This is a genomic window from Methylibium sp. (genome assembly GCF_035762065.1).
In the GTDB taxonomy this organism is placed as follows: Bacteria; Pseudomonadota; Gammaproteobacteria; order Burkholderiales; family Burkholderiaceae_C; genus Methylibium.
Map to the genome: position 1 here is coordinate 1 of NZ_DASTPW010000028.1, position 57,671 is coordinate 57,671.

The following is a 57,671-nucleotide window of genomic DNA, read 5'->3' on the forward strand; positions in this document are numbered from 1 at the left end:
GGTCGCGCGCCATAGCGCCGCCTCGACCTCGCGCGCCTCGTTGTGCGTGCGCAGCGCCTGGTACAGCGACTCGGCCTCGGCGTGCCGGCGGCGCAGCAGGTTCAGCCACTGCTTGAGCCGCCCGGCACGGTGGCGCGGCACGACCCGAGCGGACACGCTGCGCCAGAACAGGCGCAGCAGCGGCTCGATCTCGCGCCAGGCGACGCCGCCCGCGCGGCCTGCGTCGTGCGCGCGGATCGCGAGCGCGAGCCCGGGGTCGGCGACCATGCCGCGGCCGAGCATCAGGCTTGCGCAGCCCGAAGTCTCGCGGCAGCGCAGCGCGTCGGCGAGCGTCCAGATCTCGCCGTTGGCGACCAAGGGCAGCGCGACGACACGCTTCAGGTCGGCGATCCGGTGCCAGTGCGCCGGCGGCCGGTAGCCGTCGGCCCGGGTGCGCGCGTGGACCACGATCTCGCTCGCGCCGCCGGACTCGATCGCGCGTGCGCAGTCCTCGGCGCGGGAGTCGTCGTCGTAGCCGAGGCGCATCTTCGCGGTCACCGGCAGCGCCGCCGGCACGGCACGGCGCACCGCGGCGACGATGGTCCGCAGCGTCTCCGGCTCGCGCAGCAGCGCCGCGCCGCCGCCGTGGCGGTTGACCACTTTCGCGGGGCAGCCGAAGTTCAGGTCGATTCCCGGCGCGCCCAGTTCGGCCAGCCGCGCCGCGTTGTCGGCAAGGCAGGCCGCATCGCTGCCCAGCAGCTGCGGGCGGACGGGCACGCCGGTCGCGGTGCGACCGCCTTTGCGCAGCTCGGGAACGATCCGCCAGAAGGCACGCTCGGGCAGCAGCGTGCCGGTGACGCGGATGAACTCGCTGACGCAGCGATCGACGCCGCCGGAGCGCGTCAGCACGTCGCGCAGCGTGCAGTCGAGCAGGCCTTCCATCGGCGCGAGCAACAGCGTCATCGGCGCATTGTCGGCGGCGCTGTAGGACGCGCCCGACGCCGCTGCGCGCGGGCTGCCGATGCCGGCGGGCCTGCGGGCTCGCAAGACTGCGGCTGACGAGGCTGTGAGCAGCCCCGCGGGAGTCTGCGATGGAATCGAACTGGGTTTTTGCGGTGGTGGCGGGTGTCGCGCTCGTCTCGGCGGCCTGCCAACCCTACGACTTCGACGACTCGCCGACGGTGAAGCCGCCCCGGCCGGAAGCCGTCGAACGCGAAAGCCAGCGCCTCGACGAGCGCATCGCGCGGCACAAGGAGCGCTGGAAGGCCCGCAAGCAGCAGTACGCGGGCAGCGAGCCGTAGGCGCCGCCGCGGCTGCGGCTCAGGCCGCCAGCCCGAGCCGCGTGCGCGCCGCGGCGTACTCGGCCGCCAGCCGCTCGACCAGTGCCGACGCGGGCAGCACCTCGCGCACCGCGCCGATGCCCTGGCCGCAGCCCCAGATGTCCTTCCAGGCCTTCTTGGCCCCCTCGCCGCCGAAGTTCATCTTGCTCGGGTCGCTCTCGGGCAGGTTGTCCGGGTCGAGCCCGGCGTTGCGGATCGACGGCTTCAGGTAGTTGCCGTGCACACCGGTGAAAAGGTTCGAGTAGACGATGTCGTCGCTCGTGCCTTCGACGATCGCCTGCTTGTAGCCGTCGGAGGCGCGTGCTTCTTCGGTCGCGATGAAGGCAGAGCCGATGTAGGCGAGGTCGGCGCCCATCGCCTGCGCGGCGAGCACGGCGTCGCCGGTGGCGATCGCGCCGCTCAAGGCGATCGGGCCGTCGAACCACTGGCGAATCTCCTGGATCAGCGCGAACGGGCTCTTCACGCCCGCATGGCCGCCTGCGCCGGCCGCCACCGCGATCAGCCCGTCGGCGCCCTTCTCGATCGCCTTCTTCGCGAAGGCGTTGTTGATGATGTCGTGCAGCACGATGCCGCCCCAGGCATGCACCGCGTCGTTGATGTCGGTGCGCGCGCCCAGCGAAGTGATGACGATCGGCACCTTGTACTTGGCGCAGATCTGCATGTCGTGCTCGAGCCGGTCGTTGGTCTTGTGGACGATCTGGTTGATCGCGAACGGCGCCGCCGGGCGGTCGGGATGCGCGCGGTCGTGTGCGGCGAGCGTCTCGGTGATCTCGGCCAGCCACTCGTCGAGCTGCTCCGCGGGCCGCGCGTTCAGCGACGGCATCGAGCCGACGATGCCGGCCTTGCACTGCGCGATGACGAGCTTCGGGTTGCTGATGATGAACAGCGGCGAGCCGATGATCGGCAAGGGCAGTTTCGCGAGAACGGCGGGCAGCGGCATGGCGGTACTTCTTCGAGTGGGCGGTGGATAAGGATCAGAAGGCTTCGAGCGCCAGTGCGGTGACCGACTCGGCACCTTCGACGATGCCGTCGCGCACGCCGGGAAGCTTGGCGAGCATGTGCTCGGCGTAGAAGCGGGCGGTGGCGATCTTCGCAGCCATGAAGTCGACGTCGGTCCCTGCCGCCTGCGCGTCTTCGGCGACGAGCAGCGCGCGCGCCATCTGCCAGCCGGCGACCAGCTGGCCGGCCAGCATCAGGTAGGGCACCGAGCCGGCGAACACCGCGTTCGGGTCCGACTTGCCCGAGGCGACGACGAAGTCGACCACCTGCTCGAAGGCGACGCGGGCGGCCCTCAGGCGCCGCAGCACCGCGCGCGCCGCGGCGCTCGAACGATCGGCGAGCTCGCCTTCCGTCTGGGCGATCTGGCGCGCGACCGCCTTGGCGACCGTGCCGCCGTCGCGCAGGGTCTTGCGGCCGACGAGGTCGTTGGCCTGGATCGCGGTCGTGCCTTCGTAGATCGTGAGGATCTTCGCGTCCCGGTAGTGCTGCGCAGCGCCGGTTTCCTCGATGTAGCCCATGCCGCCGTGGACCTGCACGCCGAGCGAGGTGACCTCGAGGCTCATCTCGGTGCTGTAGCCCTTGACCAGCGGCACCATGAATTCGTAGAAGGCCTGGTGCTGCCGGCGCTGCTCGGCGTCGGGGTGCGCATGCGCAGCGTCGTAGGCCGCGGCCGCGGCGATCGCCATCGCGCGGCAGCCTTCGGTGTGCGCGCGCATCGTCATCAGCATGCGGCGCACGTCGGGGTGATGAATGATCGCGGCGCTGCCGGGCAGCGAGCCGTCGACCGGGCGGCTCTGCACGCGGTCCTTCGCGTAGGCCACCGCCTGCTGGTAGGAGCGCTCGGCCACCGCGATGCCTTGCACGCCGACCGCGTAGCGCGCGGCGTTCATCATGATGAACATGTACTCGAGGCCGCGGTTCTCCTGGCCGATGAGCCAGCCGGTCGCCCCGCCGCGATCGCCGTACTGCAGCACCGCGGTGGGGCTGGCCTTGATGCCGAGCTTGTGCTCGATCGACACGCACTGCACGTCGTTGCGCTCGCCCAGCGAGCCGTCCGCGTTCACCAGGAACTTCGGCACGATGAACAGCGAGATCCCCTTCACGCCCTCCGGCGCGCCGGCCACGCGCGCGAGCACCAGATGGACGATGTTCTCGGCCATGTCGTGCTCGCCATAGGTGATGTAGATCTTGGTGCCGAAGATGCGGTAGCTGCCGTCGGGCTGGCCGGACGGGCCCAGCTGCGGTTCGGCGCGGGTGCGCACCAGCGCCAGGTCGCTGCCGGCCTGCGGCTCCGTCAGGTTCATCGTGCCGGTCCACTGGCCCGAGATCAGCTTCGGCAGGTAGCGCTGCTGCTGTTCTTCGGTGCCTGCGGTGAGCAGCGCCTCGATCGCGCCGTCGGTCAGCAGAGGGCACAGCGCGAAGCTGAGGTTCGCGCTGTTGAGCATCTCGATGCACGCGGCCCCGATCGTCTTCGGCAGGCCCTGGCCGCCGAACGCCGCCGGGTGCTGCAGGCCCTGCCAGCCGCCTTCGGCGAACTGGCGAAAGGCTTCCTTGAAGCCGGGCGTCGTCGTGACCTTGCCGGACTGGAACGACGACGGCTGCAGGTCACCCGCGCGATTCAGCGGCGCCACGACATCCTCGTTGAGCTTCGCGCACTCCTCGAGCACCGCCTGCGCGGTTTCCAGCCCGGCCTCCTCGAAGCCGGGCAGCTTCGCGACGTTCTCGATCTGCGCGAGATGCTCGACGCAGAACAGCATGTCCTTCAGCGGTGCGCGGTAACTCATGGCTCGTCTCCTGCTTCGGTACGTGGGTGCGCCAAGAAAAAGCGCCTGGACGCGGTGGCACGTGCAGGCGCGTGGGCGGGCGAAACGAAGTTCAGAGCTGCTTGACCAGCTCGGGCACCGCCTCGAACACGTCGGCTTCGAGCGCGTAGTCGGCCACGCTGAAGATCGGCGCCTCCGCGTCCTTGTTGATCGCGACGATCACCTTGCTGTCCTTCATGCCAGCCAGATGCTGGATCGCGCCGCTGATGCCGCAGGCGATGTAGAGCTGGGGCGCGACGATCTTGCCCGTCTGTCCGACCTGCCAGTCGTTCGGCGCGTAGCCGGCGTCGACGGCGGCGCGGCTCGCGCCGAGCGCGGCGCCGAGCTTGTCGGCCAGCGGCGTCAGCAGCTCGGTGAACTTCTCGCTGGAGCCGAGCGCGCGGCCGCCGCTGACGATGATCTTGGCGGCGGTGAGCTCGGGACGGTCGAGCTTCGCGATCTCGGCGCCGACGAAGCTGGATTTGCCGCTGTCGGCCACCGCGTCGAGCTTCTCGACCGCGGCGTTGCCGCCGGCCTGCGCCGCGGGATCGAAGCCGGTGGTGCGCACGGTCACCACCTTGACCGCATCGCCGCTCTGCACCGTGGCGATCGCGTTGCCGGCGTAGATCGGGCGCTCGAAGGTGTCGGGCGAGACGACCTTCGTGATGTCGCTGAGCTGCGCCACGTCGAGCAGCGCAGCGACGCGCGGCGCGACGTTCTTGCCGTGCGCCGTCGCGGGAAACAGCACGTGGCTGTAGTCCTTGGCAATCGCGACGACCTGCGCCGCGACGTTCTCGGCAAGCTGCTCGGCGAGACTGGGTGCATCGGCAAGCAGCACCTTCGCGACGCCGGCGATCTGCGCCGCGGCCTGCGCCGCGCCTTCGGCGTCATGGCCCGCGACGAGCACGTGGACATCGCCCCCGCACTGCAGCGCGGCGCTCACGGTGTTCAGGGTCGCGGGCTTGAGGGCGCCGTGGTCGTGTTCGGCAATGACGAGTGCGGCCATCTCAGATCACCTTCGCTTCGTTCTTCAACTTGTTCACCAGCGTCGCGACGTCGGGTACCTTGATGCCGGCACTGCGCTTGGGCGGCTCGGCGACCTTCAGCGTCTTGATGCGCGGCGCGACATCGACGCCCAGGTCGGCCGGCTTCAGCACCTCGAGCGGCTTCTTCTTCGCCTTCATGATGTTCGGCAGCGTCACGTAGCGCGGCTCGTTCAGGCGCAGGTCGGTGGTCACGACCGCGGGCAACGCGAGCTTGACGGTCTCCGAGCCGCCGTCGACCTCGCGGGCCACCGAAACCGCGCCGTCGGCGACCTCGACCTTGCTCGCGAACGTCGCTTGGCCAATGCCGGCCAGCGCGGCGAGCATCTGGCCCGTCTGGTTGCAGTCGTCGTCGATCGCCTGTTTGCCGAGGATCACCAGCTGCGGCTGCTCCTTGTCCATCACCGCCTTCAGCAGCTTGGCCACGGCCAGCGGCTGCAGTTCGGCGTCGGTCTCGACGAGGATCGCGCGGTCGGCGCCGATGGCCATCGCGGTGCGCAGCGTCTCCTGGCATTGCGGCACGCCGCAGGAGACCGCGATCACCTCGGTCACCACGCCCTTTTCCTTGAGCCGCATCGCTTCTTCGACGGCGATCTCGTCGAAGGGATTCATGCTCATCTTGACGTTGGCGATGTCGACGCCGCTGCCGTCGGACTTGACGCGCACCTTGACGTTGTAGTCCACCACGCGCTTGACCGCGACCAATGCCTTCATCGGATCTCCTGGAGGGGCGGCGCGGCCGCCGGAAGCCTCGGCGAACAGGCCGCCGAGGTCGATCGATTCTAAGGAGGCGCCTTTCGCAAGCCCCCTGAAGGGCCCCTCGAAAAGCACGATCGTTCGATTCTAGCCAGGGCCTCCCGGCAGGCCGGGCGCCGCGATTGGAGAGCTCACTCCTTGCGCGCCGCGGCGACGCGCAGGCCAGTCTGAGCCGGCACCAGATCGCCCTCTTTCGGCGACCAGCCGAGCGCACGCGACAAGGCGACGTCCCAGCGGTGGCGGGCGAGCTTGGTGAAGCCGGCGGGACTGGGGTGGATCTCGTCGAGCCAGTCGCCGTCGGCGTCCGTCGATCCGGGCGCGGCGGCGTCGAGCAGCCCGCGCTGATCGACCAGGACCACGTTGCTGCGCTCGGCGAACGCGGCGTGCAGCCGCGCGTGCAGCGCGTCGACGACGGCCTCGACGCAGCGGCGCATCTGCGCGCCGTCGAAGCCGGCCGCCACGAGCGCCGGATGCAGCCACGGCCCGCCGGCCGGCATCTCGCGGCTGAACGGATGCAGCGCGCAGGCGCGCGGCTGCAGCCACTCGTAGCCGTTGACGAAGATCGGCGCTCGGCGAGTGACGGGGTCGCCGGCGCCGTCGCGCAGGTCGACGAAGCGCAGGATCGAGCGCACGACCCAGTCGATCGGGCCGTCGCGTTCGCCGGGGCCGGCGAGCGGATCGGCGCCCGGCGCGAAGCCGCCGGTGGCGAAGGCCGAGGGCGGCGCCCCCGCGGCGCGCGCCTCGGCCTCGAGCTCGGCGCGCTCGACGATCGCGTCGATCAGGTCCTTGCCGCCGATCGACAGCAGCACCGCGTCGAAGCCGAAGGCCGCGAACATCGCCCGTGTGCGCCGCAGCCGGTGGCCATGGATCGCCTCGCGCAGCGCCAGGCCCGGCTGCGAGGCATCGACCACTGCGGTGAGAAAAGGCGTGCGGATCGCCGGGATCAGTGCGTCGGCGGCGCTGCCCGCAGCGCCGGCGCCGGCCAGCCAGGAATCGCCTTCGGCATAGAGCAGCTTGGCCGGCATGAAGTCGCTGACCGACGCGGCGATCGGGGCGAGTTCGCCGCCGTCGGCACCGATGCGCAGCATGCGGCGCCAGCCGCGATGGCGGTGGCCCAGCACCGCCGGGTTCACCGCCTGAGCCTCGGCACTTGCGGCCTGCTCCTTCACCGTCGCCATGCGTCGCGCTCCGCGTTGCTCGATCGTCCGGCCGCGTATTTCCCGCTGTGCTGCGCGGCGCCAGGCGGCATCCTTCGCGGCGGGGAGACAAACGGCATCCACCCCCGAAGGGAGGAGCCGGCGGTGCTGCGGATCGATGATGTCCGCGGCAGTCGGAGGGAGACGGCGATGGCCCAGCTCAAGCCTGCAACCGAGCTGGCCGGCATCACCAACCTCAGCGTCCTCGCGACGGTGAAGGCGGGGCTGGTCGAGCACAGCTTTCAACGGGTGAGCCACGCGAAGCGGCTCGAGCTCGTGCTTGGCGTGCTAAGCGCGCTGCGGCGCGGCCAGCGTGAGTCGCTGCGCGATGCGGCGGTGCTGCCCGACCCGATCGGCCGGCTCGAGACGATCCACGAGTTCCGCTTCTCGATCGTTGCGCCGACGCTGCCGGGCGAGCCCACGCGCTTCCTGCTGAGCGTCAGCTTCGACGGCGGCTGGGAGCCGTACATGCGCTTCATCTGGCGCGACCTCGGCACGCTGCTCGACCTGATGTTCTGCCACTGCGAGGGCTATCCACTGGCCGCGGCGAGCAGCTATGCCGACTACATCGCCTGGGTGCGTCGCTTCGAGATCGGCGCGAAGGACGCACCGGCGTTCTATTACGTCGATGCGCCGGTGACCGTCGGCGACCAGCGCACCTTGCCCGCCGGCCGGCCGGTGACGAAGCCGGCGCCGAGCCTGCGCGAGCAGGCGGTCGCGGCGCTGAAGCCGATCGCGGCGCTGCATGCCTTGAATGCGCTGTTCACCGGCGCCGACGCACCGATCCTGCTGCGCGCGGCGCACGACATCGTGCCCGGCGTGCGCGCCGGCCGCGTGACCCAGCTCGGCCTCGCGGCCGGCGATCCCGCTCGGCTGGTGGCCGGGGCCGCGCTCGAGTGGTTCGAGCAGCCGCCGCTTGCGCGCCCATCGCTGCCGCCTCCGCGCGGCGGCTTGCAATCCGCCGATCTGCAAGGCGGCATCCTGCGCGGCTATGCACCGCTGACCGACGGGGTGCTGCTGCTGCTGCGCGTGACCGATCGTGCCAGGGCGGTCGCGACGCTGCGGTCCTTTCCCGTCACGCCCGAACAGGATGCGCCGGCCGCCGGGCCCTGGCGCAACCTCGCGTTCACCCACGCCGGCCTGCGCGCGCTGGGCGAGCCGGAGTCGCAGCTCGCGCTCTTTCCGCAGGAGTTTGTGCAAGGCATGGAAGCGCGCTGCGGCGTGCTGGGCGACCTGCGCGGCAACCATCCGACGCAATGGCTGCGGCCGAAGCTGCAAGGATCGACCACGCGGCTCGAACTTTCTCTGGTGCACGCCGTGCTCCAGCTGCGCGCGAACTTCCCGCAGCGCCGGCTCGACGACGACGGCGTGCACGTCGACTTCGCGCCGGTCGTCGAGACGCTGCTGCCGCCGGGCTGCGGACTGCAGGTGCTTGCGCGCGAGCCGATGCTGCGCCTGCCGCGACCCGAGCATCACCCTGCCGCGGCGCACCTGATGGTCGACCAGCTCGGCTTCGCCGACGGGCTGAGCCAGCCGCAGCTCGGCGCGCACGAGGCGCCGCCGCAGCACTGGAACGACCAGGTGCAGCCGGGCGAGATCTTCCTCGGCCACCCGAACGACCGTGGCGACGGCCCCTACCCCGGCTGCGCGAACGCGCTGCTCGACCATGGCAGCTTCCTCGTCGTGCGCAAGCTGCGCCAGCACGTGCGCACGATGCTCGAGCGCCTCGGCGAGCAGGCCGCGACGATCGGCGTGGCGCCCGACGCGCTGCTCGAAGCCGCGATCGGCCGGCGCAGGAGTGGCGCGGCGCTCGCGGCGCCGGTCGGCGCGGCCGGCACGAACGACTTCAACTTCGCCGGCGACGCCAACGGCGCGCGCTGCCCGCTGCAGTCGCACGTGCGCCGCGCGAACCCGCGCGACGGCACGCAGGCCACGCCGTCGGCCGCCTTGCATCCGGCGCCACGCATCCTGCGCCGCGGCATGAGCTACGGCGCGCGCATGAACGAACAGCAACCCGACGATGCCGATCGCGGCATCGTGTTCATGGCCTATTGCGCCAGCATCGCCGAGCAGTTCGAGGTGCTGCAGCGCTGGCTGGCCGGCGGCAACAGCACCCACCTGCCCTCGACCGACGCCGACCCGCTGCTCGGCGTGCCGCAACAGGGACGCCCGCGCGAGTTCGCATGCGTCGACGCGCAGGGTCGGCCGGTGCGCATCGACCTCGGGCCCGACCCCTTCGTCTCGCTGCAATGGGGCCTGTACCTGTTCGTGCCCTCGCTGCCGGCGCTGCGGGGCATCGGCCGTATCGAACCGACGGCGCCTTCGCTGGCCGCCAAGCCGCGCCGGCTGCCGAAGGACTTCGGCCACTGGCAGCAGCGGCTCGAATCGCTCGATCCGCTGGAGCGCGCCGCCGCCTGGAAGGACGTGGCCGAGCAGCCCAAGGGCGTGCTCGCGACCGACTACGGCGTGCTGGTCGCACAGCCCAAGGCGGTCTGCGAGTTGCTGCGCGACCGCGACGGGCACCTGAGTGTCGAGGGCTACGCCGAGCGCATGGGCCGCTCGATCGGGCTCAACCATCTGGGCATGGACGAGCCGGAGCACGCGGCCGTCGCGCCGGGGATCAACGCGGCGCTCGCGAGCATCGACGAGCCCGCAGCCTTCGACGCCGCCCATCCGCTCGCGCAAGCGCTGATCGACCGCGGCGCCTGGCCGCAGGAGCCGGATGCGAGCGGCACGCGGCGCCTGATCACGATCGACACCGCCGTGCTCGCCGACCGGCTGCTCGCGCAGCTTTCGACGCTGTGGTTCGACTTGCCCGACGGCCGGCATGTCGCCGCCGGCTCGTGGCGCGCCGACCTCGACGCGCCGCCACGCTGCCCGGGGGATGCGCTGTCGGCCTCGCGCTACGTGTTTGGCCCGCATCCGTCGGCGTCGATCGCCGGCTACGGCGAGCGGCACGGCGACGGCCTGCGCCGTGCCGCGCTTGCCTACCTGAAGGAGCATGGCCGATTCGATGCGCCGGTGTCGTCGAAGGTCGAGGCCGCGGTGCGGCTGCGTGCGGGCGCGCGCGACAAGGACGAGGTGGACGAGGAAGTCGCGCGCACCGTGGTCGGCAGCCTGTTCGGGTTCACGCCGACGGTCTACGGCAACGCGCGCGCCGTGCTCGGCGTGTGGCTGCGCGACACGAAGTTCTGGGAGCTGCAGCTCGAGCTCGCAGCGCTGCCCGACGCCGCGGCCAGGCGCAGCCGCCTGCGCGCCGCGCTGCAGGACACCATGCTCGGCCTGCCGGTGCCCGACATGCTGTGGCGCCGCGCGAAGCGCCAGCACTCGATCGCCGGCGTGCGCGTGGCCGAGGGCGCGACGGTGGTGATCGGCCTGCTGGCAGCCAGCCGGCAGCTGGCGCAGGCGGGCCGGGCCGATCCCGCGCTGATGTTCGGCGGCGAGTACCGCGTGCCGCCGCCGGACGGCGGGCCGGTCCACCCCTGCCCCGGTCGCGCGATGGCGATGGGGGTGTTGACCGGGCTGATGCTCGCGTTGCTCGAAGCCGGCACGCTGCGGCGCGGGCTCGCGAGCGGCCACGTCGTGCTCGAGCGGCCCTAGCGTCGGCCGGCCCGCCGGTCGACGCGCCGGCGCGTCGCGCGGCGGCCTAGGCTTCCGTCGTCTTGCGCAGCGCACGCGCCTGCGCCAGGTGCCAGGGCATGCGCATGCGCTCGAACGCCGCTTCGGCCGCGTCGAGATGCCGCGGCGCCGCGCTGCGGTCGCGGCCCCACGCGGCCTGCGCCCAGCGGGTCACGGCGATCTCGTGCGCCGATTGCCGGGCGTGCGCCGCATCGAGCGCGCGCGCGAGCCAGCGGTCGGCCGTGGCGCCGTCGCCGGCCACCGAGGCGGCACGCGCCATCGCGCGCAGCGCCATCGGCACGCCGAGCCGGTCGTGCTGGCGCGCGCGCCGCAGCGCCTCGGCGACGGCCTGGCGCAGGCCGGCGGCGTCGCCGGCATCGGCCAGGCCGTCGGCACGCCAGCCGTGCAGCAGCGAGGCGAACAGCCGACCCTCGCGCGACTCGAGCCAGCTGCCGGCGCGGCGGATGGTCTGCAGCGACTCGGGCCGCCGCTCGGTCATCCACGCACCGTAGGCGCCGGCGGCGTCGCTCATCGCCAATGAATAGAGGCTGCGCACGCGCTGCGCGATGCGGCAGGCGTGCGCCGCCGCGGCGCGCGCTTCGTCCCAGCGGCCCTGCCACAGCAGCACCGCGGCCTGCAGGCCGCGCGTCGAGGCCTCGACCTCGTGCGAGCCGTGGCCCGCGGCATGCAGCGCTTCGGCGAAGCAGGCCTCGGCTTCGTCGAAGCGGCCCAGGTCGCCGAGCACCGTCGCCTTCGTCGCGAGCGAATAGGCCGAGCCGACCGCCGGCTTGCCGCCGCTGCGGTGGCGACGCTTCACGGCGATCGCCTCGTCGAGCAGCGCGAGCGCCGCGTCGTACTCGCCGGTGGCCATGCGCACCTGGCCGAGCGTCGCGCGCACCTGCACCGCGAGAGGGTGCGCGTCGGCGCGCAACGCGGCGTCGAGCGCGCGCTCGCCGTGCAACGCGGCGGCCGGCGCTTCGCCGAGCGCGTAGTGGATGTAGCCGAGCCAGTACTCGGCCGCGGCGATCGACGGCGCGTCGTCGTGCGCCTGCGCGATCTGCACCGCGCGGCGGAACAGCGCGAGATCCTGCCGCGCCGCATCGAACACGCAGGCCAGGCCGAAGCGCTGCGCGATGCCGAGCCAGCGGCGCTCGTCGCGTTCGGCGGCCGGCATCGTGTCGAGCGCGGCGAGCGCGGCGCGGTAATGCGTCTTCGCGCGATCGAGCGCCGACGCCAGCCGAGCGCGGTCGCCGGCCAGTTCGGCATGCCGCGCCGCCTCGACGGGGCGGCCGGCCGCGCCGTAGTGGTAGGCCAGCGCCTCGTGCGGCGCGTCGGCTTCCTCGCGCGCGGCCAGCACTTCGGCGACCGCCAGATGCAGCGCCTGCCGCTGGCGCAGCCCGACCGCCGCATAGATCACGTCGCGCGCGATGCCGTGCTTGAAGCGCAGCGTGCCCGGCGTGTCGCCGGGAAAGAGGAAGTCCTCGTCGGCGAGGGCGCGCAGCCGCGGGTGGTCTTCCGCGACGCCGGTGAGGCGCCGCAAGAGCCAGCTCGGCACGACGTTGCCGATGACGGCCGCGGTGCGCACCAGCTCGGCCTGTTCGGGCGCGAGGCGTTCGACACGCGACTGGATCAGCGCCTCGAGCCAGGCCGGCCCGCCGTGCGAGCGCCGCGCGCGCCGATCGGTCGGCTCGTGCGACGCCGAATGGCACAGCTCCTCGATGAACAGCGGGTTGCCACCGGCGTAGTTGCGGATCTCGTCCTGCACGAACGGGTCGACGCGCGGCAGCAGGCGCGCGATGGTCTCCGCGGCCGCGTCGTCGTCGAAGGCCGCGAGCGCAAGCGTCGGGCTGCCGGCGCTGTCGGCCGCAATCGATTCGCTCGGCCGGCTCGCCACCAGCAGCAGCAGCCGGTGGCCGGCGCCGGCATCGATCGCGGCACGCAGCGCGGTCACCGCGTGGCGGGTCGCGTCGTCGGACCACTGCCAGTCGTCGATGAAGAGCAGCAGCGGTCGGTGCAGCGACAGGCCGAGCAGCAGCTCGACCAACGCGGCCTGCGCCTGCAAGCCGGCCGCGCCTTCACCGGCCGTTGCCAGCAGCGGGCGTAACACCGCGGCGTGTGCCGCGAGCGTCGCGTCCAGGGCCTGCGTCCACGCCTTGCAGGCGAGCAGTGCCTCGGCCGGCGCGACGCCAGGCCGCAGGCCGACCAGCTCGCGCAGCACCTGCAGCAGCGGCTGCAGCGGCTCGGCGCTCAGGTAGCTCTCGCAGTCGCCGCGGTGCACGAGACAGCCGCGCGCGACCGCGCGCTGGAGGAATTCCTCGGCAAGCCGCGTCTTGCCGGTGCCCGGCGGCGCGACGATCACCAGGTGCCGGGCCCGGCCCTGCACTGCGTCGTCGAGAGCGGCTTCGAGCACCGCGAGCTCGGCCTGCCGCGCGATGAAGGGCGTGAGGCCGCGGCGCCGAGACGCCTGCGAACGCGACGCCACTTCTGCACGCGCAGACACCGGGACCACCTCGATCGGCTGGTTCTTGCCCTTGACCGCGAGGCGCCGATGCGGCCCCGTGCGAAAGAAGTGGCTGGCACGGCCGAGCGTCTCCTCGCTGACGAGCACCTCGTCGGGCTCTGCCGCGCTCGACAAGCGCGCGGCGACGTTGGCCGCGTCCCCGACGATCTCGAAGCGCCCGCGCACCAAGTCGCCGGGCTCGATCAGCAGCAGGCCGGCATGCACGCCGCTGTGCAGCGCGAGCGGCAGGTCGGGTGGCAGAGGCGCGTCGAGCGGCGTCGAGCGCACGAGCGCGTGGAGTTCGAGTGCCGCCTCGACGGCGCGCCGGCCGTCGTCTTCCAGCGAGACCGGGTGGCCGAAGATCGCGAGCAGGCCGTCGCCCTGCATTCGTACCAGCGTCCCGCCATGCTTGGCGACCACGTCGTGGCTGACCTCGCGCAACGCGGTCAGCAGCTCGGCGTAGTGCTCGGCCTCCATGGAGTCGGCCAGGCGGGTGGAGCCGGTGAGGTCGGAGAACAGCACCGTCAGGTACCGGCGCTTGGAGCCGCCGGCCGGTGCGAGATCGTCGTTCACGGAGGGCGGGCTCCTGCGGTGTCGATCGCTCTGGTGCCTCGAGCCGGGTTCGAACCGGCACGGACGGTGAAGTCCTGCGGATTTTCCTGCCTCTACGGCTTTCGCCGCCATGCGCCACTGCGCGTACCGCAGGGCGCATGTTCGGGGTCTGGAGCGCGCCTTCACCGTGGAAGCGCCGCATCGACGCTCCGGTAGGTGCCCGCCGTCCGCTCTCTACACCTTCCGCCGGGACGGGGCGGCTTGGCTCGGCGTTGCCTCGCGCGCAGTGCTCGCAGGGGGTTCGCCGACTTTGACGGGTGTCATCCCGCGCGTTTCCGCGCGAGCGCTCAAATCAGTTCAAGTCCGCTGCGTCTGCCTATTTCGCCATCGAGGCCCAGGGCCCGAAGTGTCGCGCACCGCAAGGACCACCTCGTGAAGCAGGCGCGAAAAAGAAAACGCCCCGTGCGAACGGGGCGTACGAGAAGTCTGGAGGCGCGGGCCAGAGTCGAACTGGCCTGGACGGATTTGCAATCCGCTGCATAACCGCTTTGCTACCGCGCCGAAGACGAGAAAGGGAAGCCGCTGCTTCCCTTTCGATGTCAAAACTGGAGCGGGAAACGAGGCTCGAACTCGCGACCTCAACCTTGGCAAGGTTGCGCTCTACCAACTGAGCTATTCCCGCATCGCTCGCTTCAAGGACATGCCTTGATGCGAGGCGCGCAGTGTAGCGGATTCTTCGAGCCCGCCGCACTGCACGAGGCTTGCATTCAATGCGTCATCACGTCGCTCGCGGGCGCGGCCGCGGGTTCGCCTGCCTTCGGCGCGTCGGCCTTCGCCTCCTCTTCCGCGAGCGGCTGCGGCGCCGCAGTCAACGCGACTTCCAGCACCTTGTCGATCCACTTGACCGGCACGATCTCGAGCTGGTTCTTGACGTTCTCGGGGATGTCCTGCAAGTCCTTGACGTTCTCCTCCGGGATCATCACCGTTTTGATGCCGCCGCGATGCGCGGCGAGCAGCTTCTCCTTCAGGCCACCGATACCGGTGACCTCGCCCCGCAGCGTGATCTCGCCGGTCATCGCGACGTCGTGGCGCACCGGGATGCCGGTGAGCGCCGAGACGAAGGCCGTCGTCATCGCGATGCCCGCGCTCGGACCGTCCTTCGGCGTCGCGCCGTCGGGCACGTGGATGTGGATGTCGCGCTTCTCGAACAGCTCGTCCTTGATGCCCAAGCGCCGCGAGCGCGAGCGCACGACCGAGCGGGCGGCTTCGACCGATTCCTTCATCACGTCGCCGAGCGATCCGGTGCGGATGATGTTGCCCTTGCCCGGCATCACCGCGGCCTCGATCGTCAGCAGATCGCCGCCGACTTCCGTCCATGCAAGGCCCACGACCTGACCGACCTGGTCTTCCTTCTCGGCGCGGCCGTAGTCGAACTTGCGCACGCCGAGAAAATCGTTGAGGTTGCCCTCTTCGACCACCACGCGGCCCTCGTACTTCTTGAGCTGCAGGCCTTTGACGACCTTGCGGCAAATCTTCGAGATCTCGCGTTCGAGCGATCGCACGCCGGCTTCGCGCGTGTAGTAGCGGACGATGCCGCGCAACGCGCTTTCGGTGACTTCGAGCTCGTCGTCTTTCACGCCGTTGTTGGTGCGCTGCTTCGGCAGCAAGTACTTCTGCGCGATGTTGAGCTTCTCGTCTTCGGTGTAGCCCGCCAGGCGGATCACTTCCATCCGGTCGAGCAAGGCCGGAGGGATGTTCATCGAGTTCGAGGTCGCGATGAACATCACGTCGCTCAGGTCGAAATCGAGTTCGATGTAGTGATCGCTGAAGGTGTGGTTCTGCTCGGGATCAAGCACTTCCAGCAGGGCCGATGAAGGATCGCCGCGAAAGTCCATGCCGAGCTTGTCGATCTCGTCGAGCAGGAACAGCGGGTTGCGCGTGCCGACCTTCGAAAGGCTCGACAGCACCTTGCCCGGCATCGATCCGATGTAGGTGCGGCGATGGCCGCGGATCTCCGCTTCGTCGCGCACGCCGCCGAGCGCCATGCGCACGAACTTGCGACCGGTGGCGCGGGCGACGCTCTGGCCGAGCGAGGTCTTGCCGACACCCGGCGGGCCGACAAGGCAGAGGATCGGCGCCTTGACCTTGTCGACGCGCCCTTGCACCGCGAGGTACTCGAGGATGCGGTCCTTGACCTTGTCGAGGCCGTAGTGGTCTTCGTTAAGCACGTCCTCGGCATGCACGAGGTCGTGCTTGATCTTGGTCTTCTTCGCCCACGGCAGGTTGACCAGCGAGTCGATGTAGTTGCGCACCACGGTCGCCTCTGCGCTCATCGGCGACATCAGCTTGAGCTTCTTCAGTTCGGCGTCCGCCTTCTTGCGCGCCTCCTTGGGCATCTTCGCGGCGACGATCTTCTTCTCGAGTTCTTCGAGGTCCGCGCCCTCCTCGCCCTCGCCGAGCTCCTTCTGGATCGCCTTGACCTGCTCGTTCAGGTAGTACTCCCGCTGGCTCTTCTCCATCTGCCGCTTGACGCGGCCGCGGATGCGCTTTTCGACCTGAAGGATGTCGACTTCGTGCTCGAGCTGTTCGAGCAGCTTTTCGAGCCGGCTGTTGACTGAATCGAGATCGAGGATCGCCTGCTTGTTCTCGAGCTTCAGCGGCAGGTGGGCGGCGATGGTGTCGGCGAGCCGTCCGGCGTCGTCGATGCCGGCAATCGAGGTCAGGATCTCAGGGGGGATCTTCTTGTTGAGCTTGACGTACTGGTCGAACTGCTGCGTAACCGCCCGGCGCAGCGCCTCAACCTCCGGCGACGGCTCGGCCTCCGGCGCAAGTGGCACGACCTCGGCGGTGAAGAACTCGCCGCTGTCGTCGATGTGCTTGGTGCTCGCACGCTGCATGCCTTCGACCAGCACCTTCACCGTGCCGTCGGGCAACTTGAGCATTTGCAGGATGCTCGAGACGCAGCCGATCTCGAACATGTCGTCCGCCTTGGGCTCGTCTTTCCCGGCAGCCTTCTGGGCGACCAGCATGATCTGACGGCCCGCCTCCATGGCGGCTTCGAGCGCCTTGATGGACTTCGGGCGCCCGACGAACAGCGGGATGACCATGTGCGGGAAGACGACCACGTCACGCAGCGGCAGCAGCGGCAGGGTCAGCGGTTCGGAGGGCAGGATCGGATGTCCGGACATGGTGGTCTCACTTTCTCGAAAGCGTCAGGTGACGCCCGAGTCTTGGATTGCAAGGACGGTGGCGGTCGCTGAACGCGAACGCCCGGTCATGAAAGTCTGGATCGAGCCACCCGACGGATCAGGCGCTCGCCTTCTGTTCCCGGTACACGAGCAGGGGCTTGCCCTGGTCGTCGATCGTGTGTTCGTCGAGTACCACCTTCTGCACGCCTTCGAGGGTGGGCAGCTCGAACATGGTGTCCATCAGCGACTGCTCCATGATGGAGCGCAGGCCGCGCGCGCCGGTCTTGCGCGCCAGCGCCTTCTTCGCGATCGCGGTCAACGCCGAGTTGCGGATCTCGAGATCGACGCCGTCCATCGAAAACAGCTTCTGGTACTGCTTGACCAGCGCGTTCTTCGGCTCGGTGAGGATCTGCACCAGGGCATCCTCGGTCAGTTCGCCGAGCGTCGCGACCACCGGCAGGCGGCCGACCAGTTCCGGGATCAGGCCGAACTTGATCAGGTCTTCGGGCTCCGCGTCGCGGAACACCTCGCTCACCTTGCGCTCGCTTTTCGACTTGACCGAGGCCGAAAAGCCGATGCCCGACTTTTCCGAGCGGTTCTGGATTACCTTCTCCAGCCCGTCGAAGGCGCCACCGCATATGAACAGGATGTTCGTCGTGTCGATCTGCAGGAAGTCCTGGTTCGGATGCTTGCGTCCGCCCTGCGGTGGAACGCTCGCCATCGTGCCTTCGACGAGCTTGAGCAACGCCTGCTGCACGCCCTCGCCCGACACGTCGCGGGTGATCGATGGGTTGTCGGCCTTGCGCGAGATCTTGTCGATCTCGTCGATGTAGACGATGCCGCGCTGCGCACGATCGACGTCGTAATTGCAGTTCTGCAGCAGCTTCTGGATGATGTTTTCGACGTCCTCGCCGACGTAACCGGCTTCAGTGAGCGTCGTCGCGTCAGCGATCACGAAGGGGACGTTCAGCAGTCGCGCAAGCGTCTGCGCGAGCAGCGTCTTGCCGGAACCGGTGGGTCCGATCAGCAGGATGTTGCTCTTGGCGAGCTCGATCTCGTCCTTCTTGCCCGCGCCCTGCATGTGCTTCAGGCGCTTGTAGTGGTTGTAGACGGCGACCGCGAGCGTGCGCTTTGCGGCTTCCTGGCCGATCACGTACTGGTCGAGGCTTGCCTTGATCTCGCCGGGCGCGGGCAGGTCACTCTTCGGGGCCTTGGTCTCGTGGCCTTCGGCGGGCACTTCGTCGCGGATGATGTCGTTGCAGAGCTCGATGCACTCGTCGCAAATGAACACCGAAGGCCCCGCGATCAGCTTCTTTACTTCGTGCTGACTCTTCCCGCAGAAAGAGCAATACAGCACCTTTTCGCTGGAGGAGCCTTTTTTCTCTGCCATGGGTGATGCCGGTGGGGGAGGTCGCGGCCCATCATAAGTGAAAAGAAAACGGGGCCTTTCATAGGAAAAAAGCCCCGTTTACCGCCGCTTTACCGGCCCTGCTCCGGGCCACAACGCCTTGCGCTAAGCGCGCTTGTCGATCACCTTGTCGATCAGCCCGTAGTCCTTGGCTTCCGTGGCCGACATGAAGAAGTCGCGCTCCATGTCGGCGGTGATCTTCTCGTAGCTCTGGCCGGTGCGCTCGGCGTAGATGCGGTTGAGCTGCTCGCGCGTCTTGATGATCTCGCGTGCCTGGATCTCGATGTCGGTGGCCTGGCCCTGCGCGCCCCCCGAAGGCTGGTGGATCATCACGCGCGCGTTCGGCAGCGCGAAACGCTTGCCCTTGGCGCCGGCGGTCAACAGGAACGAACCCATGCTTGCAGCCATGCCCATGCACAGCGTGGAGACGTCCGGCTTGATGAACTGCATCGTGTCGTAGATGGACAGCCCCGCACTGACCGAGCCGCCCGGCGAATTGATGTACAGCGAGATGTCCTTGTCGGGGTTCTCGCTTTCCAGGAACAACAGCTGCGCGACGATCAGGTTCGCCGTCTGGTCGTTGACCGGGCCGACGAGGAACACGACGCGCTCGCGCAGCATGCGGCTGTAGATGTCGTACGAGCGCTCGCCGCGCCCGGACTGTTCGATGACGATGGGCACCATGCCCAAGGCTTGAGTGTCGAGCGCGCTCATGAAGGACCTCGCTTGAAGTGGATTGCTGCTGTTGCGTCGAAGGCAGATGCGGGGCGAAGCCTGTTCCTCAAGCCCACGCCTTCCCGCATCAGACCATCAATTCATCGAAGGGCACGGTTTTGTCGACGACCTTCGCCTTGCCCAGCACGAAGTCGGCGACGTTGTTCTCGATCACGACGGCCTCCACTTCGGCCAGCCGCTGCCGGTCGCCGAAGTACCAGCGCTTGACCTCCTCCGGCTTCTCGTAGCTCTGCGCCATCTCATCGATGTGCGAAGTGATCTGCTCCGGCTTCGCCTGCAACTGGTTGGCACGCACGAGTTCCGCGACGACGAGCCCGAGCCGCACGCGCCGCTCGGCCTGCTCGGCGAACAGTTCGGCCGGGATCGGTGCCTTGTCGGCATCTTTGACGCCGCGCTTCTTCAAGTCGGCGCGTGCGTTCTCGATCATGCGCTCGACCTCCCCGGCGACCAGCGCCCGCGGCACATCGAGTTCCGCCGTTTTCACCAACGCATCCATCACCGCCGCCTTGTTGCGCGCAGCGACGCGGAATTTCACTTCGCGCTCCAGGTTCTTCTTGATGTCGGCGCGCAGGCCTTCGACCGTCGCGTCCTGGATGCCGAGCGACTTCGCGAACGCTTCGTTGACCTCCGGCAGGTGCTGCACCTCAACCTTCTTCAGCGTCACGAGGAAGTCCGCTTCCTTGCCGGCGACGTCCTTGCCCTGGTAGTCCTCGGGAAACTGCAAGGGGAAGGTCTTCGATTCGCCCGCCTTCATGCCGCGCACCGCCTTTTCAAAAGCTTCGAGCATCCGGCCTTCGCCCAGGATGAACTGGAAGCCTTCGGCCTTCCCGCCGTCGAAGGGCACGCCGTCGATCTTGCCTTCGAAGTCGATCGTGACCCGGTCCTCGTCGGCTGCCGCTTCGACGGCCGGACGCTGGGCGAAGGTCCGGCGCTGCTTGCGCAGGATGTCGAGCGTCTTGTCGATCGCGGCCTCCGTGACTTCGCTCGCGGTGCGCTCGACCTCGGCGCTCGCGAGGTCGCCGAGCTTCACCTCGGGGTAGACCTCGAAGGTGGCGTCGAAGGCCATCTCGCCTTCGGGCGCGCCGTCCTTCTCGCTGATGCGCGGCGCGCCGGCGACGCGCAGCTTCGCTTCGTTGGCCGCCTGGCTGAAGGCCTCGCCGACCTTGTCGTTCATCACTTCGTACTGCACCGAATAGCCGTAGCGCTGCGAGACCACGCTCATCGGCACCTTGCCGGGCCGGAACCCGTCGGCCTTCACCGTCTTCGCAAGCCGCTTGAGCCGCGACTCGACCTCGTTCTTGATCGTGTCGGCCGAAAGCCGGAGGGTGATGCGGCGCTCGAGCTTCTCGAGCGTTTCGACGGTGACGGCCATGGCTTGCTCTCTTGCTGGGTTGCTTCGATGTGCGGCTGGTGCGCGGGGCGGGACTCGAACCCGCACACCCTTGCGGGCGTCAGGACCTAAACCTGGTGCGTCTACCAATTTCGCCACCCGCGCCAGAAACGACGAAGGGGCCGCAGCCCCTTCGGTCCGGTTCCCGACAGGCGCGCGATTCTAGCGACCCGGCTCCTCGGTCCGGGCTTCGCGCTCGACCCGGAACCAGGCCGCGTACATCGCCGGCAAGGCAAGCAGGGTCAAGGCCGTCGCGACGATCAAGCCACCCATGATCGCCACCGCCATGGGCCCCCAGAACACGCTGCGCGACAGCGGGATCATCGCCAGCACCGCTGCCGCGGCGGTCAGCACGATCGGCCGGAAGCGGCGCACCGCCGCCTCGACGATCGCATCCCAGGCCGCGACGCCCTTCGCGCGGTCCTGCTCGATCTGGTCGATCAGGATCACCGAGTTGCGCATGATCATCCCGATCAGCGCGATCACCCCGAGCAGCGCGACGAAGCCGAAGGGCCGCCCGAGCAGGATCAGCGCGCCGGCGACGCCGGCGATGCCGAGCGGGCCGGTCAGGAACACCAGCATCGCGCGGCTGAAGCTGTGCAGCTGCAGCATCAACAGCGTGAACATGATGAAAAGCATCAGCGGCGCGCCGGCGGCGATCGAGCCCTGTCCCTTGCTGCTCTCCTCGACCGCGCCGGCGACTTCGATCCGATAGCCGGCCGGCATGCGCTTCTCCAGCTCGCGCAGCGCGGGCAGCAGTTCGGCGGTGACGGTCGCGCCCTGCACGCCCTCGACCACGTCGCCCTGTACCGTGACCGCGTAGTCGCGGTTCTCGCGCCACAGCACGCCCGGCTCCCAGCCGAAGCCGATCTGCGCGACCTGCGTCAGCGGCACCGAGCGGCCGTTGCTCGTCGGCACGTAGCCGTTGGCGATGTCGGTGATCGCGTTGCGTTCGTCGAGCGGCTGGCGCAGCACGATGTCGATCAGCCGGTCGCCTTCGCGGTACTGGCCGATCGTGGTGCCCGAGAGGATGGTGCGCGAGGCCTGCGCGATCGACTGGCTGCTCACGCCGAGCGCGCGCGCCTTGTCCTGGTCGACGTCAAGCCGCAGCGCCTTGATCGATTCGTTCCAGTTGTCGTTGACACCGCGCATCTTCGGATTCGCGCGCAGGATGGCCTTGGCCTCGTCGGCCCACTGCCGCACCGCCTTCACCTCGGCGCCGACGACGCGGAACTGCACCGGGTACGGCACCGGCGGCCCGTTGGGCAGCAGCTTCACGCGGCCGCGCGCCTCGGGGAAAGCCTCGGCAAGCATCGCCGGCAGCTGCTGGCGCAGCGCTTCGCGCGTCTTCAGATCTTTCGGCAGCACGATCGACTGCATCACGTTCGTCTGAGGAAAGATCTGGTCGAGCGGCAGATAGAAGCGCGGCGTGCCGCTGCCGACCCAGGTGGTGACGCTGGCGACGCCCGGCTCCTTCATCAGCCGCGCTTCGAAGCGCTTGGCGAGCGCCTCGGTCGACTCGAACGCGCTGCCTTCGGGCAGCCACAGATCGACCAGGATCTCCGGCCGGCTCGAATCGGGGAAGAACTGCTGCTGCACGCGGCCCATGCCGGCGATGCCGAGCGCGAAGATCGCGAGCGTCGCGCCGATCGTGATCCAGCGATGCGCGACGCACCAGCCGACCAGCCCGCGAAAGCGCACGTAGAACGGCGTGTCGAACAGCTCGTGCGGCCCGCCGCCCCCTTGCCCCACCTGCGCATGCGGCTTCACCTTCAGCAGCAAGGTGCCGAGGTAGGGCACGAAGTAGACCGACACCAGCCACGAGATCAGCAGCGCCGCAGTCGTCACCGCGAAGATCGCGAAGGTGTACTCGCCGACGGTCGACTGCGCCAGGCCGATCGGCAGGAAGCCCGCCGCGGTGATCAGCGTGCCGGTGAGCATCGGCATCGCGGTCAGCTCGTAGGCGAAGGTGGCGGCGCGCGCCTTGTCGTAGCCCTCTTCGAGCTTCCTCACCATCATCTCGACCGCGATGATCGCGTCGTCGACCAGCAGGCCCAGCGCGATGATCAGCGCGCCGAGCGAGATCTTGTGCAGGCCGACGCCCCAGTAGTACATCGTCACGAAGGTGATCGCGAGCACCAGCGGGATCGTGATCGCGACCACCAGGCCAGGCCGCACATCGAGCACGAAGCCCAGCCGACTGCCGGGCTGGCGGTGCAGGCCCAGCGCGACGAAGCTCACGCCGAGCACGATCACCACCGCCTCGATCAGCACCCGCACGAACTCGCCGACCGAGCGCGAGACCGAACTCGGCTGGTCCTGCAGCTGCGCGAGCTCGATCCCTGCGGGCAGCTCGTCGGCCACGCGCGCCACCGCGACGCGCAGGTCGTCGCCGAGCTTGAGGATGTCGCCGCCCTTGGCCATTGAAATGCCGAGCGCGATCACCGGCTTGCCCTGGTGACGCACCTTCACCGACGGCGGATCGACGTAGGCGCGGCGGATCTCCGCGAGGTCGCCCAGCCGCAGGCTCGAGGCCGCGCCGGTCTGCGCGTTCACCGCACGGATCGGGAAGTTCTTCAGCGCCTCGACCGAATTGAACTGCCCGGCGATGCGCACCTGCACCGTCTGGCCCGCGGCGGTCAAGTTGCCCGCGCCCTCGACCGCGTTCTGCGCCGCGAGCTGCGCGAGCACCGCGTTGAAGTCCAGCCCCAGCTGCGCCAGCCGCTTCTGCGAAATCTCGACGAACACCTTCTCGGCCTGCACCCCGAACAGCTCCACCTTCGCGACGCTCGGCACGCGCAGCAGGCGCGCACGCAGCTCGTCCGCCTGCTGGCGCAGTTCCTCGTCGCTGAAGCCGTCGGCACTGAGCGCGTAGATCGAGCCGTAGACGTCGCCGAACTCGTCGTTGAAGAAGGGGCCCTGCACGCCGCCGGGCAGCGTCCCCCGGATGTCGCCGATCTTCTTGCGCGCGAGGTACCAGACGTTGGCCACCTCCTTCGGCGGCGAGCTGTCCTTCAGCTGGAAGATCGTCAGCGATTCGCCCGGCTTGGTGTAGCTGCGGATCTTGTCGGCATAGGGCACCTCCTGCAGCGTGCGCTCGATCTTGTCGGTCACCTGCTCGGCCATCTGCTCGGCCGTCGCGCCGGGCCAGAAGGCCTGCACGACCATCGCGCGGAAGGTGAACGGCGGGTCTTCGTCCTGACCGAGCTGGAAGTAGGCGGCGACGCCCAGCACCAGCAGCACGAGCATGAGGTAGCGCGTCAGCGGCGCATGCTCGAGCGCCCAGCGTGAGACGTTGAAGCGGCCGCCGGGCGGCGGCGTGCCGGTGGTGTCGTTCATGCCGGACTCAGCGCGCCGCGGTGGTCTGCGCCGGCAGGTAGCGCCGCACCGTCTGCCCGGGGCTCAAGACGTGCACGCCCGCGGTCACGACCTCCGCGCCGGGCTTCAGGCCGGCGGCGATGACCACCTCGTTGCCGTCGGCGCCGGCCAACTGCACGGGCTGCGCCGCGACCTTCATCGTCTGCGCGTCGAGCACCCAGACCGCCGAGCGCCCGCCCGACTCGAACACCGCGGCGAGCGGCAACTTGATCACGCCGTCCGCGGCCGGACGCTCGATCTGCGCCGTGGCGGTCAGGCCCAGCTTCACGGGCGCACGGCCGATGTCGGCCTTGACGAGGAAGGTGCGCGTGCTGGCGTCGGTGGCCGCGGCGACCTCACGCACGGTGGCCGGCAGCACGTCGTCCGCGCCCCACAGCCGCACCTTCAGCGCGCCTGGCTTGCCCTCGAAGCTGCGCACCCAGGCCTGCTGGTCCTCGGGCACCGAGAAAACGACGTCGCGCGGGCCGTCGTGCGCGAGGCGCACGACCGGCGCGCCGGCCGCCACGACCTGGCCCGGCTCGGCCTCGACCGCGGTGATCACGCCACTTGCATCGGCCACCAGCGAGGCATAGGCCGCCTGGTTGCCCTGCACCGCGACTTGCGCACGCGCCTGCTCGAGCGTCGCGCGCGCGGCCTTCAGCGTCGCTTCGCGACGTTCCAGTTCGGCCGCGCTGATGAAGCCCTGCGCGAGCAGTTCCTGGTAGCGCTTGAAGTCGGCCGCGGCAAGGTCGTGCTGGGCCTGCGCGGAGCCCAGCGCGGCGCGGGCGCTGTCCTGGCTCAATCGCAGGTCCTGCGGGTCGAGCTGCGCGAGCAGCGCCCCGGCCTTGACGCTGTCGCCGAGATCGACCGCGCGCCTGACGATCTTGCCGCCGACCCGGAAGCCCAGCCGCGACTCGACCCGCGCCCGTACCTCGCCCGCGTACTCGTGCGTGCCCCCGGCGCGGCCTTCGGCGACCACCATCGTGCGCACCGATCGCAGAGGCTCGGGCGCCGGCGCCGGCTTCGAGCAGGCGGCGAGCAGGCCGGCGCACAGCACCGGCCACAGCAGCGCCCGCGCGGCTCGTGATGGAGGAGCAACGACCATGGAATCACCTCGGATGTCGATCGGGCAGAGGGGCTGCCACCCTGCGCGAGCCGGATCGAAAAGCCACCGGTTCGCCGTTACTGACTGACTGGTCAGTACTGTAGGGGCCGAGCTGACGGCGTGTCAACGCAGGCCGCGGCGCCGGCCCTGCAGCCGCCTTGCCCCGCACAATCCGCGCGCCTTTTTCGCCGTGCTCATGGGCATCGACCACTACGAGAACTTTCCCGTCGCATCCTGGCTGTGCCCGCCGGCGCTGCGTTCGCCCATCACCGCGATCTACCGCTACGCGCGCACCGCGGACGACCTGGCCGACGAAGGCGACGCAACGCCGGCCGAGCGCCTCGACGCGCTAGCCGCCTACCGCGCCGACCTCGACGCCACCTACGCCGGCCGGCCGGCCTCGACGCGCTGGCTGCCGGTGTTCGCCGCGCTCGCCACGGCCATCGAGCGGCACCGGCTGCCGCATGCGCCGCTGGCCGACCTCCTGAGCGCCTTCGCGCAAGACGTGACGGTCGCCCGCTACGCCGACCGCGCCGCGCTGCTCGACTACTGCCGCCGTTCGGCCAACCCGGTCGGGCGGCTGCTGCTGCATCTGTACGGCATCGACGAGCCGGCCGCACTCGCCCGCTCGGACGCCATCTGCAGCGCCCTGCAGCTCGTCAACTTCTGGCAGGACCTGAGCGTCGACCTGCCGCGCGGGCGGCTGTACATCCCGCTCGAAGACTGCGTCCGGCACGGCGTCGACGAGGCGGCGCTGTTCGCCCGGCACGACAGCGAAGCGACGCGCGCGCTCGTCGCCGCGGTCTGCGCCTGGGCGCGCGAGTCGATGGACTTCGGCGCGCCGCTCGTGCGCCAGGTGCCGGGCCGCGCCGGCTGGGAGCTGCGCGGCGTCGTGCAAGGTGGCCTGCGCATCCTCGACAAGCTCGCGGCGATCGATCACGCCAGCCTGCGTCGCCGGCCGACGCTGGGCGCGCTCGACGCGGTGCTGATCGGCGTGCGTGCGCTCGTCATGCGATGAGCGGGCCGCCGCCGCACAATCCGCGCCGCCCATGACGCCCCAGGCCTACGTCCAGAGCAAGGCTGCCGCGAGCGGCTCGAGCTTCTACTACACGTTCCTGTTCCTGCCGCCCGCGCGCCGCGAGGCGATCACCGCCTTCTATGCCTTCTGCCGCGAGGTGGACGACGTGGTGGACGAAGTCAGCGACCCCGGCGTGGCCGCGACCAAGCTCGCCTGGTGGCGCCAGGAAATCGCGAAGGCCTACGCCGGGGGGCCGCAGCATCCGGTGATGCAGGCGCTGATGCCGCACAGCGCGCGCTTCGGCATCCGGGCCGATCACTTGCAGCAGGTGGTCGACGGCTGCGAGATGGACCTGAGCCAGACCCGCTACCTCGACGAGCCTGCACTGAAGCGCTACTGCCACCTGGTGGCTGGCATCGTCGGCGAGGTGTCCGCCGGCATCTTCGGCGCCGAGGACGGCGTGCCGATCGACGAGCCCACGCGCCGCTACGCGCACATGCTCGGGCTCGCCTTCCAGCTCACCAACATCATTCGCGACGTCGGCGACGACGCGCGGCGCGGGCGCATCTATTTGCCGGTCAGCGAGCTGCAGCGCTTCGACGTGAAGGCGAACGAGTTGCTCAAGCGCGAGCCACCCTGGGGCTACAGCGAACGCTTCGTCGCGCTGATGAAGTTCCAGGCCGAGCGCGCGCACCGCTGCTACGACGAAGCCTTGGCGCTGCTGCCGAGCGAGGCGCGCCGCGCGCAGCGGCCCGGGCTGATGATGGCGTCGATCTACCGCACGCTGCTGCGCGAGATCGAGGCCGACGACTTCCGCGTGCTGCACCAGCGCATCGCCTTGACGCCGCTGCGCAAGCTGTGGCTTGCCTGGAAGACGAACTGGAAGGAGCGGTGAGCGAGCGCCGCATCGCCGTCGTCGGCGGCGGCTGGGCCGGGCTCGCGGCGGCGGTCGAGGCCACGTCGCGCGGCGCGGCCGTGACGCTCTACGAGATGGCGCCCGGCCTCGGCGGCCGCGCGCGCCGCATCGACGACGGCCGTACCGGCCCGGTGCTCGACAACGGCCAGCACATCCTGATCGGCGCCTACGTCCAGACGCTCGCGCTGATGCGGTGCGTCGGCGTCGAGCCCGACGCGGTGCTGCAGCGCATGCCGCTCACGCTGCTCGATGCGCAGGGCCGCGGCCTGCGGCTTCCGCCCGGCGCGCCGCTCGTCGCCTTCGTGCGCGGCGTGCTCGCCGCCCGGGGCTGGCCCTGGCGCGACCGGCTTGCGCTGCTGCGCGCCGCGTGGCGCTGGCAGCGCGCCGGCTTCCGTTGCGCCGACGATCTCACCGTCGAAGGGCTCGCCGCCGACCTGCCCGCGGCCCTTCGGCGCGACTTCATCGAGCCGCTGTGCGTCGCGGCGCTGAACACGCCGGCCGGCGTCGCCAGCGCGCGCGTTTTCCTCCGCGTGCTGCACGACGCGCTGTTCGCCGGCCCAGGCAGCGCGGACCTGCTGCTGCCGCGCGTCGACCTCGGCGCGCTCTTGCCCGACCCGGCGAGCGCCTGGCTCGAAGCGCGCGGGGCCCGCGTGCAGCGGCGCGCACGGGTGATGCGGCTGCAGCGCGAGGCGGCCGGGCGGTGGTCCGTCGCCGTCTCCGACGGCACCACGGCGACCTTCGATGCCGTGGTGCTCGCGTGCAGCAGCGTCGAGGCCGCGCGGCTGGCGGCCGAGCACGCGGCCCCGTGGGCCGAGCAGGCGGCGGCGCTGCCCCACGAGCCGATCGTCACGGTGCTGCTGCATGCGCCGGGCGCGCGCCTCGCCCAGCCGATGCTGGCGCTGGCGAGCACGGCGGCCGACGGCGACGCCCCCGCGCAGTTCGTCTTCGATCTCGGCCTGCTGCGCAGCGGCGAGCCGCGGGCGGCCGGTTGCCTCGCCTTCGTAATTAGCGGCGCGGCCGCCGCCATCGAGCGCGGGCTCGACCTCGTCGGTGCAGTCGTGCTCGCGCAGGCGCGGCGCCAGCTCGGCGCCAGGCTGGGCCACGCGCCGACGGTGCTGCGCGTGCTGGCCGACAAGCGCGCGACGCTGCGGTGCACGACGGGCCTGGCGCGACCGCCGGCGACGATCGCACCCGGGCTCGTCGCCGCCGGCGATCACATCGAAGGCCCCTATCCCTCGACGCTCGAAGGCGCGGTGCGGTCCGGAACGGCCACCGTCGGCTTGATCCTGCGCTAGCCGCCACGAGGCTGCGGGCCGCGCGCGGAACCGAGTTCGCCGCCCCGCTCACCCGGCGCGGCCGGGCTCGACGCGAAGTCCGGCCGGCTCGGGCCATTCGACCAGCCGTCCCTCCCCGGTGATGAACGCGGCGCGCACCACGAAGCCCGGCTGCAGCCGGCGCACCGCGTCGGCATAGGCCACGAGCTGCTCACGGTAGGCCGGCACCGCCAACGGATCGCCGCGCAGCTTGTAGTCGAGCACCCACCACGTCTCGCGCTGGCCGGCGTCGCCGCGCAGCGCGACGAGCCGGTCGATGCGCAGCACCTGCCCCGCGCGGCCGACCGGCACCTCGTTGCCGGCCCAGGCGATGCGCGGCGGATCGAAGAAGCGGGCGCAGTCGGGGCTCGCGAGGATCGCGGCGGCGATGGACTCAATGCGCGCGGCGGCGTCGGCGGCGAGGCCGAACTCATCGGCCGCCGCGCGGGCCGCGGCCGGGATCGCCCCGGCTTGCGACGAGCCGCCGTGCCATTCGAGGACCCGATGCACCGCGCGCCCGAGTTGCGCCGCCTTGTCGTCTTCGGCCGGCGCGCTGCGCCGGGCGCCCACCGCCGCGACTTCACGTGCCGGCAAGCGCGGCAGTTCCAGCCACTCGACCTGTGCGAGCCGATCGGCCGGCGGCCGGGCTGCGGGCGGCGCCATCGCATGCGCCGCGACCGACTCGTCGCCACCGAGCGCCAGCACGACGCGCTGCCGCGGGCTTGGGCCGGGCGCCGCGACGTGCGGCGCGGTCGCGCTGAGCACCAGCAGTTCGCGCGCACGCGTCATCGCGACGTAGAGCGCGTTCAGCTCCTCGCGCGCGCGCCGCGCCGCCTCGGCCGCCGCGAAATCGGCCAGCGACGGCGGCAAGTCGGCCGCCACGAAGGCGCAACAGCTCGGGTGGTCGGCATCGGCCGGCCAGTCGATGGCCAGGCGCGGGCCGTCGGCCTTCGGCGCCTGCGGCTCGGTGTCGATGAGGAACACTGCACGCGCTTCGAGGCCCTTGGCGCCATGGATGGTCAGCAGCTGCACCGCCCGCTCCTCGGCCAGGGTGGGCAGCAGCACGCGCCGACGGCGCAGCGCACGCACGAAGTTGTAGGGCGTCGCGTAGCGCGCGCCGTCGAGCTTGAGCGCTTCGGCCAGCAGCGCGTCGATCGCGCGCAGGCCGAGCGCGCGCGCTGCCGGCGGCAGCGCGGCGGCGTAGCGCGCGCGGACCCCGCCTTCGAAGACGATGCGGTCGAGCAGGTCGTGCGGCGGCAACCGCCCGGCGGCTTCGCGCCAGGCCGGCAGCAGCGTGCTCGCGCGCGCCAGCGCGGGCGATGCGGCACGGCCTTCGAGCAGCGCGTCCCACCAGGTGCCGCCGCGCTCGCGCACCGCGAGCGCGAGGGCGATCAGGTCGTCGTCGCTGGCGCCGAACACCGGGCTTCTCAGCGCGCGCGCGAGCGCGAGATCCTGCGTCGGCAGCACCAGCGCATCGAGCAGCGCGAGCAGGTCCGCGACCTCGGGTGCGGCGTCGAGCCGGCGTTCTTCAGGCAGCACGTGCGCGATGCCGCGCTCGCGCAGCGCCTGCGCGACCCAGCCCAGCGCGACGCGCTTGCGCCCGAGCACCAGCACCTCGTCCGGCGCGTGGCCCTCGTGCTGCACGAGCTGCGCGATCGCGTCGGCGACGCGGCGGGCTTCCACGAGCCGCAGCGCCTCTTCCGCCTCGACGCGCGGGGTGGTCAGCGTGTCGCGCCACCCGGGTGCGAACGCCGCGGCACGCTCGCGCTCCGGCCGCTGCGTCACCGGCAGCAGGCGGACGGCGCCGGGCGCGTCGAGCGCGGCGGTGGTGTGCGGGCGAAAGCCGTCGAACTCGCCGAGCTCCTGTGCGCGCGTGAACACCGCGTTCATCGCCTCGACGATCGCCGGCGCGTTGCGGCGCGTGTGGTCGCAGGCGAGGTGCGCGCCTTGCAGGCCCTCGACGACGAACTCGCGCGCCCGCACGAACACGCGCGGGTCGGCACGGCGAAAGCCGTAGATGCTCTGCTTGGGATCGCCGACGACGAACAGCGACAGTGGCCGCTGCCCGCTCGCGCCGCCGCCCGCGCCTGCGTACCCGGCGAGCCAGGCTTCGAGCGTGCGCCACTGCAGCGGGCTGGTGTCCTGGAACTCGTCGATCAGCAGGTGGCGGATGCGGGTGTCGAGCCGCTGCTGCACCCAGGCGGCGAGCTCGGCATCGGCCAGCAGCGCGGCGGCGCACAGCTCCAGGTCGGCCATGTCGGCCAGCCCGCGCTGGCGCTTCACCGCGGCATACGCCGCGAGCAGTGCCCGCGCGAGCCGCACCAGCCGCGCGTGCGCCCCGTGCGCCTCCTGTTGCCGGTGCGCCTCGGCGATGCCGCGCAGCGCGTCGCAGGCGTCGAGCTGCGCCGGGAAATCGCCGAGCTTGCGCGGCTCGCCCTGCTTCGTGTGCAGCGCGATCCAGATCGCCGCGAAAGCCTCGGCATCGCCGGTCAGCGCCAGGCCGGCTTCCAGCGCCTGCGCGGCGTCGACCGCCTTCTTGCCGCCGCAGCCGAGCTCACGCGCCAGCGCCTGCAGCCGCGCGACGAGCGCCGCCTCGCGCAGCGCGCCGTGCGGCGTGTCGAAGGCGGCGAGCCCGGGCCACAGCACCGCGGCGGCCGGCACGCTGGCTTCGAGCGTGCCGGCCGCGTCGGCGCGCTCGAACTCGATGCGCTGGTCGATCGCCGCCTCGAGCCAGCCGGCGAGCTTCTGCCGGCCGTGCAGCGCGACGAGCTCGGCGTAGTCGGCCCGCAGGCCGGCGTCGGCCGCGACCGCGCGCAGGAAGCGGCGCGTGTAGGCGGGGCGCAGGTCCTCGCGGTCTTCGAGCGTGTCGACGTCGGGATGCAGGCCAAGCGGTTCGAGCAGCGCGATCGGGGCCGCGCGCATCAGCTGCCCGAACCAGCCGTGGAAGGTGCGGATCTCGACGCCACGGCCGGCCGCGAGCAGGCTCGGGTAAAGCGCGCCGAGCGGCGCCTGCAGCGCCTCGGCTTCCGCTTCGGTGCAGCCGCGCTGGCGCAGCGCTTCGCGACGCGCCTCGGGCGTCGCCAGCGCGAACTCGCGCAGCCACTGCTGCAGGCGCTCGCGCATTTCGCCGGCGGCCTTGCGGGTGAAGGTGATCGCGAGGATCTCCCCCGGCTCGGCGCCGGCGAGCAGCGCGCGCAGGATGCGCGAAACCAGCATCCAGGTCTTGCCGGCGCCGGCGCAGGCTTCGACGACGACGCTGCGGCGCGGGTCGCATGCACTGCGGTAAAAGGCGCGGGCCTCGACCTGGCGGCCGTCGATGCGGTAGGCGAGCGTGGCGCTCATCGCGGGGCGGCCTCGTCGACCGGCCAGAAATCGCGCCGGCACAGGCCGCGTGCGGCGCAGTGTTCGCAGGCGCGGGCTTCTCCCAGCGCGGGCAAGGTGGCGCCGTCGGCGAGGCGCTCGAAATCGTCGGCCAGGCCTTCGAGCAGCGCGGCGCCGGAGGCCTCGACCTGCGGATGCGGCACCAGCTCGGGCGACTTGTTGGTGTCGAGCGCGAGGTAGGCCGCCTCCAGCCCGCCGGGCGGCTCGCCCTCCGTCGCGCTGAGCAACGCGGCGTAGAAGGCCAGCTGCGTGTCTTCGAGGGGCTCGCGCACGCGCGTCTTCAGGCCCGCGGCGGCGCTGGCCTTGTAGTCGAGGATGCGCATGCGCCGGCCTCGGGCCGGCACGGTCTTCGCGTCAACGCGGTCGATGCGGCCGCGCCAGGCGGGCATCGCGCGCGCGGCGCCGGGCAGCTTGACGGCATCGAGCGCGAGCGGCCATTCGTGCCGCTCGACGCGCCAGCCGGCCGCCTCCTGCTCGCGCAACCAGGCGAGGTAGCGCGGCGCGAAGGCGGCGAAGGCGAGCTCGAAAGGCAGGAAGTCTTCGTCGTCGCGCACAAGGGCGGCGATCGCCTCGCGCGCCGCGGCGGCGAGATGCGCCTCGTCCTGCCCGGGCTGCGCCGGGTCGCGACGCTCGTGGAAGTCCTTCAGCAGCGCATGCAGCCACGAGCCGTGCTCGCGGGCATCGACGGCGTCGTCCAGTTCCTCGGCTTGCGCGAGCCCGAGCATGCGCAGCGCGAAGTACCGGTAGGGGCAGGCACGCATCGCTTCGTAGGCGGTGGCGCTGACATCGGCCGGCACGAGCGCCGGCGCGCGCGGCGCCGGGCGGCCGATGGGTGCGGCGGCCGTGGATCGCAGCTCGCGGGTGTCGTCGGCCGCGACGAGCGGCTGGCCGGCGCGTTCCGCCGCCCACGCCAGTTCGAGCAGCGGCGCCGCGGGCAGAACGCGCTCGCTGCCTTCGCCGTGTCGCACGAAGAACGAGGCGCGCGGCACGCGCAGCAGTTGCGCGAAGGCGCGGCGTTCGGCATCGCGCCGCTGCGCGTCGGTCGGCACGCCGAGCGCGCGCGCGGTGGCTTCGCCGAGCAACGAAGGCGAGCCCGGCGCGCCGAGGTGCTGCGCATCGGCGCCGGGGCAGACGACCGCCGCGAACGGCCGCAGCGCAGCGCGCGCGAGCGGCGTGATCACGACCTGCGCCTCGGCGGCGGCCGAGGGCCGGAACGCGACCGACTCCAGCACCTGGCGGACCCAGCCCGCGAACGCGCTCGCGTCGAGCTCGATCGCGGCCAGCGGCGCGGGCCAGCCGGGCTCGAAACGCAAGGCGTCGAGCACCTGCGCGCCGGCGGCATCCTCGGCGAGCAGGTCGAGCAGGCCGGCGCGCCGCAGCGCCTCGCGCAAGCGCTGCAGCCATTCGCCGAGCGGCCGCGCGTCGTCCGCACGCAGGGCTCGCGCGATGTCGAGCCAGTGCTGCCGCAACGGCTGCCAGCGGGCCTCGATGGCCTCGGCCTCCAGGCGCGCGAGCGAGGCGATGCCGCGGCGACGCAGCCAGGCTTCGAAGCCGTGCAGGCCGAGCGCCGCGGCGGCGGGGCCCTGGGTCATCGCGTCGAGCCAGTCGTCGGCCGATGCGCCGGGCTGCGCGGCGCGCAGCAGCGCGACGACGGCCGCGCCTGCGCGTGTGGTGGAAAGCATCCAGCCGCTTTCGTCGTCGATCGCGACCGCTTGCCGATCGAGCAGCGCGCGCACGCGGCGCAGCAGCACGCGATCGAGCGCGATCAGCGCGACCGGCGCCTCGCCGCGCGCGAGATGCGCAAGCACCTGAGCCGCGCTGCGTTGCGCTTCGTCCTCGAAATCGCGGCAGGTGGTGAGGCGGCGCTCGGCGGCGGGCCAGCCAGCCGCGTCGTCGAGCGGCACATCGGCGTCGAGCCAGAGCGCCGGGGTCGACGCGTCCGACGCCATCCACGCCGCGACCGCCGGATCGACTGCGCCGAGGCGCAGCGCGACGCGCGCGGCCGGACGGCTTGCGTGCAGCGCGTCCGCCGGCGTCGCGCCCGCGCGCAGCGACCACGACAAGGCGAAGGCGGCGAGCATCGATTCGGCCGAGCCGCCGGCCGGCAGCTCGCGCCGTGCCGTTTTTGTCCAGGCCGAGCGCCCGGGCTCGGGCAGCGCCAGCCGCGCGTACGCCAGCGCGTGCGTCGTTTCGACGACGCGGCGCACGATGGCGTCGAAGCGCAGCGGGTCGTCGGTCGTGGCGCGCGGCAGCCGTTCCCGCAGCGCGCCGGAGACGGCGAGCGCATCGACCAGCGGATCGAAGCTCGGCGCGCCGGCCTCGGGCGGCAGCGGCGGCGCACTGCGGCGAGCGAGCGTCTGCGTTGTCTCGAAACGCGGCATCCAGGGCGCGTCGGGCAACGCGGCCCAGGCCGCTTCGGCGAGCGCAAGGTGCTGGGCGAAGGGCAGCAGCACCAGCAGGTCGCGCGTGGGGAGCCCCTGCGCGCGCGCGAACGCTGCGATGTGGCGCACCAGTTCGGGCCAAGCTTCGCCGGCGCCGAGCCGCACGACGGGCGCCGTATGCTCGTCAGTCATGGCAGCCGTGCTCGCGCAAGCGCCCGGCCGCTAAGCCCGCGATAGCCGGCGCCGCTTTCGCAGGGCCGGCGCCGCGAAGGCCCTGTGCCAAAATCAGTGAGCATTTTTCGGCCGTGCAAGCGTCGCGCGGCAGCGCCTTCCCGAGGACATTCCGATGGCCAGCGAACTGATCAAGCATGTGTCCGATGCGTCGTTCGACGACGACGTGATGAAGTCCGGCAAGCCGGTCCTGGTCGATTACTGGGCCGAGTGGTGCGGCCCGTGCAAGATGATCGCGCCCATCCTCGACGAAGTCGCCAAGGATTACGACGGCAAGCTGCAGATTGCCAAGATGAACGTCGACGAGAACCGCGACGTGCCTGCGAAGTACGGCATCCGCGGCATCCCGACGCTGATGCTCTTCAAGGACGGCCAGCTTGCCGCGACCAAGGTCGGCGCCCTGTCGAAGTCCCAGTTGACCGCCTTCCTCGACGGCAACCTATAATTTCGCGCATTCGAGCTCGAGGCCGGAGACCCGCGGCCTCGGTGCTTCGAGCGACAAGCCTTCCTGCCACGTTCGTCGTTCGATACGTCGCGGGCAACGGCTCCTCCCCCAGCATTCCAGAACCGCATTTCGGTCCCGTCGCGTGAGCGGCGGCTCTCGGATCGGCCGACCCGGATTCCAGCGTCCGGGCCGCCTTCGGCGCCAGCGCAGTCGCGCGCGCCGCTCACCTGCAAGGTGCCCAGCATGCATTTGTCCGAACTGAAGACGCAGCACATCAGCGAACTCGTCAAGATGGCCGAGGGCCTCGAGATCGAGAACACCGGCCGGATGCGCAAGCAGGAGCTGATGTTCGCGATCATGAAGAAGCGCGCCAAGCAGGGCGAGCAGGTCTTCGGCGACGGCGTGCTCGAAGTGCTTCCCGACGGCTTTGGCTTCCTGCGCTCGCCCGACGCAAGCTACTTGGCGAGCACCGACGACATCTATCTTTCGCCGAGCCAGGTCCGCCGCTTCAACCTGCACACCGGCGACATGATCGAAGGTGAAGTCCGCGTGCCGAAGGATGGCGAGCGCTATTTCGCGCTGGTGAAGGTCGACGTCGTCAACGGCATCAGCGCCGACCAGAACAAGCAGAAGATCATGTTCGAGAACCTGACGCCCTTGTTTCCCAAGGAGCAGTTCAAGCTCGAGCGCGACATCAAGGCCGAAGAGAACATCACCGGCCGCATCATCGACCTGGTCGCGCCCATCGGCAAAGGCCAGCGCGCGCTGCTCGTCTCGCAGCCCAAGAGTGGCAAGACGATGATGATGCAGCACGTCGCCCACGCGCTCGCCGCGAACCACCCGGACGCGCACCTGATCGTGTTGCTGGTCGACGAGCGGCCCGAGGAGGTCACCGAGATGCAACGCACGGTGCGCGGCGAGGTGATCAGCTCGACCTTCGACGAACCCGCCGCGCGGCACGTCCAGGTCGCCGAGATGGTGATCGAGCGCGCCAAGCGGCTGGTCGAACTGAAGAAGGACGTGGTGATCCTGCTCGACTCGATCACCCGCCTCGCGCGCGCCTACAACAACGTGCTGCCGAGCTCGGGCAAGGTGCTGACCGGCGGCGTCGATGCGAATGCGCTGCAGCGCCCGAAGCGCTTCTTCGGCGCAGCGCGCAACATCGAGGAAGGCGGCTCGCTGACCATCATCGGCACCGCGCTGGTCGACACCGGCTCGAAGATGGACGAAGTGATCTACGAGGAGTTCAAGGGCACCGGCAATTGCGAGATCCACCTCGACCGCCGCATGTCGGAGAAGCGGGTCTACCCGTCGATCCTGATCAACAAGTCCGGCACGCGCCGCGAGGAGCTGTTGCTCAAGCCCGAGATCCTTCAGAAAAGCTGGATCCTGCGCAAGCTGCTCTATTCGATGGACGAGATCGAGGCTATGGAATTCGTGCTGGACAAGATGAAAGCGACGAAGACCAACCTCGACTTCTTCGACATGATGCGTCGGGGCGGCTGACCGGCCCGGCATAATCGCTGGCTCTTCAACGACGGCAAGTGCGCTGCGGCTCGATGTTCGAGCTCGGGCGGCGTGGCTCCCGCAACGACAGGAATCCTCGTGAAAGAAAACACCCACCCGAACTACCGCGACGTCTGCTTCGTCGATCTGTCGAACGGCTTCAAGTTTGTGACCCGATCGACGGCCGCCACCCGCGAGACGATCAAGATGGACGACGGCCGCGAGCTGCCCCTGTTCAAGCTGGAGACCACCAGCGAGTCGCACCCTTTCTACACGGGCACGCAGAAGAGCGTCGATTCGCTCGGCGGCCGTGTCGAGAAATTCCGCAACAAGTTCGCCCACCTCGGCGCGAAGAAGAAGTAGGCCGGCATGCGCCCACGGCGCGGGCCTGCATGCGAAGGGTGGCCACGGCCACCCTTTTCTTTGGTTCACGCACAAGCCAGTTCGAGCGCAAGGCCGGCCCGCCACAATGGCGCGCCTTGACGACCACCACGCCCACGCCCGCCCTCGTGTCGCAGCGAGCGGCCCAGCGCCTGCCGCGCATGGCGCTGCTGCTGTTCTGCGCGGCCTACCTGCTGCCTGGCCTGTTCGACCGCGACCCCTGGCGGCACGCCGACGTCACCGCCTTCGGCTACATGCTCAGCCTCGCCCGCGAGGCCGGCGACACCTGGCTGCCGACGATCGGCGGCCTGCGCGGCGACGGTGCGCTGTTCCCGTACACGTTGGGCGCCGCGGCGATCCGCCTTTTCGGCGAGTGGATCGGCCCCGCCTTCGCCGCGCGCCTGCCGTTCGCCGCGCTGCTCGCCGGAACGCTCGCCTTCACTTGGTACAGCTGCTACCACCTCGCACGCACGGAGGCCGCACAACCGCTGCCTTTCGCCTTCGGCGGCGAAGCCAGCCCGACCGACTACGCCCGCGCGATCGCCGACGGCGCGCTGCTCGCGCTGATCGCCACGCTGGGCCTGTTGCAGCTCGGCCACGAGACGACCCCTGAACTGGCACAGCTTTTCGCCACTGCCCTCTTCATGCATGCGCTCGCGATCAGCACGACGCGACGCCTGTGGGCCGGCATCGAAGCCGCACTCGCGCTGGTGATGCTGGCGGCCAGCGGCGCGCCGACGATGGGCCTGGGTTTCGCGATCGGCGCCCTCGCGGTCAGCCTGCGTTCGAGCTATCCGATGGCCCGCGCTCTGGTGCCCTGGCTGGTCGGAGGAGCGATCCTCGCCGCGGCGACCGGCACCGCGCTTGGCGCGTGGCGCGTACGGCTGGAGTCGCCGTCGTCGCTGCTTCAGCTGCCGCAGCTGCTGATCTGGTTCACCTGGCCGACTTGGCCGATGGCGCTGTGGACGCTGTGGCGCTGGCGCAAGCATCTGCAGCACCGGCACATTGCCGTGCCTTGCGTGCTGGCCGGCGTGGCGCTGATCGCCTGCGCTGGCATGGGCGGATCGGACCGGGCGCTGATGCTGGGCCTGCCGGCGCTCGCGGTGCTCGCCGCGTTCGCCCTGCCGACCTTGCAGCGAAGCGTCTCGGCGGCGATCGACTGGTTTTCGGTCGCGTTCTTCAGCGCCCTCGCGATCGTCATCTGGGTGGTCTACGCGGCGCTGCAGACCGGCATGCCCGCGAAGACTGCGGCCAACGTCGCGCGGCTGGTGCCCGGCTATCCGGGCAGCTTCTCCTGGATCGCGCTCGGCTTCGCCGTCGCCGCGACCCTCGCCTGGTTGCTGCTGGTGCGCTGGCGCACCGGCCGGCATCGACCGGTGCTGTGGAAGAGCCTGGTGCTGCCGGCCGGCGGCCTCAGCCTGTGCTGGCTGCTCGCGATGACGCTGCTGCTGCCGGTGCTCGACTACGCGCGCAGCTATCGCGTGCTGATCGACCGGCTCGCGCAGCATGTGCCGACCGACGCCTGCATCGCCACCGTGGGCCTGCGCACCAGCCAGATCGCGGCGATGGAGTACCACGGCGGCTGGCGCGTCGAGATCGACGACGCACTGCCGCCCGGCGGGCGCGCCGCCTCGGGCTGCGAATTCCTGATGCTCCCGGTACGCCGCGCGACGACCGACGACGGGCTGCGCCGTCCCGGCTGGCAACTGATCGCACGCGAGCGGCTGCCGACCGACCGCACCGAGCAAACGGCCGTCTACCGCCGCAGCGCCGTCGCGACCGCGCGCTGATTCAGCGCGGCTCGGCGCGAGCCGTCTCGGCGGCTTCGACGACGTCGCGCGACTCGCGCCCCCGCTGCGCCGTCGCCACCGAACGCAGGCGCACCGCAGGAAAGACGAGCCGGAAGGTCGAACCCCGACCCGGCTCGCTCTGGATGTCCAGCTCGCCGCCGTGGCGCTGCACCACGTGCTTGACGATCGACAGCCCGAGCCCGGTCCCGCCGGTCTCGCGCGAGCGGCTGCCGTCGACGCGGTAGAAGCGTTCGGTGAGCCGCGGCAGATGCTCGCGCTCGATGCCCGGCCCGGTGTCCTTCACCGAGAACTCGCCCGAGCCGTCGGCAAGCACGCGCCAGGCGATGTCGATGCGGCCGTCGGTGGGCGTGTAGCGCACCGCGTTGTTCGCCAAGTTCGACAGCGCGCTGTGCAGCTCGGTTTCAGCGCCGGCGATCTGCAGGTCGCTCGCGCCGGCCAGCGCGATGCGATGCCGGCCCGCCGACAGGCTGCGCGCGTCCGCCTCGACTTGCCGCAGCAGCGGCGCCAGCGGCAGCCAGCGATCGGACGCCGGCCGCGGGCTGCCCTCCAGCTGCGCCAGCGTCAGCAGATCGGTCACGAGCCGCTGCATGCGCAACGTCTGCTCGCCCATCAGCGTCAGCACGCGCCGGCGCTCGACCTCCGTCAGCGGCAGCGTGCCCATCGTCTCGATGAAGCCGGCCAGCACCGTCAGCGGCGTGCGGATCTCGTGAGAGACGTTGGCGACGAAGTCGCGCCGCATGCTGTCCGCGCGTTCGCGCTCGGTGACGTCCTGCGAGAGAACGAGCCGCATGCCGTCGCCGTAGGAGCGCGCCAGCACCGAAATCGTCGCGCCGCGGCTTTCGAAGCTGACCGGCTCGCGGAACACGCCGGCCTGCAGGTAGGCGACGAAGGCCGGCGCACGCACGAGGTTGGTCACCGGCTGGTGTCGGTCGCGCAGCGGATCGAGCCCGAAGTGCGCCGCGGCGACCGAATTGCACCAGTCGATCTGCTCGGCCGCGCTGAGCATCAGCACGCCGTTCGGCGAGGCTTCCATCGCGTCGCGGAACTGCGCGAGGCGCGCCTGCTCGGCAGCCGTCGCGCTCTCGCGCTGGCGCAGTGCGCGCTCGACGCGGTAGGCCAGCTCGCCCCAGAAGCCGGGGTCGCGCGGCGCGTCTTCGTCCTGCGCGCCCTGCAGCCACGCGATGATGCGCACGCCGCGCAGCGTGTCGATGGTCGCGACCGTCACGATCGCGATCGCCGCGCCGGTCAGCATCCCCCAGCCAGGAGTGTCGAAGCTGTGGCCGACGAGCCAACCCACCGCTGCCCCGGCCGCCATCGCGACCACCGCGACCAGCAGGCGCGGCAGCAGCCAGTTCATCGGGGCGCTCCGATCGCCGCGCGCCTCAAGCCTGCAGCGCGACCTGCTGCGTCAGGCGGTAGCCGGCACCGCGCACCGTCTCGATCATCTGCGCGCAGCCGACCGGCGACAGCGCCTCGCGCAGCCGCTTGACGTGGACGTCGACGGTGCGCTCCTCGATGAAGACGTGATCGCCCCAGACGCGATCGAGCAGCTGCGCGCGCGAGTGCACGCGCTCGGGGTGCGTCATCAGGAAGTGCAGCAGGCGGAATTCGGTCGGGCCGATCTTCACGTCCTGCTCGCCGCGGCTGACACGACGCGTCGAAGGATCGAGCTTCAGCGCGCCGAGCTCGACCGCACTGTCGAGCGCCTCCGGCGCCTTGCGGCGCAACACCGCGCGGATGCGTGCCATCAGCTCGTGCGTGGAGAACGGCTTGGTGAGGTAGTCGTCGGCGCCGGCATCGAGGCCGGCGACCTTGTCACCCTCGTCGGCGCGCGCGGTCAGCATGATCAGCGGCAGCTCGCGGGTGCGGCTCTCGCCGCGCCATTTCTTCGCGAGCGCGAGGCCCGATTGGCCCGGCAGCATCCAGTCGAGGATCACCAGGTCGGGGAGCACGCGGTCGATCTCGAACTGCGCCTGGTCGGCCGTCGCCGCGATCGTCACCTCGAAGCCCGCGTGACGCAGGTTGATGGAGATCAGCTCCGCGATCGCCGACTCGTCCTCGACCACCAGCACTCGACTCATCACGTCCTCCTTGCTACTTCACCATGGTGTCGAGCTGCGCGACCGGGTTGTGCCGCACGTCGGTGCCTTTGACCACGTAGATGATCTGTTCGGCCAGGTTCTTCGCGTGGTCGCCGACGCGCTCGATCGCCTTGGCGACGAAGACGAGATCGATGCTCGCGGAGATCGTGCGCGCGTCTTCCATCATGAAGGTGATCAGCTTGCGCATCAGACCCTCGAACTCCTGGTCGATCTGGTCGTCCTGCTTGATCACCTCGACGGCCTTGTCGACGTCGAGCCGCGCGAAGGCGTCGAGCGACTTGCGCAGCAGCGCCGTGGCGAGCGAAGCCTCGAAGGACACGTCGGCCACCGGCATCTTCAGGCGCGACGACATGCCGGTCGCAACCAGCCGCTGCACCGTGCGCGCGACGCGCGCCGCTTCGTCGCCGACGCGCTCGAGATTGCCGATGGTCTTGCTGATCGCGATCAGCAGCCGCAGGTCGCGCGCGGTCGGCTGCCGGCGGGCGATGATCGACGACAGGTCGCGGTCGATCTCGACTTCCATCAGGTTGACCTTCTCCTCCTGCACAAGCACCTGCGCGGCGGTCTCTTCGCTGAAGTTGGTCAGCGCATAGATGGCCTGCGCGACCTGCGCTTCGACCAGGCCGCCCATTTCGAGCACGCGCGTCGAGATGCCGCTCAGCTCGCTGTCGAACTGCGTCGAAAGATGCTTGTCCATCGTCGTCTCCACGTCAGCCGAAGCGGCCGGTGATGTAGTCCTCGGTGTCCTTCTTCTTCGGCTTCATGAACAGCTCCGAGGTGGGGCCGAACTCGATCAGGTCGCCGAGGTACATGTAGGCGGTGTAGTCCGAGCAGCGCGCGGCCTGCTGCATGTTGTGGGTGACGATCACGACGGTGTAGTCGGCCTTCAGTTCGTGGATCAGCTCTTCGATCTTGCCGGTGCTGATGGGGTCGAGCGCCGAGCAGGGTTCGTCGAGCAGCAGCACCTCCGGCTTGATCGCGATGCCGCGCGCGATGCACAGCCGCTGCTGCTGGCCGCCCGAAAGGCCCGAGCCGCTTTGCTGCAGCTTGTCCTTCACTTCGTTCCACAGCGCAGCCTTCTTCAAGGCCCACTCGACCCGCTCGTCCATCTCGGCGCGCGGCAGGCTCTCGAACAGCTTCACGCCGAAGGCGATGTTGTCGTAGATCGACATCGGGAACGGCGTCGGCTTCTGGAACACCATGCCGATCTTGGCGCGGATCAGCGAAACGTCGTCCTTGGTGTCAAGCACGTCCGTGCCGTCGAGCAAGATCTGGCCTTCTGCGCGCTGCTCGGGGTAGAGCTCGAACATGCGGTTGAAGGTGCGCAGCAGCGTGGACTTCCCGCACCCTGAGGGGCCGATGAACGCGGTGACTTTGCCGGCCGGGATGTCCATGTTGATGTTCTTCAGCGCATGGAAGTGGCCGTAGTAGAAGTTCAGGCCGCGCACCGCGAGCTTGGCCTTCTCGGTCACCGGGAGTTCGACTTTGGTGTCCATGGTCCAGTCCTTCGCTCAGTGCTTGTTGCGGAACAGCGCGCGCGCCAGGATGTTGAGCACGAGCACGCCGATCGTGATCAGGAACACGCCCGCCCAGGCCAACTTCTGCCAGTTCTCGTAGGGGCTCATCGCGAACTTGAAGATCGTCACCGGCAGGCTCGCCATCGGCTGGCCGAGGTTGCTGGTCCAGAACTGGTTGGACAGCGCGGTGAACAGCAGCGGCGCCGTCTCGCCGGCGACGCGCGCTAGCGCCAGCAGCACGCCGGTCATCACGCCGGCCATCGCGGCCTTCAGCGTGATGGTGAGGATCACCTTCCACTTCGGCGTGCCCAGCGCGTAGGCCGCCTCGCGCAACGCGTTGGGGATCAGCGCGAGCATGTTCTCGGTGGTGCGGATCACCACCGGAATCACGATCAGCGCGAGCGCCAGCACGCCGGCCCAGCCGGAGAAGGTCTTGAAGCGAGCGACCACCGCCGAATAGATGAACAGGCCGATGACGATCGACGGCGCCGACAGCAGGATGTCGTTGATGAAGCGGGTCGCGCCGCCGAGCCAGGTCTTCTGGCCGTATTCGGCGAGGTAAATGCCGGCGAGCACGCCAATCGGCGTGCCGAGCGCGGTGGCCAGGCCGACCATGAGCACCGAACCGAAGATCGCGTTCGCGAGGCCGCCGGTCTCCGCCAGCGGCGGTGGCGTCATCTCGGTGAACAGCGACAGCGAAAGCCCGCCGACGCCGAGCCGCACCGTCTCGACCAGGATCCAGATCAGCCAGAACACGCCGAAGGCCATCGCCGCGAGCGACAGCACGAGCGCGATGGCGTTGACCCGCTTGCGCGACGCGTGCTTGGCAAGCCGGGAGGCCTGCGCCGCCGAGCGCGGCGAGGGTTGCGCGATGGAGCTCATGTCCGCTTCCCTTCGCTCTTCTTCAGCCGCGAGAGCAGCAGCCGCGAAAAGGCCAGCACCACGAAGGTGATGAAGAACAGGATCAGGCCGAGGTAGATCAGCGAAGCCTGGTGCAGGCCCTCACCCGCTTCGGCAAATTCGTTGGCGAGCGCCGAGGAGATGCTGTTCGCTGCCTCGAACAGACTCAACGAGTTGAGCTGGTTGAAGTTGCCGATGACGAAGGTGACGGCCATCGTCTCGCCGAGCGCGCGGCCGAGGCCCAGCATGATCCCGCCGATGACGCCGGTCTTCGTGTAGGGCAGCACCACCTTCCACACCACCTCCCAGGTGGTCGAGCCAAGGCCGTAGGCCGACTCCTTCAGCATCGGCGGCGTCACCTCGAAGACGTCGCGCATCACCGAGGCGATGAACGGAATGATCATGATCGCGAGGATGATCCCCGCCGACAGGATGCCGATGCCCACGGGCGCGCCGCTGAACAGCGCGCCAAGGTAGGGCACGCCGCCGAAGGCCGCCTGCAGCGGCTGCTGCACGTAGGTGGAGAGGATCGGGCCGAAGACAAGCAGGCCCCACATGCCGTAGACGATCGAAGGCACAGCCGCCAGCAGCTCGATCGCAATGCCCAGCGGCCGCTTCAGCCAGCCTGGCGACAGCTCGGTGAGGAACAGCGCGATGCCGAAGCTCACCGGCACGCCGATCAGCAGCGCGATGAACGAGGTGGCGAGCGTGCCGTAGATCATCACGAGCCCGCCGTACTCGTTCTGCACCGGGTCCCACTGGCTGCGCCAGAGGAAGCTCAAGCCGTACTTCTCGATGGCGGGCCCGGCACCGATCACGAGCGAGACGATGATCCCGGCCAGCATCGCCAGCGTCAGGATCGCCGCGGCGTGCGCGAGCACCGAGAAGACGGTGTCCAGCCACGGCGCCGCCTTGCGTACCGGGGGCGGGCGATCCGCCGGCAGCGGTCGACTCATCTTCTTGTCGTCGGGGTACGGTGAAGCGGGGAATGTAGCGGCCACCGTGGTCTCCTCGGCTGCGTGGCGCTCGGCCAGCGGACTACTTGAAGGCGATCGCCTTGCCCGACGTGTCCTTGATGTTGTCGGCCCACTGCTTGCGCACGAGCTGCTTCACCGAATCCGGTAGCGGCACGTACTCGAGGTCGGCCGCCATCTGGTCGCCGCTGGTGAAGGCCCAATCGAAGAACTTCAGCGTCGCAGCAGCGTTGGCCGGCTTGTCCTGGCTCTTGTAGACCAGGATGAAGGTCGCGCCGGTGATGGGCCAGGCCTGGGCGCCGGGCTGCTCGGTCAGCACTTGATAGAAGCTCTTTTCCCACTGCGCGCCGGCAGCGGCGGCCTTGAAGTTCGCGTCGTCCGGCGCGACGAAGTTGCCCGCGGCGTTCTTCAGCAGCACGTGCGACATCTTGTTCTGCTTCGCGTAGGCGTACTCGACGTAGCCGATCGAATTCGGCAGGCGCGCGACGAAGGCCGAGACGCCTTCGTTGCCCTTGCCGCCCGCGCCGGTCGGCCAGTTGACCGCCGTGCCCTCGCCGGCTTTGGCCTTCCACTCCGGGTTGACCTTCGACAGGTAGTTGGTGAACAGGAAGGTGGTACCCGAGCCGTCGGCGCGGCGCACCGGCGCGATGGTCGCGTCGGGCAGCGCGAGGCCGGGGTTCAGCGCGGCAATCGCCGCGTCGTTCCACTTCGTGACCTTGCCGAGGTAGATGTCGCCCAGCACCTGGCCGGTGAGCTTCATCTGTCCCGGCGCGACGCCCTTGATGTTGACCACCGGCACGACGCCGCCGATCACGGTCGGGAACTGGATCATCGCGTCCTTCGCGAGCTCTTCGTCCTTCAACGGCGCGTCGGAGGCGCCGAAATCGACGGTCTTCGCCTTGATCTGACGGATGCCGGCGCCGGAGCCGACCGACTGGTAATTGATGCGTGCGCCCGTCGCCTTGTTGTAGGCATCGGCCCACTTCGCATAGACCGGGGCAGGGAAGGACGCTCCGGCACCGGTGATCTCCTGCGCGGAGGCGGAGCCGAGGCCGGCAACGGCGACTGCGAACGATGCGAGACGAAGCAACTTCAAGCTCATGGACGGCCTTTCGAAAGACGTGTGGCGAGGCGAAACGTGACGCGGTGCACTGTAGGAATGCCGCATGACAGCGCCGTGACGCCGGCGCATGCACCTCGGTAGCGCGGGCTTTGTGACGGCGTCTTCACGGCTGCGTCACGAATCCGTCATCCGCGCTGCCTAAGCTGCGCCGCGCTGTGAATTCGCGTCTTTCAACCCCTTCTGGAGGAGCTTCCATGAACAAGCGCGCCCTGCTTTGCGTCGCCTCTTCGGCGCTGCTGGCCTTGGCCGGTTGCGCGTCGATGTCCGGGCCCAAGACGATCGCCCAGACCGCCGCCGCAACGCCGAGCCTTTCGACGCTGAACAAGCTGATCGCCGACGCCGGCCTGACCGACACGCTGAACGGCACCGGCCCCTATACCGTTTTCGCGCCGACCGACGAAGCCTTCAAGGCGGTGCCTGCGAAGACGCTCGCGGATCTGGCCAAGGACAAGGAGCAACTCAAGGCCGTGCTGACCTACCATGTGCTGCCGGGCAAGGTTACGGCCGGCGACGTCAAGACCGGAGCGGTGAAGAGCATCCAAGGCGCGAACCTGAACGTGGCGAAGGCCGGCGGCTTCGTCACCGTCGAAGATGCCCTCGTCACGCAGGCCGACGTGACGGCGAGCAACGGGGTCGTCCACGTGATCGACAAGGTGCTGATCCCCCCGAAGCGCTGACCGGTACCGCCGGCCTGCGCCTCGCGCTCAGGCCTGGCGCAGCACCGCGGCGAGCGTCTCGGCACACCGCCGCGCGAGCGCCGCATCGTCGGCCTCGACCATCACGCGCACCAGCGGCTCAGTGCCCGACGGGCGGATCAGCAGGCGGCCGCGCGTGCCGAGTTCCGCGATCGCGCTGGCCCGGGCATCGGCAAGCGCGGCGTTCGCCTGCCAGTCCTGCCCCGGCGCGAGCCGCACGTTGATCAGCACCTGCGGGAACAGCTCCACGCCCCCGAGCCACTGCGCGACGCTGCGCTGCCTGTGCACCACCGCTTGCAGCACCTGCAGTGCGCTCACGAGGCCATCGCCGGTGGTGTGTTTGTCGAGCGCGATCAGGTGTCCCGAACCCTCGCCGCCGAGCGCCCAGCCGCGAGCGATCAACTCTTCCAGCACGTAGCGGTCGCCGACCTTGGCGCGCACGCAGGCGACGCCTCGGCGCTCGAGCGCCTGTTCGACGGCGAGGTTGGTCATCAGCGTGCCGACGACACCGGGCACCGCCTGGCCCCCGTCGAGCCGGTCGAGCGTCATCAGCAACAAAAGTTCGTCGCCGTTATAGAGGCGGCCCGAGGCATCGACGAGCTGCAGGCGATCGGCGTCGCCGTCGAGCGCGATGCCGTAGTCGGCGCCCTGCTCCTGCACTGCGCGCACCAGCGCTTCGGGCTGCGTGGCGCCGAAGCCGTCGTTGATGTTCAGGCCGTTCGGCGCGCAGCCGATCGCGACCACGTCCGCGCCAAGCTCGTGGAACACGCTCGGCGCCACCTGGTAGGCCGCGCCGTGCGCCGCATCGACGACGAGCTTCAGGCCCTTCAGCGTGATCTCGTTGCCGACGGTGCTCTTGCAGAACTCGACGTAGCGACCCTGCGCATCGTCGAGTCGCCGGGCCTTGCCGAGACCCTGCGAATCGCACCATTGCGCGGGTTCGGCGAGCGCGGCCTCGACCTGGCGCTCCCAGGCCTCGGGCAGCTTCTCACCGCGGGCCGAGAAGAACTTGATGCCGTTGTCGCCGAAGGGGTTGTGCGAGGCGCTGATGACGACGCCGAGATCGAGGCGCAGCGCGCGCGTGAGGTAGGCGACGCCCGGCGTGGGCAGCGGGCCGGTCAGAAGCACGTCGACGCCGGCCGACGCGAAACCGGCTTCGAGCGCCGACTCGAGCATGTAGCCGGAGATGCGCGTGTCCTTGCCGATCAGCACCATCGGCTTGACGGCGCCCGTGCCCTTGTTCGCGCGCAGCACGCGGCCGACGGCATGGCCCAGGCGCAGCACGAAATCCGCGGTGATCGGCGCCTGGCCGACCGCGCCGCGGATGCCGTCGGTGCCGAAATAGGTTCTGTTCATGCGCCGGGATTGTGCCGGCCGGTGTCGCAGCGCCGACTTCTCAGCCTGGCAATCCGGCCGCGCGCCACACCTTCAGCGCATCGACCGTCTCCGCCACGTCGTGCACCCGGACGATCCGAGCGCCACGCTGCACCGCGGCCAACGCAGCCGCGACGCTCGGCACGAGCCGGTCGCCGACGGCTTCCCGGCCGGTGATGCGCCCAAGGCTGCCCTTGCGCGACCAGCCGGCCAGCACCGGCACCCCGAGCGCGAGCAATTCGCCTTGCCGCTCGAGCAGCGCGAAGTTGTGCTCGGTGCGCTTGCCGAAGCCGATGCCGGGATCGATCGCGAGGCGCTCGCGTGCGACGCCGGCGGCAGTGACCGCCTCGACCCGCTCGCGCAGGAAGCGCCGCACCTCGACCACCACGTCGTCGTAGCGCGGGTTGCCTTCCTGCATCGACTTGGGCTCGAGGCCGCGCATGTGCATCAGGCACACGCCACAGCCCGGATGCGCGGCGACGGCCTCGACAGCGCCCGGCTCGCGCAGCGCCTTGATGTCGTTGACGATGTCGATGCCGAGATCGAGCGCCTCTCGCATCAGTGCGGGCTTGTAGCTGTCCAGCGAGATCGGCACGCCGAGCGCGAGTGCCTCGCGCAGCACCGGCAGCACGCGCGAGCGTTCTTCGTCGAGGCTCACGGGTTCTGCGGAGGGACGGGTCGACTCACCACCGATGTCGAGGATGTCGGCACCATCGGCGAGCAGCTTCTCGCAGTGCGCCAAGGCTGCCGCGACGCCGGCATGGCGGCCGCCGTCGGAGAACGAATCGGGCGTCAGGTTGACGATGCCCATCACCCGCGGCGTCGCCAAGTCGATCCTGTAGCGGGTGGTCTGCCAATGCTGGGTCATCAGGGTCTCGGGAAAAGCAGAACGGGGCCGAAGCCCCGTTCCTGGTCGATCCTCGGCGTGGTCGTCAAACGGCCGCGGGAGCCCCGTCTGGGCTGACCGTCGGCGCACCACCGCTGCCGCCGCCTGCATTCGGACTGCTCGGCGCGCTCCAATCCTTCGGTGGGCGCGGGGGCTTGCCGGCCATGATGTCGTCGATCTGCTCGGCATCGATGGTTTCCCACTCGAGCAGCGCCTTCGCCATCGCGTGCATCTTCTCTTGGTTGCTTTCGATGTGGCGGCGCGCGATCACGTACTGCTCGTCAATGATCTTGCGGATCTCCTGATCGACCTTGCGCATCGTGTCTTCCGACATGTTGGTCGTCTTCGTGACCGAGCGGCCCAGGAAGACCTCGCCCTCGTTCTCCGAATACACCATCGGGCCGAGCTCGTCCGTCATGCCGTAGCGGGTGACCATGTCGCGCGCGAGTTGCGTCGCGCGCTCGAAGTCGTTGCTGGCGCCGGTGGTCATCTGGTTCATGAACACCTCTTCGGCGATGCGGCCCCCGAACAGCACGCTGATGGTCGAGAGCATCCGCTCCTTGTCCATGCTGTAGCGGTCACCCTCGGGCAGTTGCATCGTCACGCCGAGCGCGCGACCGCGCGGGATCACCGTCACCTTGTGCACCGGGTCGGTCTTGGGCATCAGGCGCGCCACCAGCGCGTGGCCTGCCTCGTGGTAGGCCGTGTTGCGACGCTCCTCCTCGGGCATGACCATCGACTTGCGCTCGGGGCCCATCATGATCTTGTCCTTGGCCTTCTCGAAGTCGACCATCTCGACGACGCGCGCACTGCGGCGTGCGGCGAAGAGCGCGGCCTCGTTGACCAGGTTCGCCAGATCGGCACCACTGAAGCCTGGCGTGCCGCGGGCGAGGATGTCGGCGCGGATGTCCTGGCCGATCGGCACCTTGCGCATGTGCACGTTGAGGATCTGCTCGCGGCCACGCACGTCGGGCAACGTCACGTAGACCTGCCGGTCGAAGCGGCCGGGACGCAGCAGCGCCGGGTCGAGGATGTCGGGCCGGTTGGTGGCGGCCATCACGATGACGCCGAGGTTCGTCTCGAAGCCGTCCATCTCGACGAGCATCTGGTTCAGCGTCTGCTCGCGCTCGTCGTTGCCGCCGCCCAGGCCGGCCCCGCGGTGGCGGCCGACAGCGTCGATTTCGTCAATGAAGATGATGCATGGCGCGTTCTTCTTGGCTTGCTCGAACATGTCGCGCACGCGGGCCGCACCGACGCCGACGAACATTTCGACGAAGTCGGAGCCGCTGATGCTGAAGAACGGCACCTTCGCTTCGCCGGCGATCGCCTTCGCCAGCAGCGTCTTGCCGGTGCCGGGCGGGCCGACCAGCAGCACGCCGCGCGGGATGCGACCGCCGAGCTTCTGGAACTTTTGCGGGTCCTTGAGGAAGTCGACCAGCTCCTTGACCTCTTCCTTGGCCTCGTCGCAGCCCGCGACGTCCTGAAAGGTGGTCGAGTTGTTCGCTTCGTCGAGCATGCGCGCCTTGCTCTTGCCGAAGCTGAATGCGCCGCCTTTGCCGCCGCCCTGCATCTGGCGCATGAAGTAGATCCACACGCCGATCAGCAGCAGCATCGGGCCCCAGCTCACGAGGATGCTTACCAGCAGCGAGGGCTCCTCGCGCGGCTTCACGTCGAACTTGATGTTGTTGTTGCGAAGGTCGCCGACGAGACCGCGATCGAGGTAGGTGGCGGTGGAACGCAGCGGCTTGCCGTCGGTGGTGACCGCGCGGATCTCGGTGCCGCCAGCACCGTTTTCCTGCAGCGTGACGCTGGCGATGCGTTTGGCCTGTACTTCGTCGAGGAACTCGGAGTAGCCGATCTGGCTGCCGGCGGAAGCGGTCCGGTCGAACTGCTTGAACACCGTGAACAGCACCAACGCGATCACCAGCCAGACGGCGACCTTCGAAAACCAGGGGTTGTTCACTGCGGCTCCTTCTTCATGCCTCGCGACGGCGCAGCGCCGTCACAGGACCGACATATGCGATCAAGTTTAGTCCAGTCAAGTCCCGCGCCTCATGGTTTAAGGACTTCGCCGCCATAGGCGCAGCGAGGGAAACGCACCGGTTTCAAAGGTTTTCGCTGCGCCTGGGCGTTGCCTTCAGACCAAGCCCCACCAGGAAGGTTTCCGCCGATCGATCACGCGAGGCCTTCGGCTTGATACGCTTGACAACTTTGAAGCGCTGCTTGAACTGCTCGACGAGCTGGCTGTAGCCGCTGCCGTGAAAAACCTTGCAAACCAGAGCGCCTTGCGGCTTCAGGTGCTTCTCCGCGAACTCCAACGCCAGCTCGACAAGCAGCGCGATGCGCGCCGAGTCCGACGACGCAACCCCGGAAAGGTTCGGCGCCATGTCGGACACCACCAGATCGACCGGCCGACCCGCCAGGGCGGCTTCCAGTTCGGCAAGAACGTCGGCTTCGTGGAAGTCGCCGCGGATGAAACGCACGCCTTCGATCGGCTCCATCGGCAACACGTCGAGCGCGACGATCGTTCCGTTCAATGCGCCGACCGCCGCGCCGCCCGCCCCGGCCTCCTTGGGCGCGAAGCGACGCCGCAGGTATTGGCTCCAGGCGCCGGGCGCGGAGCCAAGATCGACGACCAACTGCCCCGGCCTCACCAGCGCGAGCGCTTCGTCGATCTCCTTGAGCTTGTAGGCAGCGCGCGCGCGATAGCCCTCTTTGAGCGCGAGCTTCACGTAGGGATCGTTGATGTGATCGTTGAGCCAGGCCTTGTTGACCTTCTTGCTCTTGGTCTTGACCTTCATCGCGCTGCCGATAATGCCGTGATGCCCGCACTGACCTTGACCAGCGCCGAACGGCGCGCCCACCGCGCCGCCGCGCACCACCTCGATCCGGTCGTGATGATCGGCGGCGAAGGACTCACGCCTGGGGTGCAGAAGGAGGTGGCGGCCGCGCTCGACGCCCACGGCTTGATCAAGCTGCGCGTGATGGCCGACGACCGCAGCCTGCGCGAGACGGTTTTCGCCGAGTTGTGCGATCGGCTCGACGCGGCGCCGATCCAGCACATCGGCAAGCTGCTCGTGCTATGGCGCGCACCGGTCGAAAAGGCCAAAGCGGTGGACCAAGACCGCAAGGCCGGCCCGAAGGTGGTGAAGGTGCTCAAATTTTCGAAGAGCGGCAACCACCGGGCGCAGGTCAAGAAGCTCACCGTGCTCGGCAACCAGCGGCTTACTGCAGGCGGCATCGTCAAGCGCGCGAAGAAGCGCGTGACCAGCGCGAAGAAGAAGCCGGCTTGAGTCACGGCCCGGCGCTCGCGCGCCAAGCCAACGTCGCGACGAGCAGCAGCTTGACCGCATAGAGCGCACTCGACACGCCGTGCAAGACGCCGAACGAGAACGCGCCCTGCCCCGCCCGGGCCGCGTCCATCATCGGCTGGATCGCATGGTGGCCGAGCACCGTGCAAAACAGGGCGCCGAGCACCAGCATCAGTTCCGCCGTGACCCGCGAGCCTTCACCCGCCGCTGCACCACGCGCTGCCCGCCCGCGTTCGAGCAGGGCCAGCACGACGCACAACACGATGCTCGCCGTCGCCTCGATGGCGAACAAGCGCGACGCGACGCGGCCGGCCGCCGCCCGATCGAGCAGCGCGAACAGCGTCGGCGCGGCGACGAAGCCGATCGCCAGCATCAGTCCGGCCCAGAGTCCGGGCAGGCTGCGGCGAGCGCGCTCGGCCAACATCACACGTAACGCACTTCGACGATTTCGTAGCGCCTCACGCCTCCCGGCGCCTGAACCTCGGCAACCTCGCCGGCCTCCTTGCCGATCAGCGCGCGCGCGATCGGCGAGCCGACCGAGATGAGGCCCTGCTTCAGATCAGCCTCGTCCTCGCCGACGATCTGGTAGGTGACTTCCGAGCCCGTCTTGTCTTCCTCGAGATCGACGGTCGCGCCGAACACCACCTTGCCGCCGGCATCGAGCGCCGCGGGATCGATCACCTGCGCCGCGGCCATCTTTCCTTCGATCTCGAGAATGCGGCCTTCGATGAAGCCCTGCTTGTCCTTGGCGGCTTCGTACTCGGCGTTCTCCGACAAATCGCCCTGCGCGCGTGCCTCGGCGATCGCCTGGATCACCGCCTGGCGCTCGACGGTCTTGAGCCTTTGCAATTCCTCGCGCAGCTTCTGCGCGCCGCGCGTCGTCAGGGGGATGGTCGCCATGGTGTCGTCCGCTGGAAGTCATGCGGCGCCTCGATGCGCCGCGTCCAAAAAAATTCAGCCGCCTCGAAGACCGGGGCGGCCGCTGTCGAAACAAGTCTAGCGCGCGTCAGCCGAGCCCGGCATGCAGCTCCTGCAGCGAGCGCACGACGAGGTCGTCCTCGTGCTTCAAGGCTTCGACAACCGCCTCGCAGCCGGCCATCGTCGTGTAGTAGCTGACGCCGTTGGCGATCGCTGCGGTGCGGATGTAGCGCGAATCGGCGATCGCGGTGCGCGTCTCGTCCACGGTGGTGAAGACCAGTTGGATCTCGCCGGCCTTGATCAGGTCGGCGATGTGCGGCCGGCCCTCTTTCACCTTGTTGATGGGCTTCACCGGAATGCCCGCAGCGGCGATTGCCGCGGCCGTGCCCTTGGTCGCGACGACGCTGAAGCCAAGATCGACCAGATCGCCGGCGATTTTCACCGCACGGTCCTTGTCGGCGTTCTTTACCGTGATCACCACGGTACCTGCCGCGGGCAGGCGCACGCCGGCGCCGAGCTGGCTCTTGAACATCGCCTCGCCGAAGCTGGCGCCTGCGCCCATCACCTCGCCGGTCGAGCGCATCTCGGGACCGAGGATCGGATCGACACCCGGGAACTTGTTGAACGGAAAGACCGCCTCCTTCACGGCGGTGTAGGCCGGGATGACCTCGCGCGGCGGCTCGCCGTTCAGCGCGCGCTGCTGCGAGAGCTTCTGCCCGACCATGCAGCGCGCCGCGATCTTCGCGAGCGGCTGGCCGGTGGCCTTGCTGACGAAGGGCACGGTGCGCGAGGCACGCGGGTTGACTTCGAGCACGTACACGACCGCGTCGTCGCCTTCGCCTTGGATCGCGAACTGCACGTTCATCAAGCCGACGACCTTCAGCGCGTTCGCCATCACCGCGGTCTGCCGGCGCAACTCGTCCTGCAGCGCGGGGCTCAGCGAATACGGCGGCAGCGAACAGGCCGAGTCGCCGCTGTGGATGCCCGCGGCCTCGATGTGCTCCATGATCCCGCCGATCATCACGCCGCCCGGTCCTTCGCTGCCGTCGCTGATGCAGTCAACGTCGACCTCGACCGCGTCCTCGAGGAAGCGGTCCAGCAGCACCGGGGATTTCTCAGAAACGCGCACCGCTTCGCGCATGTAGCGCTCGAGGTCCTTGTCGCCATGCACGATTTCCATCGCACGGCCACCGAGCACGTAGCTCGGACGCACGACGAGTGGGTAACCGATTTCATTGGCCAGCGCGATCGCAGCGTCTTCGGTGCGCGCGGTGCGGTTCGGCGGCTGCTTCAGGCCGAGCTGATGCAGCAGTTTCTGGAAGCGTTCGCGGTCCTCGGCGATGTCGATGCTGTCGGGGCTGGTGCCGATGATCGGCACGCCGGCGCGTTCCAGCTCGAGCGCCAGCTTCAACGGCGTCTGCCCGCCGTACTGCACGATCACGCCGGCCGGTTTTTCCTTGTCGACGATCTCGAGCACGTCTTCCAGCGTCACCGGTTCGAAATAGAGGCGGTCGCTGGTGTCGTAGTCGGTCGAGACGGTCTCCGGGTTGCAATTGACCATGATGGTCTCGTAGCCGTCCTCGCGCATCGCGAGGGCCGCGTGGACGCAGCAGTAGTCGAACTCGATGCCCTGGCCGATGCGGTTGGGCCCACCGCCGAGGACCATGATCTTCTTCTTCCCGCTGGGCTCGGCCTCGCACTCTTCGTCGTAGGTCGAGTACATGTAGGCGGTCTGGGTCGCGAACTCGGCCGCGCAGGTGTCGACCCGCTTGTAGACCGGCCTCACGCCGAGCGCGTGGCGCGCCGCGCGAACGTCGTGCTGGCTGCTGCCCAGCAGCTTGGCGAGCCGCTTGTCGGAGAAGCCCTTGCGCTTCAAAAAGCGCAGCTCGTCCACGCCGAGCGTCGGCAGCGATCGTCCCGCCAGCGCCTTCTCGGCCGCGACGATCTCCTCGATCTGCGCAAGGAACCACGGATCGATCGCGGTCTCCTCGAAGATCTCTTCGCGCGTCATGCCCAGGCGCATCGCGTCGGCCACGTAGAGCAGCCGCTCGGGTCCCGGCTCGCCGATCTCCTGCTTGATCTCCTCGGCGTCGGTGCTGCGTTCGCTGAGGCCGTCGATGCCGGTCTCCAGACCGCGCAGCGCTTTTTGCAGGCTTTCCTGGAAGCTGCGGCCCATCGCCATCACCTCGCCGACCGACTTCATCTGCGTCGTCAGGCGCGAATTGGCGGCCGGGAACTTCTCGAACGCGAAGCGCGGGATCTTCGTGACGACGTAGTCGATGCTGGGCTCGAAGCTCGCGGGCGTCGCACCGCCGGTGATGTCGTTGCGCAGCTCGTCCAGCGTGTAGCCGACTGCCAGCTTCGCGGCGACCTTCGCGATCGGAAAGCCGGTGGCCTTCGACGCGAGCGCCGAGCTGCGCGAGACGCGCGGATTCATCTCGATCACGACCATGCGGCCGTTGGCCGGGTTGATCGCGAACTGCACGTTCGAGCCGCCGGTCTCGACGCCGATCTCGCGCAGGATCGCGATGCTGGCGTTGCGCAGCAGTTGGTACTCGCGATCCGTCAGCGTCTGCGCGGGCGCGACGGTGATCGAGTCGCCGGTATGCACGCCCATCGGATCGAGGTTCTCGATGGAGCAAACGATGATGCAGTTGTCCGCCTTGTCGCGGACGACCTCCATCTCGTACTCCTTCCAGCCAATGAGGCTTTCTTCGATCAGCAGCTCGTGCGTCGGCGAAAGGTCGAGTCCGCGCTTGCAGATCTCCTCGAACTCGTCCGGGTTGTAGGCAATGCCGCCGCCAGTGCCGCCCAGCGTGAAGCTCGGGCGGATCACCATGGGAAAGCCCGTGCCGCCGATGTCCTTGGTGATGCGGCGCTGCACCTCGAGCGCTTCGTCCATCGAATGCGCAATGCCGCTCTTCGCAGACGCGAGGCCGATGCTGGTCATCGCGTCCTTGAATTTCAGCCGGTCCTCGGCCTTCTCGATCGCATGCTCGTTGGCGCCGATCATCTCGACGCCATGCTTCGCGAGCACGCCGTGGCGAGCCAGATCGAGCGCACAGTTCAGCGCGGTCTGGCCGCCCATCGTCGGAAGCACCGCCATCTTCTCGTCGGGGCGCGCGGCGCGCTCCTTGGCGATGATCTTCTCGACGACGGCCCAGGTGATCGGCTCGATGTAGGTCGCATCGGCCATGCCGGGGTCGGTCATGATCGTCGCCGGGTTGCTGTTGACCAGCACGACGCGGTAGCCCTCCTCGCGCAGCGCCTTGCAGGCTTGCGCGCCGGAGTAGTCGAACTCGCAGGCCTGGCCGATGACGATCGGGCCGGCGCCGAGGATGAGGATGCTTTGGAGATCGTTGCGCTTGGGCATGGTCAGTGGGCCTTGTCCTGCGCGGTTTCGTTCATCAACGAGATGAATCGGTCGAACAGGTAGCCGATGTCGTGCGGGCCGGGCGAGGCTTCCGGATGGCCCTGGAAGCAGAAGGCGGGCCTGTCGGTGCGGGCGAGGCCCTGCAAGGTGCCGTCGAACAAGCTGATGTGCGTGGCCCGCAGGTTCGCCGGGAGCGTCTTCTCGTCCACCGCAAAGCCGTGGTTCTGGCTCGTGATGCTGACGCGGCCAGAGTCGAGGTCCTTCACCGGATGGTTCGCGCCGTGGTGGCCGAACTTCATCTTGAAGGTCTTTGCACCCGAGGCCAATGCCAGGATCTGGTGGCCGAGGCAGATGCCGAAGGTCGGCAGGCCGGTGTCGATCAGCTTGCGTGTGGCTTCGATCGCGTACCCGCAGGGCTCGGGGTCGCCAGGTCCGTTGGCAAGGAAGATGCCGTCAGGCTTGAGCAACAGCGCCTCGGCCGCGGGCGTGGTTGCCGGCACCACGGTGACTTGGCAGCCGCGCGAGGCGAGCATGCGCAGGATGTTGCGCTTCACGCCGAAGTCATAGGCGACGACATGGAAGCGCGGCGCCTGCTGCATGCCGAACCCCGGCAAGCCGCCTTCGCCGTCGAGCTGCCACTCGGTTTCGTTCCACACGTAGGGCATCGCGGTGCTCACGACTTGGGCGAGGTCGAGCCCGGCCATGTCGGGGGCGGCCTTCGCGCGCCGAAGCGCTTCGTCGATGTGTTCCACAGTCGGCTTGGCGCCTCGGGGCAAGGCGAGGATGCAGCCGTTTTGCGCGCCCTTCGTACGCAGCAGCCGGGTCAGGCGGCGCGTGTCGATGTCGGCGATCGCGACCGTCTGCTCGTCGCGCAGATAGGTGGCAAGGGACCGGGTCTTGCGGAAGTTCGACGCGAGCGCCGGAAGATCTTTGACGATCAAACCCGCGGCGTGGACCTTCGACGCTTCGACGTCCTGCTCGTTGACCCCCGTGTTGCCGATGTGCGGATACGTCAGCGTGACGATCTGCCGCGCGTAGCTGGGGTCGGTCAGGATTTCCTGGTAGCCGGTCAGCGAGGTGTTGAACACGACCTCGCCGCTCGTGTGGCCCTCTGCACCGATCGATCTGCCCTCGAAAGTCGTGCCGTCCGCAAGAACCAGAAGGGCACGGGGCAGATCGGGCAGCAGCACAAGGGACTCCGTCGATGACGCGCGCCCAGCGGGCCTTTGGTGGCCTCGTCCGGCGTGGAAACAGCGGATGTTCCGTTGGGCGGCTGGATTGCAGGAAAAGCGCGAGATTCTAGCCGGCAGTCTCGTTGCTTGGTCACCGACGCGGCGGTGGCGATGAGTGCGATTGACTCGCAGGCTGCTTCAGAGCGTCGACGTGGGGCCTTCCTCGTGGAGGCTGCGCACGGCTTCAATAATCACCCGCCCATCAAGGAGAAATGCCATGCAAGGCGACGCCCAAGTCATCCAGCACCTGAACGCCCAACTGAAGAACGAGCTCACAGCGATCAACCAGTACTTCATGCATTACCGGCTGATGAAGCATTGGGGCTTCGACCGGATCGCGAAGAAGGAATACGAGGAGTCGATCGGCGAGATGAAGCACGCCGACAAGCTGATGGACCGGATCCTGATGCTCGACGGCCTGCCCAACCTGCAGGACCTCGGCAAGCTGTTGATCGGCGAGAACCTCGTCGAGGCGCTGCGTGGCGATCTGACGCTCGAGCAGGCGGCGCAGGCGACCATCAAGGCCGGCATCGCGCATTGCGAGTCGGTGCGGGACTACGTCTCGCGCGACGTCCTTCAAGGAATCCTCGACGACACCGAGGAGCACATCGACTTCCTCGAGACGCAGCTGGGACTGGTCGATCAGGTCGGGCTGCAGAACTACCTGCAGTCGGCGATGGGGGAGCCGTCGTCCTGACGAAGATCCGCCCTGGCGGAAAAAGACCGCACCGCAAGGCTGGCCGTTCAGCCGGCTTGCGTTTAAGAGTGATTCCTATTTAAGATCAGCGCGTCGCATCCACCGACCGCGCCATGATCGTTTGCGTTTGTCACCGCGTTTCCGACCGCGACATCCGTCGCCAGGCGCAGGCGTGTTCGAGCTTCGACGAACTGCAGGTCGAAACGGGTGTGAGCACG

The 57,671-nt window shown here is 69.5% G+C and carries 43 protein-coding genes and 3 tRNA genes (1 of these 46 running past the window's edge); 13 read left to right on the plus strand and 33 right to left on the minus strand.

The genetic code is table 11. The annotated features are described in order from the left end of the window. The coding region (locus VFR90_RS07850) for a tRNA dihydrouridine synthase (protein WP_326405554.1) at positions 1-942 on the minus strand (942 nt) is incomplete at its 3' end. Positions 943-1,070: 128 nt separating this feature from the next. On the opposite strand from VFR90_RS07850, the gene VFR90_RS07855 reads away from it, so the two are divergent. Then, positions 1,071-1,280 (plus strand): hypothetical protein, encoded by a 210-nt coding sequence (locus tag VFR90_RS07855; protein WP_326405555.1) that lies wholly within the window; start codon positions 1,071-1,073, stop codon positions 1,278-1,280. Between the two features lie 19 nt (positions 1,281-1,299). Here the strand turns inward: VFR90_RS07855 and VFR90_RS07860 are convergent, their stop codons facing one another. From VFR90_RS07860 to VFR90_RS07880, 5 genes are all read right to left on the minus strand, one after another. Next, positions 1,300-2,259 (minus strand): NAD(P)H-dependent flavin oxidoreductase, encoded by a 960-nt coding sequence (locus VFR90_RS07860; RefSeq protein WP_326405556.1) that lies wholly within the window; start codon positions 2,257-2,259, stop codon positions 1,300-1,302. A 34-nt stretch (positions 2,260-2,293) separates the two neighbouring features. Further along, positions 2,294-4,102: an acyl-CoA dehydrogenase gene (locus VFR90_RS07865; protein WP_326405557.1), complete on the minus strand. Its 1,809-nt coding sequence runs from the start codon at positions 4,100-4,102 to the stop codon at positions 2,294-2,296. A 91-nt stretch (positions 4,103-4,193) separates the two neighbouring features. Further along, complete coding sequence (locus VFR90_RS07870) at positions 4,194-5,126, minus strand: electron transfer flavoprotein subunit alpha/FixB family protein (protein WP_326405558.1); 933 nt, start codon at positions 5,124-5,126, stop codon at positions 4,194-4,196. A gap of 1 nt (position 5,127) precedes the next feature. Beyond that, entirely contained in the window at positions 5,128-5,877 is a 750-nt protein-coding gene (locus VFR90_RS07875; protein ID WP_326405559.1) for an electron transfer flavoprotein subunit beta/FixA family protein, read from the minus strand. 173 nt (positions 5,878-6,050) lie between these two features. Next, positions 6,051-7,097, minus strand: a complete 1,047-nt coding sequence (locus tag VFR90_RS07880; RefSeq protein WP_326405560.1) for a hypothetical protein — start codon at positions 7,095-7,097, stop codon at positions 6,051-6,053. 168 nt (positions 7,098-7,265) lie between these two features. On the opposite strand from VFR90_RS07880, the gene VFR90_RS07885 reads away from it, so the two are divergent. Then, complete coding sequence (locus VFR90_RS07885; protein ID WP_326405561.1) at positions 7,266-10,715, plus strand: hypothetical protein; 3,450 nt, start codon at positions 7,266-7,268, stop codon at positions 10,713-10,715. 46 nt (positions 10,716-10,761) lie between these two features. Here the strand turns inward: VFR90_RS07885 and VFR90_RS07890 are convergent, their stop codons facing one another. The 10 genes from VFR90_RS07890 to VFR90_RS07935 all read right to left on the minus strand — a co-directional run bounded on the left by VFR90_RS07890 (position 10,762) and on the right by VFR90_RS07935 (position 24,968). Beyond that, positions 10,762-13,806: an ATP-binding protein gene (locus VFR90_RS07890; RefSeq protein WP_326405562.1), complete on the minus strand. Its 3,045-nt coding sequence runs from the start codon at positions 13,804-13,806 to the stop codon at positions 10,762-10,764. A gap of 466 nt (positions 13,807-14,272) precedes the next feature. Next, positions 14,273-14,346, minus strand: a tRNA-Cys gene (locus VFR90_RS07895). Positions 14,347-14,391: 45 nt separating this feature from the next. Next, positions 14,392-14,467: transfer RNA gene (locus VFR90_RS07900), tRNA-Gly, on the minus strand. An 85-nt stretch (positions 14,468-14,552) separates the two neighbouring features. Continuing rightward, complete coding sequence (gene lon / locus VFR90_RS07905; RefSeq protein WP_326405563.1) at positions 14,553-16,973, minus strand: endopeptidase La; 2,421 nt, start codon at positions 16,971-16,973, stop codon at positions 14,553-14,555. Between the two features lie 118 nt (positions 16,974-17,091). Further along, complete coding sequence (gene clpX, locus VFR90_RS07910; RefSeq protein ID WP_326405564.1) at positions 17,092-18,363, minus strand: ATP-dependent Clp protease ATP-binding subunit ClpX; 1,272 nt, start codon at positions 18,361-18,363, stop codon at positions 17,092-17,094. A 123-nt stretch (positions 18,364-18,486) separates the two neighbouring features. Next, the gene (gene clpP / locus VFR90_RS07915) at positions 18,487-19,095 is read right to left on the minus strand and encodes an ATP-dependent Clp endopeptidase proteolytic subunit ClpP (RefSeq protein ID WP_326405565.1); all 609 of its coding nucleotides are present in this window, start codon (positions 19,093-19,095) and stop codon (positions 18,487-18,489) included. Between the two features lie 88 nt (positions 19,096-19,183). Beyond that, a complete protein-coding gene (gene tig / locus VFR90_RS07920) occupies positions 19,184-20,488 on the minus strand; it encodes a trigger factor (RefSeq protein WP_326405566.1) in 1,305 nt (434 codons plus the stop codon). 36 nt (positions 20,489-20,524) lie between these two features. Next, positions 20,525-20,611, minus strand: a tRNA-Leu gene (locus tag VFR90_RS07925). Between the two features lie 57 nt (positions 20,612-20,668). Continuing rightward, positions 20,669-23,845 carry an efflux RND transporter permease subunit gene (locus VFR90_RS07930; protein WP_326405567.1) on the minus strand — a complete coding sequence of 1,059 codons (3,177 nt, stop codon included), beginning with the start codon at positions 23,843-23,845 and terminating at the stop codon, positions 20,669-20,671. Between the two features lie 7 nt (positions 23,846-23,852). Further along, a complete protein-coding gene (locus tag VFR90_RS07935) occupies positions 23,853-24,968 on the minus strand; it encodes an efflux RND transporter periplasmic adaptor subunit (RefSeq protein ID WP_326405568.1) in 1,116 nt (371 codons plus the stop codon). A 196-nt stretch (positions 24,969-25,164) separates the two neighbouring features. Here VFR90_RS07935 and hpnC point away from each other — a divergent pair, with 196 nt between their 5' ends. Genes hpnC through hpnE form a run of 3 tightly spaced genes read left to right on the plus strand, consistent with a single transcriptional unit; the run spans position 25,165 to position 28,197 of the window. Then, positions 25,165-25,986 (plus strand): squalene synthase HpnC, encoded by an 822-nt coding sequence (gene hpnC / locus VFR90_RS07940; protein ID WP_326405569.1) that lies wholly within the window; start codon positions 25,165-25,167, stop codon positions 25,984-25,986. Positions 25,987-26,017: 31 nt separating this feature from the next. Beyond that, entirely contained in the window at positions 26,018-26,881 is an 864-nt protein-coding gene (hpnD, locus tag VFR90_RS07945) for a presqualene diphosphate synthase HpnD (RefSeq protein WP_326405570.1), read from the plus strand. After that, on the plus strand, positions 26,878-28,197 hold the full coding sequence (gene hpnE, locus VFR90_RS07950) for a hydroxysqualene dehydroxylase HpnE (RefSeq protein ID WP_326405571.1): 1,320 nt from the start codon (positions 26,878-26,880) through the stop codon (positions 28,195-28,197). The genes hpnD and hpnE overlap by 4 nt, the downstream gene beginning before the upstream one ends. Before the next feature lie 48 nt (positions 28,198-28,245). On the opposite strand, the gene VFR90_RS07955 is transcribed toward hpnE, so the two are convergent. Both VFR90_RS07955 and VFR90_RS07960 read right to left on the minus strand, forming a co-directional pair. Next, complete coding sequence (locus tag VFR90_RS07955) at positions 28,246-31,557, minus strand: UvrD-helicase domain-containing protein (RefSeq protein WP_326405572.1); 3,312 nt, start codon at positions 31,555-31,557, stop codon at positions 28,246-28,248. Then, on the minus strand, positions 31,554-34,169 hold the full coding sequence (locus tag VFR90_RS07960) for a PD-(D/E)XK nuclease family protein (protein WP_326405573.1): 2,616 nt from the start codon (positions 34,167-34,169) through the stop codon (positions 31,554-31,556). The genes VFR90_RS07955 and VFR90_RS07960 overlap by 4 nt, the downstream gene beginning before the upstream one ends. A 154-nt stretch (positions 34,170-34,323) precedes the next feature. Here VFR90_RS07960 and trxA point away from each other — a divergent pair, with 154 nt between their 5' ends. The 4 genes from trxA to VFR90_RS07980 all read left to right on the plus strand — a co-directional run bounded on the left by trxA (position 34,324) and on the right by VFR90_RS07980 (position 38,330). Beyond that, positions 34,324-34,653 carry a thioredoxin TrxA gene (gene trxA, locus VFR90_RS07965; protein WP_326405574.1) on the plus strand — a complete coding sequence of 110 codons (330 nt, stop codon included), beginning with the start codon at positions 34,324-34,326 and terminating at the stop codon, positions 34,651-34,653. A gap of 243 nt (positions 34,654-34,896) precedes the next feature. Beyond that, positions 34,897-36,159 carry a transcription termination factor Rho gene (gene rho / locus VFR90_RS07970; protein ID WP_326405575.1) on the plus strand — a complete coding sequence of 421 codons (1,263 nt, stop codon included), beginning with the start codon at positions 34,897-34,899 and terminating at the stop codon, positions 36,157-36,159. A 99-nt stretch (positions 36,160-36,258) separates the two neighbouring features. Beyond that, positions 36,259-36,522, plus strand: coding sequence for a type B 50S ribosomal protein L31 (locus VFR90_RS07975; RefSeq protein WP_326405576.1), 264 nt, complete (start codon positions 36,259-36,261; stop codon positions 36,520-36,522). 116 nt (positions 36,523-36,638) lie between these two features. Beyond that, complete coding sequence (locus VFR90_RS07980; protein WP_326405577.1) at positions 36,639-38,330, plus strand: hypothetical protein; 1,692 nt, start codon at positions 36,639-36,641, stop codon at positions 38,328-38,330. A 1-nt stretch (position 38,331) separates the two neighbouring features. Here the strand turns inward: VFR90_RS07980 and phoR are convergent, their stop codons facing one another. The 7 genes from phoR to pstS all read right to left on the minus strand — a co-directional run bounded on the left by phoR (position 38,332) and on the right by pstS (position 44,946). Next, positions 38,332-39,708: a phosphate regulon sensor histidine kinase PhoR gene (gene phoR / locus VFR90_RS07985; RefSeq protein WP_326405578.1), complete on the minus strand. Its 1,377-nt coding sequence runs from the start codon at positions 39,706-39,708 to the stop codon at positions 38,332-38,334. A 25-nt stretch (positions 39,709-39,733) separates the two neighbouring features. Further along, positions 39,734-40,432: a phosphate regulon transcriptional regulator PhoB gene (phoB, locus tag VFR90_RS07990; RefSeq protein WP_326405579.1), complete on the minus strand. Its 699-nt coding sequence runs from the start codon at positions 40,430-40,432 to the stop codon at positions 39,734-39,736. A gap of 13 nt (positions 40,433-40,445) precedes the next feature. Next, positions 40,446-41,150: a phosphate signaling complex protein PhoU gene (phoU, locus tag VFR90_RS07995; RefSeq protein ID WP_326405580.1), complete on the minus strand. Its 705-nt coding sequence runs from the start codon at positions 41,148-41,150 to the stop codon at positions 40,446-40,448. 13 nt (positions 41,151-41,163) lie between these two features. Continuing rightward, the gene (gene pstB, locus VFR90_RS08000; protein ID WP_326405581.1) at positions 41,164-41,949 is read right to left on the minus strand and encodes a phosphate ABC transporter ATP-binding protein PstB; all 786 of its coding nucleotides are present in this window, start codon (positions 41,947-41,949) and stop codon (positions 41,164-41,166) included. Between the two features lie 15 nt (positions 41,950-41,964). Further along, positions 41,965-42,852 (minus strand): phosphate ABC transporter permease PstA, encoded by an 888-nt coding sequence (pstA, locus tag VFR90_RS08005; RefSeq protein ID WP_326405582.1) that lies wholly within the window; start codon positions 42,850-42,852, stop codon positions 41,965-41,967. Then, positions 42,849-43,826: a phosphate ABC transporter permease PstC gene (gene pstC, locus VFR90_RS08010; RefSeq protein WP_326405583.1), complete on the minus strand. Its 978-nt coding sequence runs from the start codon at positions 43,824-43,826 to the stop codon at positions 42,849-42,851. Before pstC ends, pstA begins: the two co-directional genes overlap by 4 nt. A gap of 82 nt (positions 43,827-43,908) precedes the next feature. Then, positions 43,909-44,946: a phosphate ABC transporter substrate-binding protein PstS gene (gene pstS / locus VFR90_RS08015; protein ID WP_326405584.1), complete on the minus strand. Its 1,038-nt coding sequence runs from the start codon at positions 44,944-44,946 to the stop codon at positions 43,909-43,911. Between the two features lie 215 nt (positions 44,947-45,161). Here pstS and VFR90_RS08020 point away from each other — a divergent pair, with 215 nt between their 5' ends. Beyond that, positions 45,162-45,644, plus strand: coding sequence for a fasciclin domain-containing protein (locus VFR90_RS08020; RefSeq protein ID WP_326405585.1), 483 nt, complete (start codon positions 45,162-45,164; stop codon positions 45,642-45,644). Between the two features lie 27 nt (positions 45,645-45,671). Here the strand turns inward: VFR90_RS08020 and glmM are convergent, their stop codons facing one another. The 4 genes from glmM to VFR90_RS08040 all read right to left on the minus strand — a co-directional run bounded on the left by glmM (position 45,672) and on the right by VFR90_RS08040 (position 50,723). Continuing rightward, complete coding sequence (glmM, locus tag VFR90_RS08025; protein ID WP_326405586.1) at positions 45,672-47,018, minus strand: phosphoglucosamine mutase; 1,347 nt, start codon at positions 47,016-47,018, stop codon at positions 45,672-45,674. 40 nt (positions 47,019-47,058) lie between these two features. Further along, on the minus strand, positions 47,059-47,904 hold the full coding sequence (folP, locus tag VFR90_RS08030; protein ID WP_326405587.1) for a dihydropteroate synthase: 846 nt from the start codon (positions 47,902-47,904) through the stop codon (positions 47,059-47,061). Between the two features lie 64 nt (positions 47,905-47,968). Further along, positions 47,969-49,885 (minus strand): ATP-dependent zinc metalloprotease FtsH, encoded by a 1,917-nt coding sequence (gene ftsH, locus VFR90_RS08035; RefSeq protein WP_326405588.1) that lies wholly within the window; start codon positions 49,883-49,885, stop codon positions 47,969-47,971. A gap of 142 nt (positions 49,886-50,027) precedes the next feature. Continuing rightward, positions 50,028-50,723 (minus strand): RlmE family RNA methyltransferase, encoded by a 696-nt coding sequence (locus VFR90_RS08040; protein ID WP_326405589.1) that lies wholly within the window; start codon positions 50,721-50,723, stop codon positions 50,028-50,030. Positions 50,724-50,744: 21 nt separating this feature from the next. On the opposite strand from VFR90_RS08040, the gene VFR90_RS08045 reads away from it, so the two are divergent. Beyond that, entirely contained in the window at positions 50,745-51,215 is a 471-nt protein-coding gene (locus tag VFR90_RS08045; protein WP_326405590.1) for a YhbY family RNA-binding protein, read from the plus strand. A 1-nt stretch (position 51,216) separates the two neighbouring features. Here the strand turns inward: VFR90_RS08045 and VFR90_RS08050 are convergent, their stop codons facing one another. From VFR90_RS08050 to carA, 4 genes are all read right to left on the minus strand, one after another. Beyond that, entirely contained in the window at positions 51,217-51,657 is a 441-nt protein-coding gene (locus VFR90_RS08050) for a DUF4149 domain-containing protein (RefSeq protein WP_326405591.1), read from the minus strand. Continuing rightward, entirely contained in the window at positions 51,657-52,133 is a 477-nt protein-coding gene (gene greA, locus VFR90_RS08055) for a transcription elongation factor GreA (protein ID WP_326405592.1), read from the minus strand. Before greA ends, VFR90_RS08050 begins: the two co-directional genes overlap by 1 nt. A 106-nt stretch (positions 52,134-52,239) precedes the next feature. Continuing rightward, entirely contained in the window at positions 52,240-55,524 is a 3,285-nt protein-coding gene (gene carB / locus VFR90_RS08060; RefSeq protein ID WP_326405593.1) for a carbamoyl-phosphate synthase large subunit, read from the minus strand. 2 nt (positions 55,525-55,526) lie between these two features. Further along, the gene (gene carA / locus VFR90_RS08065; protein WP_326405613.1) at positions 55,527-56,711 is read right to left on the minus strand and encodes a glutamine-hydrolyzing carbamoyl-phosphate synthase small subunit; all 1,185 of its coding nucleotides are present in this window, start codon (positions 56,709-56,711) and stop codon (positions 55,527-55,529) included. Between the two features lie 262 nt (positions 56,712-56,973). Here carA and bfr point away from each other — a divergent pair, with 262 nt between their 5' ends. Continuing rightward, on the plus strand, positions 56,974-57,453 hold the full coding sequence (gene bfr / locus VFR90_RS08070) for a bacterioferritin (protein ID WP_326405594.1): 480 nt from the start codon (positions 56,974-56,976) through the stop codon (positions 57,451-57,453). A gap of 113 nt (positions 57,454-57,566) precedes the next feature. Continuing rightward, on the plus strand, positions 57,567-57,671 hold the 5' end (the start) of the coding sequence (locus VFR90_RS08075; RefSeq protein ID WP_326405595.1) for a (2Fe-2S)-binding protein. 120 nt of this gene lie beyond the right edge of the window; 105 of the gene's 225 nt are visible here — the first part of the coding sequence; it begins with the start codon at positions 57,567-57,569; its stop codon lies beyond the right edge, outside the window.

Coding starts and splice junctions, on each gene's coding strand:
- VFR90_RS07935 (WP_326405568.1), bottom strand. CDS start 24,968: ATGGTCGTTGCTCCTCCATCACGAGCCGCGCGGGCGCTGCTGTGGCCG.
- pstS (WP_326405584.1), bottom strand. CDS start 44,946: ATGAGCTTGAAGTTGCTTCGTCTCGCATCGTTCGCAGTCGCCGTTGCC.
- VFR90_RS08050 (WP_326405591.1), bottom strand. CDS start 51,657: ATGTTGGCCGAGCGCGCTCGCCGCAGCCTGCCCGGACTCTGGGCCGGA.
- VFR90_RS07865 (WP_326405557.1), bottom strand. CDS start 4,102: ATGAGTTACCGCGCACCGCTGAAGGACATGCTGTTCTGCGTCGAGCAT.
- folP (WP_326405587.1), bottom strand. CDS start 47,904: ATGACCCAGCATTGGCAGACCACCCGCTACAGGATCGACTTGGCGACG.
- VFR90_RS08020 (WP_326405585.1), top strand. CDS start 45,162: ATGAACAAGCGCGCCCTGCTTTGCGTCGCCTCTTCGGCGCTGCTGGCC.
- clpP (WP_326405565.1), bottom strand. CDS start 19,095: ATGAGCGCGCTCGACACTCAAGCCTTGGGCATGGTGCCCATCGTCATC.
- VFR90_RS07860 (WP_326405556.1), bottom strand. CDS start 2,259: ATGCCGCTGCCCGCCGTTCTCGCGAAACTGCCCTTGCCGATCATCGGC.
- pstC (WP_326405583.1), bottom strand. CDS start 43,826: ATGAGTCGACCGCTGCCGGCGGATCGCCCGCCCCCGGTACGCAAGGCG.
- phoR (WP_326405578.1), bottom strand. CDS start 39,708: ATGAACTGGCTGCTGCCGCGCCTGCTGGTCGCGGTGGTCGCGATGGCG.
- VFR90_RS08045 (WP_326405590.1), top strand. CDS start 50,745: ATGCCCGCACTGACCTTGACCAGCGCCGAACGGCGCGCCCACCGCGCC.
- carB (WP_326405593.1), bottom strand. CDS start 55,524: ATGCCCAAGCGCAACGATCTCCAAAGCATCCTCATCCTCGGCGCCGGC.
- pstB (WP_326405581.1), bottom strand. CDS start 41,949: ATGGACACCAAAGTCGAACTCCCGGTGACCGAGAAGGCCAAGCTCGCG.
- VFR90_RS07855 (WP_326405555.1), top strand. CDS start 1,071: ATGGAATCGAACTGGGTTTTTGCGGTGGTGGCGGGTGTCGCGCTCGTC.
- VFR90_RS07960 (WP_326405573.1), bottom strand. CDS start 34,169: ATGACTGACGAGCATACGGCGCCCGTCGTGCGGCTCGGCGCCGGCGAA.
- phoU (WP_326405580.1), bottom strand. CDS start 41,150: ATGGACAAGCATCTTTCGACGCAGTTCGACAGCGAGCTGAGCGGCATC.
- trxA (WP_326405574.1), top strand. CDS start 34,324: ATGGCCAGCGAACTGATCAAGCATGTGTCCGATGCGTCGTTCGACGAC.
- glmM (WP_326405586.1), bottom strand. CDS start 47,018: ATGAACAGAACCTATTTCGGCACCGACGGCATCCGCGGCGCGGTCGGC.
- greA (WP_326405592.1), bottom strand. CDS start 52,133: ATGGCGACCATCCCCCTGACGACGCGCGGCGCGCAGAAGCTGCGCGAG.
- VFR90_RS07885 (WP_326405561.1), top strand. CDS start 7,266: ATGGCCCAGCTCAAGCCTGCAACCGAGCTGGCCGGCATCACCAACCTC.
- pstA (WP_326405582.1), bottom strand. CDS start 42,852: ATGAGCTCCATCGCGCAACCCTCGCCGCGCTCGGCGGCGCAGGCCTCC.
- VFR90_RS07955 (WP_326405572.1), bottom strand. CDS start 31,557: ATGAGCGCCACGCTCGCCTACCGCATCGACGGCCGCCAGGTCGAGGCC.
- VFR90_RS07875 (WP_326405559.1), bottom strand. CDS start 5,877: ATGAAGGCATTGGTCGCGGTCAAGCGCGTGGTGGACTACAACGTCAAG.
- VFR90_RS07930 (WP_326405567.1), bottom strand. CDS start 23,845: ATGAACGACACCACCGGCACGCCGCCGCCCGGCGGCCGCTTCAACGTC.
- rho (WP_326405575.1), top strand. CDS start 34,897: ATGCATTTGTCCGAACTGAAGACGCAGCACATCAGCGAACTCGTCAAG.
- bfr (WP_326405594.1), top strand. CDS start 56,974: ATGCAAGGCGACGCCCAAGTCATCCAGCACCTGAACGCCCAACTGAAG.
- VFR90_RS08040 (WP_326405589.1), bottom strand. CDS start 50,723: ATGAAGGTCAAGACCAAGAGCAAGAAGGTCAACAAGGCCTGGCTCAAC.
- VFR90_RS07870 (WP_326405558.1), bottom strand. CDS start 5,126: ATGGCCGCACTCGTCATTGCCGAACACGACCACGGCGCCCTCAAGCCC.
- tig (WP_326405566.1), bottom strand. CDS start 20,488: ATGGCCGTCACCGTCGAAACGCTCGAGAAGCTCGAGCGCCGCATCACC.
- VFR90_RS07880 (WP_326405560.1), bottom strand. CDS start 7,097: ATGGCGACGGTGAAGGAGCAGGCCGCAAGTGCCGAGGCTCAGGCGGTG.
- hpnD (WP_326405570.1), top strand. CDS start 26,018: ATGACGCCCCAGGCCTACGTCCAGAGCAAGGCTGCCGCGAGCGGCTCG.
- lon (WP_326405563.1), bottom strand. CDS start 16,973: ATGTCCGGACATCCGATCCTGCCCTCCGAACCGCTGACCCTGCCGCTG.
- clpX (WP_326405564.1), bottom strand. CDS start 18,363: ATGGCAGAGAAAAAAGGCTCCTCCAGCGAAAAGGTGCTGTATTGCTCT.
- phoB (WP_326405579.1), bottom strand. CDS start 40,432: ATGAGTCGAGTGCTGGTGGTCGAGGACGAGTCGGCGATCGCGGAGCTG.
- hpnC (WP_326405569.1), top strand. CDS start 25,165: ATGGGCATCGACCACTACGAGAACTTTCCCGTCGCATCCTGGCTGTGC.